Below are 57671 nucleotides of genomic sequence, written 5' to 3' on the forward strand. Positions count from 1 at the left end.
TCGGCGGCGGCGGTGGCCGTGGTGGTTACGGCGGTGGCGGCGGCTACGGCGGCGGCGGTGGCCGCTCCGGTGGCGGCGGCTACGGCGGTGGTGGTGGCGGCTACGGTGGTGGCGGCGGCGGTGGCTACGGCGGCGGTGGCCGTTCGGGCGGCGGCGGCTACGGTGGCGGCGGTGGCCGCTCCGGTGGTGGCGGCGGCTACGGCGGTGGCGGTGGTGGCTACGGCGGCGGTGGCCGTTCGGGCGGCTACTGATCCCACAGCCTCACGGCTCGCAAAAAAGCAAGGCGCCTTCGGGCGCCTTGTTCGTTTCCGGTCCGAGTTTCTGGCCCACGCCTGGCGGGCTGCTGGGAAGGCGCCCGGGAGCGCCTGCCTTGCCAGATCAGTAGCTGAGCGTCGCCTTGGCAAAGACTTCGCTGGCCCGCACCCGCCCGGGCTGGGCGTGGCTGCGGTTCAGCCCCAGGCTCAGCACGCGGGCGATGCCCACACGGTGCTGGAACATCAGCGACAACACGCGCCCGGTCTCGTCCTGCGCGGGCAGGCCGGTCGTGGCATCGGCCCGGCGTGTGAACCGCGTCTGCTGCCGGATCAGCCGCACGGAATCCCGCGCGCTCAGGTGCAGCACCACGAGGGTCTGCGCGCTGCGGTCGGTGAAGGCCCGCTGGCCGTCCGGGCCCTCCACCCAGCCCAGCCCGAACCGCTGGTCCAGCTCCAGCCACCCGCCGCCTGGCAGAGGCTGGCGCCATTGGGCCTGCAGCTGGCCCTGGGCGCCGAGACCGACCCGATCAGCGTCGACATCCAGGCGCCGACCCCATTCCACCTCGGCATTGATGAAGTTCAGCCACTCGCCCGGGTTGGACTCCACGCCCAGCAGCAGCGTGCGCGTCGCATGCAGCGTGCCGCTGCTGCGGGCGCGATGGCTGTCCAGGCCGACATGACCCCACACGCCGGTGTTGCGGGCGGTGGCGAACCAGAAGCCCGGCTGCACCAGGCGATCCACCACCTGGCCGGCGGCTACGCCGAGCGTTGGGTCGGCCAGGGTGCGGGTCTCCTGCAGCTTGAGCTGCACCTCGTGGTCGTGCAGATCCAGCCCGGCAAAGGCCCGCTCGCCCAGCCGCAGATAGCCGAAGGCCGAGGCGCGGCGCACGCCGCTCTGGCTGACGAAGCCGTTGTCGTTCGCGAAGCGTGGACTGATCTCCTCCACATTCACATGGGCCACCCAGTCCGCATCGCGGTGCCGCCAGCCCACCCAGGCGCGATGGCCCTGCTGTCGGCCGACCCGCTGGATCGCGCCGTCTTCGCCCAGCGCGAGCGTGGTGGACGACAGCAGCAGGTGGCCGCGCCATTGGTCGCTGTCGCCGGCCCGCCAGACGCCATCGCTGCCGACGACATGCGTGGACAGTCCATCCCCAAAATCTCGGGTTGACAGCAGGCCAGCTAGGCCCAGGCTGCCAAGCTGCACCCGGCCGCGCGCAAAGCTCGCGAGCGAGTCACGCGGCTGCAGGCCACTGCGCGTGGCGAAGGCGCCCGCCCGCAGCAAGGTGCCGCCGCCGGCATCGCGCAAATGCAGGGCCGTGGCCTCCGAGCCGGCGCCGCGCCAGGTGGCGCGCAGGCCCCAGTCGGGATCGGTGATGGCGCGGGTGTAGAAGGCCGCGAGGCTGCGGTTCTCGCCGGATTCGTCGGGCTGCGTCGGCCCCACCACATCGGCGCTCTCCAGGAAGAAGGGGCGTTTCTCCGGCACGCTCAGCGCGAAACGGGTGTTGCCGGCGAGTTGGGGCGCATCGAGTTCGACTTGCGAGAAGTCGGGGTTCAAGGTGGCGTCCAGCACCCAGTCGGCCCGCGGTCGCCACTTGATCTCGGCGCCGAGCGAGGTGCGGCGCTCGCGACGGTTGCCGTCGGCGTCGCTGCTTTCGCGGGTGCTGCGCAGCGTCAATTCCGGACGCAGGCTCAGGAAGCTGCGCTCGCGCACCTGCTCAACCAAATCGGCCAGGCCGTCCAGCGTCTGCATCTCGGCGATGAAGCTCAGCGCGTCCTTGGTCAACCGCGGCGCACCCACGTCCAGCGTGCGGTCTTCGCGCGGGATGTTGCGCGCAACCAGCACGCGCCAGGGCGCGCCGTCGCTGTGTGGAAAGCGCAGCGTGGCCAGCGGCCAGCGCAACTCGATGCTGTAGCCGTCGGGCAGGCGGGTGGCGGCGGCTTCCACGTCGAAGTCGGGCGCCGAGTCGTCGCTGTCTTCCTCGGCGCTGAACAGGCCGTCTTCGATGCTGCCGGCTGCGCTGACCCGCACGAACTGCGCGTTGCGGCGGTGACCGACGGGGTCGATGAAGACGGTGATGTAGTCCTGATCGGCCTTGACCTGGTCGCGCCGGGCCAGGGGTGCCCGGATGCGCTCGGGTGCCGGGTCCCAGGCGCGGATGCCGAAGACCAGGGCGTCGTCGGTGACGAGCACCTGCACCGTGGTGCGCCAGCGCGCCGCCTGCTTGTCGGCTGGCAGGAATTGCACGAAGCGGTCGTAGATGGGTGTGCGCTGCCAGACGGCATCGTCCAGGCGGCCATCGATGGCGGGCGAAGCGTCGCCACGGGTCAGGCGCAGCGCGGTGGGTGAGGCCAGGGGGGCTTCGGGCGAGGGGGTGGCCTGCGCGGGCAGGCTCAGGCACAGACCCAGCCATGCGGCGGGGACCAGGCCGTGGAGGCGGCTTGTCATGAAGTCGAGTGATGGCAACGGCGCCGCCGATGGCGGGGCCGCGGGGAGGTCAGCAGGGCTGGCGTTGCCGGGCAACGAGCAGCCGACGTGGAGCCCACAGAGGGCACTGACGGCAACGTCAGCGCAGGGGCGTTAGCAGGGGTGGAGCACCTTGACCATCGGAACCTCCTTCACCGCACTCGCGGGCGGGACTCGGCAGAAGGCGCGCAGTGTAAGCAGGCCCCGCGGTGCTTGCCAAGCCGTGACTTCCGGCTGGCCCGTGCGTCTACTCGGTCGCGCGCTTCTTGCGTGCGCGCTTGGACAGCAGGCGGTCATAGAGCGCGTTGGGCAGCAGCCGCAGCACCTTGGCGAGCACGCCCATCTGCCACGGAATGACGCGGTAGCTCACCTGCGCCTGGATGGCGCGCACGGCCTCGTCGGCAAAGCGCTCGACCGGCATCAGGAAGGGCATGCTGTAGCGGTTGCCGCGCGTCAGCGGCGTGTCGATGTAGCCCGGCAGCAGCGTGACCACGCGCACGCCGTGGGGCCGGCATTCGCCGCGCAGACTTTCGCAGTAGGCCACCACGGCCGACTTGCTCGCGCAGTAGGCGCCGTGCCCCGGCAGCCCGCGGATGGCGGCCACGCTGGCGATGCCCACGAGCGTGCCCGAGCGCCGCGCGTTCATCGCGGCCACGAAGGGATGGAAGGTGGCGGCCAGCCCGACGTTGTTGGTGGCGAAGGTGCGCTGCATCACCGCCAGGTCGCTGAACTCGGTCGTGTCCATGCCGATGCTGATGCCCGCGTTCGCGATGACGACGTCGGGCACGCCCTGGCGTTCGATGCAGTCGCGGCCGGTGCGGGCCATGGCGTCGAGGTCGGCCACGTCGGCCCCATAGACCGCGAAGCGAGCCGGGTCGAGCTGTTGCTCGGCGGCCCAGCGCTCGACCTCGGCCGTACGCCGCGCGACCAGGGCCAGTCGGGCACCCTCGCGGTAGTAGCGCAGCGCCAGCGCCTGGCCGATGCCGCTGGACGCACCGGTGATGAAGACCAGGCTTGTCATCGCGGTGCCTTGGTGATGATCTGCCCCTGCGCCTTGCCGGTGAAGCTGACCTGGCCCGTGAGGTGGCGGTACTCGAAGTTCTGCGCGTTCAGCGTGGAGCCACCCTGGCGGATGGTCACGGGCAGGTGGGAGCGCAGGATCTCGCTGTTGGACAAGGCTTGCAGGAACTCGCCACGCATCTCCATCTGCGGTGCCGCCCCCTCGCCGGAGCCGGGCGCCAGGCGGCGCAGGTGCACGTCACCGAGCAGTTGCATGTCGCTGCCGTCGCCATTGCTGATCGCGCGCTTGGCTTCGGCGATGGCCAGGCTGCCGTCGGGGGCGATCGCGCGTACGCGAACGGCATCGATTTCGATCGTGTCGGTGTCGGGGTAGTGGCGCAACTCGGCGCCAGCGATCTGCACGTTCAGCCGGCCATCGGCGCCGATGCGCTGCAGCTCGAAGTTGTTCATGCGGTAGTCGGGCACGTGCCGAGGGGGCGCGAGCTCGCCGGGGGCATCGAGCAGCGGCGTGTTCTTCACCAGCCACCACGTGCCGCTGGCCAGCAAGGCCATCAGCACCAGCGGCAGGTAGTTGGACAGCAAGCCCTGGGCCCGCCACAGCCAGGGGCGGGGCTTGGACCGGCGCGGCGGTGGCGCGGGCAGCGTGGCGCTCAAGGCCGCCCTCCGTCCAGCGTGGCGTGGTGGGCGTTCAACAGCCGCTCGTAGTGCCCGCTGGCCATCAGCAGCAGGTCGCAGCATTCACGCGCGGCGCCATGGCCGCCGGCGGCACGCGTCACGTGATGGGCCACGGCCAGCACCTCCGGGTGGGCGCCCGGTGGCGCACAGGCGAAGGCGGCGCGGGTCATCAGGGGCAGGTCGGGCCAGTCATCGCCCATGGCGGCGACCTCGCCCCAGCTCACTCCCAGCGCGCTGAGCAGCGGCTCGGCAGCGGCGAGCTTGTCTCGGGCGCCATAGACGGCATGGGCCAGCCCGAGGTCGGCCACGCGGCGGCGCACGGCCGGGCTGTCGCGGCCGGTGATGATGACTGGCGTGATGCCCACCTGCTGCAGGGACTTGAGCCCGTGGCCGTCCAGCGTGCTGAAGGCCTTGAAGTCTTCGCCGGTTTCGCTGATGTAGATGCGGCCGTCGGTCAGCACGCCGTCGACGTCGAAGATGGCCAGCTTGATGCCCAGGCCCGTGCCCTGGGCCTTGACGAGGAGGTCGGTCGGAAAGCTCAGCGCGGCCATCAGATCACCTTGGCCCGCATCAGGTCGTTGATGCTCACCGCGCCCAGCAGCCGCTGCTCGGCGTCGACCACCAGCACCACGGTGATGCGGGCGGCTTCCATCAGGTCGGCGGCGTCCACGGCGAGGGCGTCGGCCGTGACGGTGCGCGGCTTGGGGTGGGCGACCTCGGCCGCGGTGAGGGCACGCAGGTCGCGGCCCTGCTCGACGAGGCGGCGCAGGTCGCCGTCGGTGAAGATGCCCTGCACCCGGTCGTCGGCGTCGACCACCACGGCCATGCCCAGGGCCTTGGCGCTCATCTCGCGCATCAGCTCGGTGAACGGCGTGCCCGGTGCCACGCGGGGCAAGGCCTCGCCGTGGCGCATCAGGTCGCGCACATGGGTCAGCAGCTTGCGGCCCAGCGCGCCGCCGGGGTGAGAGCGGGCGAAGTCCTCGGCCTTGAAGCCGCGCGCGTCCAGCAGCGCCACCGCCAGCGCGTCGCCCAGGGCCATCTGCGCGGTCGTGCTGGCGGTCGGCGCCAGTTGCAGCGGGCAGGCTTCCTCGGCCACGGCGCTGTCCAGCACCACGTCGGCATGCGAGGCCAGGCTGGACTCGGCGCGGCCGGTCATCGCGAGGATGGGCACGCCCAGCCGCTTGAGCACCGGCAGGATGGCGTTGAGCTCGTCGCTCTCGCCGGAATTGGACAGGGCCAGCACGACGTCGCCAGCCGTCACCATGCCCAGGTCGCCGTGCGCGGCCTCGGCGGGATGCACGAACAAGGCGGGTGTGCCGGTCGAGGCCAGGGTGGCGGCGATCTTGCGGCCGACGTGGCCGCTCTTGCCCATGCCCATGACGGCCACGCGGCCGCTGCAGGCCAGCACGGCCTGCACCGCGCGTGCGAAGGCGTCGCCGAGGCGAGGGGCCAGGGCGGTCAAGGCGCGGGCCTCGACCTCCAGGGCCTGGCGGCCGATGCGCACGGCGCGTTCGGCGGCAAAGACGGGAGAACTCATGCGGCCAGTGTAGACAAGGCCCCGCGCCTGACCGGTGACGTGAACGATGCCGCATTGGGGTCAATCCTGAGGCCGGCGGCCAGCCGGGCGTCAGCCAAGCGGCCGGCGGCGTCTGACAATTCAACGCATGGACACCCCCCTCGACGCCACCGGCGGCCGCCCGGCCCGTTTCTCCGCCGCGGCTCGGTCGCTGCTGGCCGTGGCCGCCGGGTTGGTGGTGTTGCTGGCCTGGGATGCCAGCGGCCTGGACCTGCGGGTCATGCGCCTCGTGGGCGGGCCCGAGGGCTTCGCGCTGCGGGAACACTGGTTCACGACCCAGGTCATCCACCAGGGCGGGCGCGCGCTGTCGTGGGCGGTGGTGGGCTTCATCCTGCTGGCCAACCTCTGGCCGCGCGTGCTGCCGGCGCTGACCCGCCGTGAGCGCAGCGCCTGGCTGGGCATCACGCTGCTGTGCCTGGCGGTGGTGTCGGTGGTCAAGCGGGTCAGCCTGACGAGCTGCCCCTGGGACCTGAGCGAGTTCGGCGGCAGCGCGAGCTATGTGTCGCACTGGGCCTTCGGCCTGCAGGATGGTGGCGGCGGGCATTGCTTCCCGTCGGGCCATGCGAGCGCGGCCTTTGCCTTCCTGAGCGGCGGCTGGGTGCTGGCCCGGGCCTATCCGCGCCTGGCGCGCGTGTGGCTGTGCAGCGTCATCGGCCTGGGCGTGGTCTACGGCCTGGGGCAGATGCTGCGTGGGGCGCATTACCCCAGCCACACGATGTGGACGGCCTGGATCTGCTGGGCCGTGACGGTCGGCGCCGTCCTGCTGTTGAAGGTCTCGCAAGCCCCGGGGAAGTGAGAGGATGGCGGGCATGCAAAGCCCCCATCTCGCTCTTCTTGCCGCCGCCGTGTTGTTGACGGCCTGCGCCAGTTCCAACCAGGACAAGGTCGCGACCGCGGCCACCACCCCGCTGTCCGACTTGAACGTCGTGCGGGCCGACATCCCGGAGGTGCTGAGGAGCGCTGCTGCCGCGCCCTACGCCCTGCCGGCAGACGCCAGTTGCGCGGGGCTGGCCGCAGCCATCAAGTCGCTGGACGAGGTGCTCGGCCCCGACCTCGATGCGCCGGCCACCGCCGGCAATCCCGGTCTGCTGGACCGCGGTGAAGACGCCGCCACCGGCGCCTTGCAACGCACCGCCGAAGGGGTCATCCCGTTTCGGGGCTGGGTGCGCAAGCTCAGCGGCGCCGAGCGCTATGCGCGTCATGTGAGTGCCGCCATCACGGCCGGTGGCGTGCGCCGGGGCTTCCTGCGCGGCATGGCCAGCGCCAAGGCCTGCCCGGCGGCACCGGCAGCCGCCGCCTCGACCGCCAAGGCGGGCTGAAACCTACCGCGCGGCTGCTCAGGGCAGTGCTGGCCCCCAGCCGAAGGGCGCCGGCAATGCCGCGAGGATGCGCTGGCGCAGCGGCGCATAGGCCTCATCCACCGGCTGGCCCGGGCGCGGGGCGAGCGGGTCCTGGTGGCTGCCGAAGGCTTCGTCCAGGTCAGCCCAGTCCTCCAGGCTGAACAGGGCCACGGCGCGCGGCAGGATCTCGGTTTCCTCGCGCTTCATGTGGCGCAGGTAGCGGCCGGTGTAGACCTTGAGCTGCTGCTCGAACTTCTCGCGCCGCGTCTCGCCCATCTGCTCCCAGGCCAGCAGGCTGTGCTGCAGCTCGCGGATGGCGCGCTCGCCCTGGGCGTGGTCGGCGTCCAGGTCGTCCAGCACGCCGCGCAGTTCGGGTGCCAGCGCCCGCAGCCGCGGAAAGAGCAGCTGGCTTTCCTTGGTGTGGTGCAGCCGCTCGGGGAATTCGTCCACGTAGAACAGCATCGCCCGCAGCGCGCCGAAATCGATGGCCGTGCCGGCCTGCCGCTGCGCCTGCAGCAGCAGCGGCACGGTGCGCAGCATTGCGGCCAAGGCGTCGTGCTCGGCGCGGATCACGCGCACGGCCAGGGGCATGGTCAAGGAGGACATGGGCCAAGCGTCGCGCCGACGCCGCGCTGCCGTGTTGCGCTGGATCAAGCCTTGTCATGCCGCCCCCGTAAAATCCCGCGTTTTGCTCCACTGCCCCAAGGAAAGCCCTGGCCATGACTGCAACGACCGCCTCCCCAACCCTCATGGCCAACGCGATCCGCGCCCTCGCGATGGACGCGGTGCAGGCGGCCAACTCGGGCCACCCGGGCGCCCCCATGGGCATGGCCGACATCGGCGTGGCGCTGTGGGCGCGTCACCTCAAGCACAACCCGGCCAACCCGCACTGGGCTGACCGTGACCGCTTCGTGCTGAGCAATGGCCACGGCTCCATGCTCATCTATGCGCTGCTGCACCTCACGGGCTACGACCTGCCCATGAGCGAGCTGCGCAACTTCCGCCAGCTGCACAGCAAGACGCCGGGCCACCCCGAGGTGGGCATCACCGCGGGCGTCGAGACCACCACCGGCCCGCTGGGCCAGGGCATCACCAACGCCGTGGGCCTGGCCCTGGCCGAGAAGCTGCTGGCGCGCGACTTCAACCGCGACGGCCACGCCATCGTGGACCACCACACCTATGTCTTCCTGGGCGACGGCTGCCTGATGGAAGGCATCAGCCACGAGGCCGCCGCGCTGGCCGCTTCGTGGAAGCTGAACAAGCTGATCGCCATCTACGACGACAACGGCATCTCCATCGACGGCCAGGTCGGCCCCTGGTTCGGGGACGACACCGCCAAGCGCTTCCAGGCCTATGGCTGGAACGTCGTCGGCCCGGTGGACGGCCATGACGTCGACGCGGTCGACAAGGCCATCGCCCAGGCCCGCAAGAGCACCGACAAGCCCACCCTCGTCATCGCCAAGACCCATATCGGCCAGGGCTCGCCCAACCGCGCCAACACCAGCAAGGCCCACGGCGAGCCGCTGGGCGCCGAAGAGATCAAGCTGACCCGCGAAGCGCTCGGCTGGACGCACGAGCCCTTCGTCATCCCCGAGGAGGTCTACACCGCCTGGGACGCCAAGGCCGCCGGTGCCAAGGCCGAGAGCGACTGGGACGCCCGCTTCGACGCCTATGCCGAAGCCTTCCCCGAGCTGGCCGCCGAGTTCCAGCGCCGCATGGCCGGCGTGCTGCCCGCCGACTTCGCGCAGATCGCGGTCGACGCCGTCGTCAAGGCACACGCTGACGCACAGACCGTGGCCAGCCGCAAGGCCAGCCAGATCGCGCTGGAAGCCTTCACGGCCAAGCTGCCTGAGATGCTCGGCGGTAGCGCCGACCTGACCGGCTCCAACCTGACCAACACCAGCTCCACGCCCAACCTGCGCATCGAGGCCGATGGCAAGCCGAACAACGGCCGCCACATCAACTACGGCGTTCGCGAGTTCGGCATGGCGGCCGTCATGAACGGCATCGCGCTGCACGGTGGCTTCATTCCCTACGGCGGCACCTTCCTGACCTTCAGCGACTACAGCCGCAACGCCATTCGCATGGCCGCGCTGATGAAGACCCGCGTCATCCACGTGATGACGCACGACTCCATCGGCCTGGGTGAAGACGGCCCGACGCACCAGTCCATCGAGCATGTCGCCAGCCTGCGCCTGATCCCGGGCCTGGACGTCTGGCGTCCGGCCGACACGACCGAGACCGTGGTCGCCTGGACGATGGCCCTGGGCAATGCGCAGCGCCCGAGCCTGCTGGCGCTCTCCCGCCAGAACCTGGCCTACTCGCCCAAGACCAATGTGGACGAGATCGCCAAGGGCGCCTACGTGCTGGCCGAGCCTCCGAAGGGCAAGGCCAAGGCCGTCATCATCGCCACCGGCTCGGAAGTGCAACTGGCCATGGCCGCGCAGAAGCTGCTGGCTGACGAAGGCATCAAGGTGCGCGTCGTGTCCATGCCGTCGACCAACGTGTTCGACCGCCAGGACAAGGACTACAAGAAGAGCGTGCTGCCCAAGGGCCTGCCGCGCGTGGCCGTCGAGATGGGCGTGAGCGACTTCTGGTGGAAGTACGGCGTGGACGCCGTCGTCGGCATCGACACTTTCGGCGAATCCGCCCCGGCACCGGTGCTGTTCAAGCACTTCGGCTTCACGCCTGAGAACGTGGCGGCGACCGTGAAGGCCGTGCTCAAGAAGAAGTGATGCACCGGCGCATGCCGCGCCGCGCAGAACACGGGGGCCGCAATCGCGGCCCTTTGTTTTTTTGGGACGGGTCGTGCGCGACCGCACGGCGGGTTGATCCGCATGGGCTAACGCGACAGTTGCGCTACAAATCACGCCTCACCAGGGAATGGTCTCGGCATGAAGACGTGGCGTTGGATATGGGGGTGCGTGGGGCTCGCGATGGCGGCGGGCGCCACAGCGCAGACGGAGAAGGTGGTGCTCAGCAAGGCGCAGCGGCTGGAGTGCCTGTCTCGACCCGCGGCATCGCCGCGCTTTCCGCCGAGCGATGAGGCCGATGACCGGGGCGGGTCGATGCGCGTGTTGATGAAGTTCGACCGCCCCGACGCACCACCGCAGGTGCAGGTCCTCTTCAATGTGGCCAGCGAAGGCATGCAGGACAAGGTGCTCGACCATGTCGCCCGCTACCGCCTGCCTTGCCTGCAGGCAGACGACGGCACGGTGACCGCGGTGCAGGACTTCGTCTTCGACGGCTCCGACAAAGACCCCTTGGCCGTGCCTGACGCCGAGCGATCGGTCAGCACCCTGCGCTGCCTGGTGATGCCGAGGTACGACTTCCAGTATTCCGGCGACAGCGGCCGGTTTCGCTCGGAGAAGGTGCGTGCCGAGATGACGTTCTCCGGGGCGGGCGATCAGCCGCCGGAGGTGCAGCTGAGCTTCAGCCGGGCGTCCCGGCGCTTCGAGCAGGCGGTGAAGGATCGCGTGGCGGCGTATCGCATGCCCTGCCGCACCGCGCAGGACAAGCCAGTGACGATCCAGCAGCAGTTCGCCTTCTTCCCGGCCGGCAAGGAGTTCAAGCTGAGCCGCACGCGGTTCGGGCTGATGGAGTTTCTCGGTCAGACCGAGGAGCCGGGCAAGCTCACGGCGCGTTTCGACCTGCGCAGCATGGGTTGCCCTTTCAGCGTGCAGTATGTTTTTGGAGGCGGCGCCGTGCCAAATGAAGCCAGCGTGTTGCCGATCGGCGAGCGGTTGGACCCGAACAAGCTGGCCTTCCTGAAATGGCTGGAAGGCTTGAAGTTCAACTTTGGTTCCAGAGAGGTGGCCGATGACCTCTTCGGCAGCTCGCTGCAGATCGATGTGCCCTGCGGGCTGCTGCACCTCGGCGAGGCGCCCCCCGCGCCGCGCTGAAATCGCCCCGAAACCCACCCCCCGCCAGATCGCCGAGAATCCGCCTCCGACAAGATTCCTCATCCTCCTGGAGACTGTTCCATGACCATCAAGATCGGCATCAACGGCTTCGGCCGCATCGGGCGCATGGTGTTCCGCGCCGCCATTGCTAATTTCAAGGACATCGAGGTCGTCGCGATCAACGACCTGCTGGAGCCCGACTACCTGGCCTACATGCTCAAGTACGACAGCGTGCACGGCAAGTTCGAGGGTGACGTGGCGGTGGACGGCAACACCCTGGTGGTCAACGGCAAGAAGATCCGCCTGACCGCCGTCAAGGACCCGTCCGAGCTGAAGTGGGCCGAAGCCGGCGCCGACATCGTCATCGAGTCGACCGGCATCTTCCTGGACCAGGCCGGCGGTGAGAAGCACCTGGCCGCAGGCGCCAAGAAGGTCATCTTCTCGGCCCCGTCCAAGGACGAGACGCCGATGTTCGTCTACGGTGTGAACCACACCAAGTACGCCGGCGAGAAGATCATCTCCAACGCCTCCTGCACGACCAACTGCCTGGCCCCGCTGGCCAAGGTGCTGAACGACAAGTGGGGCATCAAGCGCGGCCTGATGACCACTGTGCACGCCGCCACCGCTACGCAAAAGACCGTGGACGGCCCGAGCAACAAGGATTGGCGCGGCGGCCGCGGCATCCTGGAGAACATCATCCCCAGCAGCACCGGCGCGGCCAAGGCCGTTGGCAAGGTCATTCCCGAGCTGAACAAGAAGCTCACCGGCATGAGCTTCCGCGTGCCGACCTCCGACGTGTCGGTCGTCGACCTGACCGTGGAACTGCTGAAGGACGCCACCTATGACGAGATCTGCGCCGAAATGAAGGCGCAGAGCGAAGGCGCGCTCAAGGGCGTGCTGGGCTACACCACCGAGAAGGTCGTGGCGACCGACTTCCGCGGCGACCCGCGCACCTCCATCTTCGACGCCGACGCCGGCATCGCGCTGGACGGCACCTTCGTGAAGCTGGTGTCCTGGTACGACAACGAGTGGGGCTACTCCAACAAGGTGCTGGAGATGGTGCGCGTCGTCGCCGCCTGACCGGAAACCTTCCGAAACGCAAAAGCCCCGCTCTGCGGGGCTTTTTTTCATGCTGGCCGTCGTTGTCGATGGGAACATCCGAACGTGGTGTCCCTTGACACGCCCGAAGCAGACCACTGACGTGACCGACATGAAGCTGATCCGCCCCTTCCTGCTGAGCGCCGCCCTGGTGTCGGCCATCCTCGCCCCGCTGGCCGCACCGGCCCAGACGACGGCCACTGGCGAGGCCCGCGTCATCGTGCGCTTCAAGCCCCAGGCCGACAGCGTGCGGGCCAAGGCGCTGAGCGCCCGGGCCACCCGGGGCGAAGCCCGCGAGGTGGCCCAGACCCGCGCCACCGCGCTGGGCCTGCGCACGGGCCGCGCGCTGGCGGCCGGCATCAGCCTGGACGAGCGCACCCACGTGGTCACGGCCAAGGGCGTGACGTCCGAGCAGCTGGTTCGCCAGCTCGCCGCCGACAGCGAGGTGGAACTGGCGGTGGTGGACGGTCGCCGCCGCCACACCAAGATTCCCAACGACCCGCTCTTCGGTGGCGCGGACATCAACCCCGAGTCGACCGTGGGCGGTGCCCAGGCCCGCACCATCGACCAGTGGTACCTCAAGAAGCCCAACAGCACGGTGGTCTCCAGCATCAACGCGCCGGCCGCCTGGGACATCTCCACCGGCACGGCCAGCACCATCGTGGCGGTGCTGGACACCGGCGTGCGGCTCGACCACCCGGACCTTGCGGGTCAATTCGTGAGCGGCTACGACATGATCGGCTACGGCAGCAGCTCCAGCGCCACGTCCGTCGCGATCGCCAACGACGGCAACGGCCCCGATGCCGACCCCTCCGACCCGGGCGACTGGGTCAGCCAGGCCGACATCAACGCCGGCACCATCAGCGGCTGCACCAGCAGCGACATCGGCAACAGCTCCTGGCACGGCACGCGCGTCTCGGGCCTGATCGCCGCGGCCAGCAACAACGGCACCTCGATGGCCGGCGTGGGCTGGGGCCTGAAGATCATGCCCATCCGCGTGCTGGGCAAGTGCGGTGGCTATGACAGCGACATCATCGCCGGCATGAAGTGGGCCGCCGGCATCTCGGTGCCCGGCCTGCCAACGAACGCCAACAAGGCCAAGGTGCTGAACCTCAGCCTGGGTGGCGACGGCAGCTGCGGCACCACCGGCACCGGGGCGCTCTACCGCGATGCGATCACCCAGGTGAACGCGGCGGGTTCGACCATCGTCGTCGCCGCCGGCAACTCCGAGGGCCTGGCCGTCGGGCTGCCGGGCAACTGCCCGGGCGTCGTGACCGTGGCTGCGCTGCGCCACGTGGGCACCAAGGTCGGCTTCTCCAGCCTCGGCCCGGAGGTGACCATCGCTGCGCCGGGCGGCAACTGCATCAACACCGGCAGCGGCCAGCCCTGCCTGTACCCGATGATCAGCACAACCAACGCCGGCACCACCACCCCGGTGGCCAACGACGGGTCCACCACCGGCAGCAATGCCTCGGTGGGCACGAGCTTCTCGGCACCCATCGTCAGCGGCATCGTTGGCCTGATGACGTCGGTGCGGCCCAGCCTCACGTCGACCGAGGTCATCCAGATCCTGAAGAGCACCGCGCGCGCCTTCCCGACCACCGGCGGCGGCAGCGCGGCCGATGGCAACCCGCCGCAATGCAAGGCACCCAGCTCGACCGTGCAGGACGAGTGCTACTGCACCACCAGCACCTGCGGCGCCGGCATGGTCGATGCGGCGGCGGCCGTCGCCGCCGCGGCGGCGCTGAATGGCGTCACGGTGTCCATCGCGCAAAGCCCGACCAGCGGCCTGACCGCGGGCCAGACGCTCACGCTCACCGCCTCGGCCACCGGCCTGCCCAGCGGACGCACGGTGGCCTCCACGGCCTGGGTGGTGGTGGACGGCGGCGGCATCGTCACCGGCTTCGCCTCGGGCGCCAGCACCGCGACGGCGACCGTCACGCCCTCGGGCGCCGGCACGTTCACGGTGCGGGCCGACGTGACCGACAGCGGCGGCGTGACCTACAGCCAGAACGTCACGGTGACGGTGGCGGCGGCCGCAAGCACGGGCGGCTCGTCGGGAAGTTCGTCCAGCGGTGGCGGCGGTGGCGGCTCGGTGAGCGCCATGTGGCTGGCCGGCCTGCTGCTGGCTGCCTTGGCGCTGCGGCGCTCAGCGGCTCGCGGCTGACGCGGGGGCTGCGCCGCCGGCCGGGCAGGCGTGGAAGCCGCCGGCCAGGGCGGCATCCTTGCTGGCCTTGAGCTTGCCGGCCGTCAGGCCGTCGACCTGCGGCAGCACCAGGGTGTGGCGACGCTGGGCAGACTGCAGCGCCAGCACGCGCAGGCCCTTGAGCCCGCGCTTGTCGAACGCCGCCAGCTGCGCGTCGGCCTCGGCCTGGCTGGCATGCCGGCCCAGCACGAAGGCCGGCTGCTCGGCGGGCAGGCCTTCCAGCGGTTCGAAGTTCAGCCGCAGCTGCTTGTAGGTGGCCTCCTTGCGGGCGCGGAACTCCGGGTCGGCCAGCTTGATGGTGGCCACGACCCAGACGCCAGCCTGTTCGGTACTGCGCACCTGCGCCTCGGCGCCCAGGCTGCGCAGGGCGGTCTGGGCGGCGGCCAGCGCGGCGTCTCCCTCCAGCGGCCCCAGTTCCAGGCACACGCGCTGGGCCAGGGCAGCGGCGGCGCTGGCGGCCAGGGGCTGGATGCGCTCCGGGTGCTGTTGGGCCGCCACACGCTGCGGTTCGCGGCCGCCATCGGCGGGCAGGCCGGTCACGGCATCCAGCCAGCCGCGCGACCAGATGAAGAAGACGGCGTTGGCCACCAGCAGCACGACGACGAGGATGCGCATCACGGCGAGGACTCCAGTCTGAGGCTCAGTTCGCCCCCATGGCAGGCCTGCAGGCCGGCGGGGGTTTCAAGCAGCAATTCACCACGGGCCGACACACCGCGGGCCACGCCGGCTTGTTCCCCCACCCGCACCCGCTGGCCGGCCGTCAGGTCGCGCCGGGCAAAGGCGGCTTGCCAGGCGGCAAAGCCCAGGCTCTGGAAGTCGGCCAGCATGGCACGCAGTGCGGGGGCGAGGCGGTCGAGTGTGGTGGCGGCCGTGGCCGCGGGGTCGAGCGTCTGCAGGGCGGCATGGCCGCTGCGGTAGCCGCTGCGGTCGGCACCGGCCGGCAGCGGCTGCAGGTTCAGCCCGATGCCGATCACCACGCCGCGCTCGCCGCTGGGCAAAGCCGCGGTTTCGATGAGGATGCCGCCGAGCTTGGCGCCATCCAGGAAGAGATCGTTGGGCCACTTCAGCCGGATACGCGTACCCGCCGGGTCGAGCGCATCGGCCACCGCGCAGCCCACGGCCAGCGACAGGCCGGCCAGGTCCAGCTCGGCGGGCAGCGGCAGGGCGACCGAGAAGGTCAGCGCCGCGTCATCGCTCTGCCAGACCCGGCCCAGACGCCCGCGGCCCGCCGTCTGCCGGGCGGCCGACAGCAGCAGCGGCCCGCCGCCCTCGCGCAGATGGGCCAGGGCCTCGGTGTTGGTGGAGCCGCATTCGGCGAGGTGGCGTCGTTCCATGGCTCAGGAGAGGCTCTGTGCCTCTGTGGCTGTGTTCATGGGCCAGGGCAACGGTGCGGCGGCCGACATCACCGCCGCCCTCACCGCCGCTTGGGCGCCAGCATGGTGCCGCGGCAGGTGGCCGCGCCGCACCAGCAGGCGAACTGCTTCTTGAGCTTGGGGGTGTGGCGCTCGTCCAGCACCAGGCCGTAGTCGTAGAAAAGTTCCTCGCCCGGCTCGATGTCGCGCAGGGCCTGGATGAAGACCCGGCCGTCCACCTCGTCGGCTTCGCAGTTGGGCTCGCAGGCGTGGTTGATCCAGCGGGCGTCGTTGCCACCGTACAGTGCGTCGATCACCTGGCCGCCTTCGATGTGGAAATAGAAGGTGTGGTTGGGCTGGGCCGGGTCGTGCGGGTGGCGCCGCACGGCCTCCTCCCAGTCGATGCGCTCGCCGGTGTACTCGATGATGCGGCTGCCCGCTTCGATGGGCGCCGTGGCATAGACCCCGCGGCCATGCACGCCGGATTCACGGACTTGGATCTTGCGGCGTGGGGTTTTTTGCGTCATCGGCCCTGTGGTACGGTGATTTCATGGGTGCGCGCGTGCGTAGGCGTGCGCGCGAGGCCCGGATTGTAGGCAAGGGACCGTCGAGTCACCTTGCCAGGGAAGACCGAAAGAAACGACCCGATGAGCAAGACACTGATCATTGCCGAGAAGCCCTCCGTCGCGCAGGACATCGTCCGCGCGCTGACCCCCGTGGCCGGCAAGTTCGACAAGCACGACGACTACTTCGAGAACGACACCTACGTCGTCAGCTCCGCCGTGGGCCACCTGGTGGAGATCGCCGCGCCTGAGGAATACGACGTCAAGCGGGGCAAGTGGAGCTTTGCCAACCTGCCGGTCATTCCGCCGCATTTCGACCTCAACCCCATCGACAAGAACAAGGGCCGGCTCAACGCGCTGTCCAAGCTCATCCGCCGCAAGGACGTGACCGCCCTGATCAACGCCTGTGACGCGGGGCGCGAGGGCGAGCTGATCTTCCGCCTGATCGAGCAGTACGCGCGGCCGGCCAAGGGGCCGTGGAACAAGCCGGTGAAGCGGCTGTGGCTGCAGTCCATGACGCCGGCTGCCATCCGCGAGGGCTTCGAGAAGCTGCGCACCGACGAGCAGATGATGCCGCTGGCCGAGGCCGCACGCTGCCGCTCCGAGGCGGACTGGCTGGTGGGCATCAACGGCACGCGCGCCATGACCGCCTTCAACTCGCGCGACGGTGGCTTCTTCCTGACCACCGTCGGCCGTGTGCAGACGCCCACGCTGTCCATCGTCGTGGAGCGTGAGGAGAAGATCCGCAAGCACGTCGCCCGCGACTACTGGGAGCTGCGCGCCAACTTCGATGCCCAGGCCGGCCAGTACGAAGGCAAGTGGTTCGACCCCGCCTGGAAGAAAAACGACGACGCCGAGCGCCGTGCCGACCGCCTGTGGAACGCGGCCGACGCCGAGGCCATTGCCAAGGCCGTGCTCGGCCAGCCGGCCAGCGTTACCGAAGAGAGCAAGCCCAGCACCACCAGCTGCGGCGCGCTCTACGACCTGACCACGCTGCAGCGCGAGGCCAACTCGCGCTTCGGCTTCTCGGCCAAGACGACGCTGTCCATCGCCCAGGCGCTGTATGAAAAGCACAAGGTGCTGACCTACCCCCGGACGGATTCGCGCTTCCTGCCCGAGGACTACCTGGCCGTGGCCAAGCAGACCGCCGAGATGATTGCCGGCGAGGACCTGCCCGGCCCGCTGCAGGCGCTGGCCGCACACGCCCGCGTGGCGCTGAACAACGGCTACATCAAGCCCACCAAGAAGGTGTTCGACAACAGCAAGGTGTCGGACCACTTCGCCATCATCCCGACGCTGCAGGCGCCCAAGAGCCTGACCGAGGTCGAGGCCAAGCTCTACGACCTGGTCGTCAAGCGCTTCCTGGCGGTGTTCTTCCCGCCGGCCGAGTTCCTGGTCACCACCCGCATCAGCAAGATCGAGGCGGCAGGCAAGACCCATCACTTCCAGACCAATGGCAAGGTGCTGGTCAAGCCGGGCTGGCTGGCCGTGTACGGCAAGGACGTGGACGACGAGGATGCCAACCTCGTGCCGGTGCAGCCGGGCGAGGTGGTGTGCACCGAGAGCGTGGACGTGAAGGCGCTGCAGACCAAGCCGCCCGCGCGCTACACCGAAGCGACGCTGCTGTCCGCCATGGAAGGCGCGGGCAAGCTCATCGATGACGACGAACTGCGCGAGGCCATGGCCGAGAAGGGCCTGGGCACGCCGGCCACGCGGGCGGCCACCATCGAAGGCCTGATCAGCGAAAAGTACATGCTGCGTGAGGGCCGCGAGCTCATCCCCACGGCCAAGGCCTTCCAGCTGATGACGCTGCTGCGCGGGCTGGATGTGGAGGACCTCACCAAGCCCGAACTCACCGGCGACTGGGAGCACAAGCTCGCCGAGATGGAGAAGGGGCGCCTCAAGCGTGAGCAGTTCATGGCCGAGATCGCGGCCATGACCGAGAAGATGGTCGCCAAGGCCAAGGGCTACGACCGCGACACCATCCCGGGCGACTACGCCACGTTGAAGACGCCGTGCCCCAAGTGCGGCGGCATCGTGAAGGAGAACTACCGCCGCTTCACCTGCACCGGCAAGGCCGGTGATGGCGTGGATGCCTGCGGCTTCTCCATCGGCAAGATCCCGGGCGGCCGCAGCTTCGAGTTGCACGAGGTCGAGCAGTTCCTGCGCGACAAGAAGATCGGCCCGCTGGAGGGCTTCCGCTCCAAGGCCGGCTGGCCGTTCACCGCCGAACTCGCGCTGGTCTACGACGACGAGATCGCCAACTGGAAGCTGGAGTTCGACTTCGGCGAAGACGCCAAGAAGGCCGAGAACGACGGCGAGCCGGTGGACTTCTCCGGCCAGGCGAGCCTGGGCGCCTGCCCCAAGTGCCAGGGCCATGTGTACGAGCACGGTGCCAACTACGTCTGCGAGCACAGCGTGGGCGCGCACGTGACCTGCGACTTCAAGACCGGCAAGGTCATCCTGACCCAGCCGATCGAGCCGGCGCAGGTGACCAAGCTGCTGGCCGACGGCAAGACCGACCTGCTGGAGAACTTCGTCTCCAACAAGACCCGCCGCAAGTTCAAGGCCTTCCTGGCCTATGACAAGAAGGAAGGCAAGGTCATCTTCGAGTTCGAGCCGCGCGCGGGCAAGGCGCCGCCGGCCAAGAAGGCGGCTGCCAAGAAGACCGCCAAGGCTTGATGCCGCAGGCTGCGCGTGAGTCCGGCCGCTGGACTTTCGCGCGGCGCCGCGTTCTGATGCGGGCCAAGACAAGGGAGTTCAAGGGATGGCCCTGAGACCGTTCAGCCTGGGCATCCAGGCACGCCTGACGGCGGGCATCGCGCTGGTCGCGAGCCTGCTGGTGCTGGCCGTCGGCTGGTACTGGACGGCACACGAGGAAGAGGAGCTGCTGCACGACATGCGGCAGCGCGAGGCGCGCATGGCCCGTCTCATCGAGCGGGGCTTTGCCGGGCCGATCTGGAACCTCGACCATGTCGCCATCGACAACCTGCTCGATGCCGTCATGGCCGATCCCGAGGTGCATGCCATCGAGCTGACGGGCCTGGGCCTGCGTGGCGGCCAGGCCCGACGCAGCCGCGACACCCCGGCCAACGGGCCGCTGCGCCGCGAGTTCGCCATCACCTACCAGCCTGCCGCCGAGGCACCGGGCACCCAGGTCGGCATGGCCGCGCTGGTCTTCACGCGGGACCTGGTGGATGAGCAGATCCGCCGCACCCGGCTCTTCGTCGTGCAGCTGCTCGGCGTGGTGGTGGCGGGCATCGTCATCGCCCAGTCGCTGTTGGTGCATTTCCTGGTGCGCCGGCCGGTGGCCCGGCTGGGCGCGCTGGCCCAGCGCGTGGCCAAGGGCGACCTTGGCGCGCAGGAGACGGTGGAGCGCAGCGACGAGATCGGCGAGCTGACCATGCGCTTCAATGCGATGAGCCTGAAGCTGCGCAGTGCGGCTGACCAGGTGCAGCTGAGCTCCGAGGGCCTGCGCGCCAGCGAGGCCCGCTACCGCAGCCTGTTCGAGAACGCCACCGAAGGCATCTTCCAGGCCGACGCCGACGGCCGGGTGCTGAGCATGAACCGCGCCTTCACGCAGATGCTGGGCCTGGGCTCGCAAAGCCCGGTGGGGCGCCGCCTTCGCGAGGTCACGGGCATCGACCGTGAGGAATTCCAGCGCATCTCCGCCGTCATGAGCGAGCAGGGCCGCATCCAGCAGGCGCAGTTGCAACTGCTGGGCGCGAATGGCCGGCCGCTGTGGGTGGAGCTCAATGCCCATTGGGTGGAGGGTGAGGGCGGCCAGCGCCGTATCGAAGGCATGGTCAGCGACATCTCGCTGCGCCGCCAGGCCGAGGCGGAGCTGACCCGCCACCGTGAGCACCTCGAAGACCTGGTGGCCGAGCGCACCGCCGAGCTGAGCGAGGCCAAGCTGCGCGCCGAAGCCGCCAACCAGGCCAAGGGCCGTTTCCTGGCCACGATGAGCCATGAGTTCCGCACGCCGCTGAACGCCATCCTCGGCTTCACGCAGTTGATGCAGATGGACGCGGCCATGCCGGCCACCACCCAGACCCGGCTGCAGCTGATGCGCGACTCGGGCCAGCATCTGTTGGAGCTGATCAACGACGTGCTCGACATGGCCAGCATCGAAGCTGGCAAGGTCAGCCTCAAGCCCAGCGCCGTGGACCTGCGCGCGCTGCTCGACATGGCGGGTGACAGCGTGCGGCTGCGCGCCGAGCAGAAGAACCTGGCCTTCAGCCTGGAGGTCGACGCGGCCCTGCCGGCGCAGGTGCTGGTGGACGGCCAGCGGCTGCGCCAGGTGCTGCTGAACCTGCTGTCCAACGCGGTGAAGTTCACCGATCAGGGGCAGGTGCGGCTGAGTGCCGCCGTCCTCTCAAGGGAGGCGGGCCAGGTGCGCCTGCAGCTGGCTGTGGCCGACACGGGCATCGGCATGACCGCGGCCCAGCAGGCCCGCCTCTTCCAGGCCTTCGAGCAGGTGTCGGAAGCCTCCCGCTCGCTCGGCGGCACGGGCCTGGGCCTGTCCATCAGCCAGCAGCTGGTGCGCCTGATGGGCAGCCAGATCGAGGTGCAGAGCGAAGCGGGGCAGGGCACCCGGTTCGCGTTTGAGCTGCATGTGCCGCTGGCGTGAGTTGGGCGTGTTGCGGTCGAGACTGAACACAGCCACAGAGGCACAGAGGCACAGAGCGTGCGCGCTGAAGGCCGCCGTGGATGGGCAGCCCGCGCGCTCTGTGCCTCTGTGTCTCTGTGGCCTTGTCTTCGTGCGATGCCACGCGACTGAGCGAGGGGCCCCATGACTTGGGAAATCGCAGCCAAGCTGCTGGCGATTCTCGTGGCCGTGTCGATCGGCTGGGCCGTCGGCCGCATGCGCTGGCTGGGCGGCGGGCCGGCGGGCAGTGACACTGACCCGGCCCGGGTGTTGGCCAATGCCGCCTTCTACATCTTCGTGCCGGCGCTGCTGTTCCGCACCACCGCGCGGCTGGACACCGCCACGCTGCCCTGGGCCTTCCTGCTCGCCTTCTTCGTGCCGGCCCTGCTGCTGATTGCCGTCCTGTACGTCGTCTACCGCTGGCGTGCCAAGCCAGGCGAGCCGGTGGTGGCGCCCAGCGTGCGGGCCATCACCGCGGGCTTTGGCAACACCTTGCAGGTGGGTCTGCCGGTGGCGGCGGGCGTGTTCGGCGAAAAGGGCCTGGCGATTCATATCGCGGTGGTCAGCCTGCATGCGCTGTCCATCCTGACGATGCTCACCGCCATCGTCGAGCTGGACCTGGCCCGCGAGCGCCGCAGCGGCCATCTGGGGGCCATGCTGCTGCAGACCGTGCGCAACACCGTCATCCACCCGGTCGTGCTGCCCGTGCTCGCGGGCCTGGCCTGGAACGCCACCGGTCTGCCGATTCCCGCGGTGGCCGATGAAGCCCTGCAGAGCCTGGGCACGGCCGTCGTGCCGCTGTGCCTCACGTTGATCGGCATGAGCCTGGCCTATTACGGCTGGCCGCGCACCTGGCACGGCCTGGCGGGGCTGGTGGTCGCGAAGCTGCTGCTGATGCCCGCGATCGTGTTCGCCGTGGGCTACGGGCTGCTCGGACTGAAGGGCATGCCGCTGGCGGTCATCGTCATGATCGCCGCCCTGCCCACAGGCTCCAACGCGTTGATCTTTGCGCAGCGCTACCGTGCGCTGGAGGCCGAGGTGACGGCCGCCACCGTCTTCTCCACCGTGCTGTACGTGGGCACGGCCCCGCTGTGGCTGGCCCTGCTGGCCTGGCTGTCGCCCTGGTGAGGCAGTGATGACGCATGGCACTGTGCATGATGTCCAGCCCGCGGCCCAATCCAGGGCCTGAACCTGACTTGATCCCGAGGACGCTCCCGTGATGCATGCTCCCGCCCCCCGCCGCCTGGTCGCGCTGCTGTCGCTGGCCGGCGCCCTGCTGGCCACCGCTCCCGCCATGGCAGCGCCCGAAGCCGCCGGTGCGCCTGGCGCCGTCAGCGCCGAGGCGGGCCAGGTCGCGGTGCGCCACGAGAAGTTCACGCTGGACAACGGCTTCGAGGTCATCCTGGTGGAAGACCACCGCCTGCCGCTGGTGGCCTTCAACCTGTGGGTGCACGCCGGGCCGCGCAACGAGGCCGCGGGGCAGACGGGCTTTGCCCACCTCTTCGAGCACCTGATGTTCGCCGGCAGCCGCCATGTGCCGCGGGGCCAGTTCGACAAGTTCATCGATGCCGCTGGCGGCACGGACAGCAACGGCTCCACCAACTTCGACCGCACCAACTACTTCTTCACGCTGCCGTCCAACCAGCTGGCGCTGGGCCTGTGGCTCAAGTCCGACATGCTGGGCTGGATGATCGACGAGGTCGACTCGGTCGCCCTGGCCAACCAGCAGGACGTGGTGCGCAACGAGCGCCGCCAGAGCTTCGAGAACCGGCCCTACGGCATGGCCGACGAAGCCATGTACCAGGCGCTCTACCCCGAGGGCCACCCCTACCGAGCCGCTGTCATCGGCTCGCACGCCGACATTCAGCGCATCCGGCTGGCCGACGTGAAGGCTTTTGCCCGCACCTACTACCGGCCCAACAACGCCACCATGGTGCTGGCCGGGGACTTCGATCCCGCCGAGGCCCGCGCCCTGGTGCAGAAGTACTTCGGCACGCTCAAGGCCGGCCCCAAGCCGCCCGACGTGCATGTGGCCATGCCGGAGATCACCCAGGAGCGCCGCCTCGTGGTGCCTGACCGCGTCGAGCTCAGCCGCTTGACGCTGGCCTGGCATACGCCGCCGATGTTTGCCGCTGGCGATGCGGAGCTCGACGTCGCGGCCCACGTGCTCGGCGGCGGCCGCGCCAGCCGCCTGTACGGCCTGCTGGTGCGCGACCGGCAGCTCGCCCAGAGCGTGGACGTGTCGCAGGGCTCGCAGTCGCTGAGCTCGGTGTTCAACATCGAGATCGTGGCCCGCCCCGGCGCGTCGCTGGAGGCCATCGAGCAGCTCGTCGACGCCGAGGTGGCCCGCCTGGCCGCCACGCCGCCCAGCGAGGCCGAGCTGGCCCAGGCGCGCGCCAGCATCCAGACGCAGTTGCTGCAGCGGATGGAGAAGGTCACGACCCTGGCCGACCTCGTCAACCACTACAACCAGATGGCGGGCGACCCCGGCTTCGTCGGCCGCGACCTGGCCCGGTATGCCGCGACCACGCCGGCCGCCGTGAGTGCCACGGTGGCGCGCTGGCTGGCCAAGGACCGGCGCGTCGTCGTGCAGGCGGTGCCCGGCGAGCCGGTGCTGCCGCCCGAGGTGCCCACGCCGCCCATGCCCACCAAGGCCGCCAAGGGCGAGCGCGAGTCCATCAACGTGGCACAGGCCTGGCGCAACAAGCCGCCCGCGGCCGGCCCCGCCAAGCCGCTGACGCTGCCAGCCGCGCGCAGCTTCACGCTGCCCAACGGCCTGACCGTCATCCACTCGCCCAAGCCGGGCCTGCCGCTGGTCAGCGCCAGCCTCGTGCTGCGCGCCGGCCAGGCGGTCAATCCGGCGGATCGCCCGGGCCTGGCCACCTTCGTGGCGGCCATGCTGCCCGAAGGCACCGCCACGCGCAGCGCGCAGCAGCTGGCCGAGAGCCTGGCGGCGCTGGGCGCCAGCCTGCATGCCAACGCCGGCGCCGAGACCGCGCAGGTCGACTTCTCCGGCCTCAAGGCCACGGCCCGTGAGGGCTTTGCACTGATGGCCGACGTGGTGCAGAACCCTGCGTTTGCCGATGCCGAGGTCGAGCGCAAGCGCGCCCAGCTGCTGGCCGCCCTGGCCCAGACCCGCGAGCAGCCCGACCAGCTCGCCAGCGTGGTGGCGGACCGCGTCTACTTTGGCGAGGGCCATCCGCTGGCGCCGTCGTCGCTGGGCGACGAGGCCAGCCTGAAGGCCATCGACAGCGCCGCGCTGCGCCAGTTCTGGCAGGGCCGCTACCGGCCGGAGCGCGCCGCCCTGGTCGTGGCGGGCGACCTCACCGAGGCCGAGCTGCGCGCGCTGGTGGAGCCGCTGTTCGGCCCCTGGCGCGCACCCGGCGAGGCCGCCGCGGAGCGGCCCCTGCCGCCGGCCCGCCCGGCGGCCACCCGCACCGTGCTGGTCGACAAGCCCGGCGCACCCCAGACGGCGCTGGCCATCGTGGGCCCCGGCCCTGCGGCCGGCGTGCCGCAGGCAGCATCGATCAAGGTCATGAACGCCGGCTTCGGCGGCCTGTTCACCTCGCGGCTGAACACCCAGCTGCGCGAGGTCAAGGGCTACACCTACGGCGTGTTCTCGGGCTACGGCATGGGGCGTGAACGCGGCCAGTTCAGCATCCGCGGCAGCGTGCGCACCGACGTGACCGGCGCCGCGCTCGTGGATCTTGGCAAGGAGATCCAGGGCATGCGCGCCAAGCCCATGGGCGCGGCCGAACTGCAGCGGGTGCGCAATGCGCAGCTGCTGTCGCTGCCGGGCCTGTTCGACACCAATGCCGCCGTCGTGGCGGGCTATGCCGGCAACTGGTCGGCCGGCCAGCCGCTGAATGCCATCACCGAGCTGCCGGCCCGCTACGCCGCCGTCACCTCGGCCTCGGCCCTGCAGGCGGCGCGCGACTTCCTCGACCCCGCGCGGCTCATCGTCGTGGCGGTGGGCGACAAGGCCAAGGTGCTGCCGCAGCTCAAGGCCATCGGCCGCCCCGTCGAACTGCGGGACGCCGAAGGGGCCCTCGTCGGCAAGTGAACCCCGGCGCCGCGCCGCGCGGGGACAATCGCGGCATGAGTGCTGACCTCGCCGCCTACATGGACGACCTCGGCCGCGCCGCCCGCGCGGCCGCCACGCAGATGGCCGCCGCCTCGACGGCCGCCAAGAATGCCGCGCTGCTGGCCCTGGCCCGGCGCCTGCGCGAGGCCGGCCCGGCCCTGGCCGAGGCCAATGCCCGCGACCTGAGCCGCGCGGCCGAGCTCAGCGGCCCGCTGCGCGATCGGCTCAAGCTCGATGCCAAGACCCTGGCCACCGTGGCCGAAGGCTGCGAGCAGATCGCCGCCATGCCCGACCCCATCGGCGAGATCACGGGCGTGAAGCGCCGCCCCACCGGCATCAGCGTGGGGCAGATGCGGGTGCCGCTGGGGGTGTTCGGCATGATCTACGAGAGCCGGCCCAACGTGACCATCGAGGCCGCGTCGCTGGCCATCAAGAGCGGCAACGCCTGCATCCTGCGTGGTGGCTCCGAGGCCCTGCATTCCAACCTCGCGCTGGCCGAACTGGTCGCGGCCTCGCTGGCCGAGGCCGGCCTGCCGCCCGCGGCCGTGCAACTGGTCAACACCACCGACCGTGCCGCCGTGGGCCTGCTCATCAGCCGCCCGCAGTGGGTAGACGTGATCATCCCGCGTGGCGGCAAGGGCCTGATCGAGCGCATCGCCAGCGAAGCCCGCGTGCCCGTCATCAAGCACCTGGACGGCAACTGCCACAGCTATGTGGACGAGGCGGTCGACCTGGACCTGGCCGTGAAGGTGGTCGACAACGCCAAGACCCAGAAGTACAGCCCCTGCAACGCCACCGAGTCGCTGCTGGTGCATGCAGCCCAGGCGCGTGCCTTCCTGCCGCGCATCGCCGAGGTCTTCCGCGCCAAGGGCGTGGAGATGCGCGGCTGCCCGCGCACCCTGGCCCTGGTGCCGGGCGCCGTGGCCGCAACCGAAGAGGACTGGTCGACCGAATACCTCGCGCCCATCATCAGCATCAAGGTGGTCGACAGCCTCGACGAAGCCATCGCCCACATCAACCGCTATGGCTCCCACCACACCGATGCCATCCTCACGACGAACCACCCGAACGCGATGCGCTTCTTGCGCGAGGTGGATTCGGCCAGCGTGATGGTCAATGCCAGCACGCGCTTTGCCGATGGCTTCGAGTACGGGCTGGGTGCCGAGATCGGCATCTCCACCGACAAGTTCCACGCCCGCGGCCCGGTGGGCCTGGAGGGGCTGACGTCGATGAAGTGGGTGGTGCTGGGCCAGGGCGAAGTGCGCACCTGACCGGGCCGGTCAGCCGAACACCGCCTGCCAGAGCGACCTGACGGCTGCGCGGTGCGCCGCCAGCGGCGCCGCCGCTTCGGCATCCAGCGCGGTGGACTGCTCGTCCAGCCGGGCCTTGTGCTGCACCCGGCGTAGCTCGCGGTAGGCGTTTGCGGCGCTCACGCCCACGCCCACGGGCAGCAGGCCGACGGCTTCGCAGCGCTGCAGCAGCGCGATGTTGCCCAGGTTGTCCAGCAGCTCCGGGTGAGCGGCTGCGTGGGCGAGCACCAGGGTCTGAAGCGCGAACTCGGCGTCCATCATGCCGCCCTCGCTGTGCTTCACGTCGAACAGCTCCGGCCGCACCGGCCGGGCCGCACGCACCTTCTCGCGCATGGCCTGCACTTCCTGGCGCAGCGCGGCGGCATCGCGCGGGGCGGTCAGCACCTGGCGGCGCACGCTCTCGCAACGTGCGGCCATGGAGGTCTCGCCGGCGCAGAAGCGCGCCCGCGTGATGGCCTGGTGTTCCCAGGTCCAGGCGGTGTTGCTGCCGCGGCCGGTCTGGTAAGCCTCGAAATGGGCCAGCGACGTGACCAGCAGCCCCGAGTTGCCGTTGGGGCGCAGCGCGGTGTCGATGTCGAACAGCTCGCCCGCCGCGGTGCGCAGCGTCAGCCAGGTGATGAGGCGGCGCACGAAGGCGCCGTAGATTTCGGCGGCGTTCTCGTCGTCGTCATCGAACACGAACACCACGTCCAGGTCGCCGCCGTAGCCCAGCTCCTTGCCGCCGAGCTTGCCGTAGGCGATGACGGCCAGGCGCGGGTCGGGGCGGTGGGCCTTGCTGAAACGGCTCCACGCCCACTGGATGGCGATCTGCAGCACGGCGTCGGCCAGCAGGCTGAGGTCGTCGGCCACCTGCTCGACCGTGATGCTGCCTTCCACGTCGCGCACCAGCGTGCGGAAGACCTCGGCATGGTGGGCGCGGCGCAGGGTGTCGAGCAGGGCCTCCTCGTCGGCCTCGCCACTGCGGGCCCAGCCCTGCTCGCGGTCGAGCAGGTCAGCGATGAAGGCCTCGCGGTCGAAGCGGGCGGTCAGCAGCAGCGGGTCGGCGAGCTCGTCGATGACGCCCGGATGCTGCATCAGGTAGCGCATGGGCCAGCGCGCCAGGCCCAGCAGGCGCAGTAGGCGCTGCTGCACGGCCGGGCGCTCCACCAGCAGGGCCAGGTAGCTTTCACGGCGCAGCAGCGGGCCGACCCAGTCGACGAAACGCAGGGCAGCGTCCAGCGAGCATTCCTCGGCCTCCACGGCCTGGGCGGCGCGGTGGAAGAGCTTGGCCAGGCGCTGGCGCGATTCCTCGCGCAGGCCCTGCACGCGCGGGGTCTCGGCGAGTGCCCGCACCGCGCTGGCCAAAGCGGGCGGCAGGCCGTTCAGGAAGTCCTCGCCATCCACCGCCGGCTTCGGGCCGCCGCACTGGCCGCCCTTGCAGCTGCCTTGGGGCTTGCCGCCTTCGTGTAGCAGCGCGTCGAACTCGTTGGCCACCAGCTCGCGCACCTCGCCGAGCTGCTCGAAGAGCTCACAGGTCTCGCGGCTGCAGGCCAGGCCCATGGAGGCGGCGATCCAGGCCAGGTCGGCGTCGCCCTGGGGCAGGCAGTGGGTCTGTTGGTCGTCCAGGAACTGGATGCGGTGCTCCACCCGGCGCAGGAAGATGTAAGCGTCGGTGAGCCGCTGCGCGGTCTCGGGCTTCATCAGCCCACCGGCAGCGAGCTGGGCCAGGGCCTTGACCGTCGAGCGGGTGCGGATCTCCGGGAACTGCCCGCCTCGCACCACCTGCAGCAGCTGCACGATGAACTCGATCTCGCGGATGCCGCCACGCGACAGCTTCACATCGTTCGCCCGCTCGGGCCGGCCGGCGGCCCGGGCCTTGGCCTCGCTGCGGATCTTGGCGTGCAGCTGGCGCAGGCCTTCGAACACACCGTAGTCGAGATAACGGCGGTAGACGAAGGGCGTGACCAGGTGGCGCAGCGCCTGGGTGCGGGGGTCGCCGGGCGCGCCCAGGCCCGCCAGCGGCGCCACCACGCGGCTCTTCAGCCAGGCAAAGCGCTCCCACTCCCGGCCCTGCACCAGGAAGTACTCCTCCAGCATCGGCAGGCTGACCACCGGCGGGCCGCTCTTGCCGTTGGGCCGCAGCGCCAGATCCACGCGGAAGACCTGGCCGTCGTCGGTCACGTCGCCAATCAGCGCGTACAGCCGCTTGGCCACGTGGGTGAAGTACTCATGCGCCGTCACCGGCCGGGGGCCGTGGGTGGCGCCGTCGTCTTCGTAGACGTAGATGAGGTCGATGTCGGAGGACACGTTCAGCTCGCGCGCCCCGAGCTTGCCCATGCCCAGCACCCAGAAGGCGATGTCGGTGCCGTCGGGCGTCTGCGGGGCGCCGTGGATCTCGTCGAGCTCCAGGCGCGCGGCGGTCAAGGCGCGGTCCAGCGTCACCTCGGCCAGGTGGGTCATGGCCAGCGTGATGTGCTCCACCGGCGCGGCCTGCTCCACGTCCAGCACGGCCAGGCGCTCCAGCACCAGGTGGCGGGCCACGCGCAGGCTGCTGGCCAGGGGGCGGGTTGCGAGCAAGGTGTCGATCAGCGCGCCGATGACCGCCCGGTCGGGCAGGCCGGGCGGCAGCAGGGCCAATTCGGCCGCATAGCGGCGGCGCACCCGCTGTACGTAACGGCTGTGATCGGCTGAAACGGTCAATCGCATTCCTGGTATTTCCAAGCAGCTGCCGTGGCACCGGCTTTGCCGGGCCACAGGCGGCGCCCCTTGAGGGGCCGGCGAAGCCGGTAGGGGTGATCTTTCATGCCTGTGCTAGATTGCCTGCCGGCCGGTTCTCCACGTGCCTCAAGACACCGTGTCTGATTTCTTCTCGGCCGCCCTCCACCATTGCAACCGCGTCTCACGCTGGCCCCTGCGCCTGTGCTGGCAGGCGCTGCGCTGGGCGCTGCTGCTGCTGGCATTGGTCTGGGCCCTCGGGGTCGTGGCGTGGTCCGTATTGCACTGGGTGATTCTCCCGCACGCCAACGACTGGCGGCCCTGGCTGGAAAAGGAAGCCTCAAAGACTCTGGGGCTGCAGTTGCGCATCGGCCGCATCACGGTCGAATCCGGGGGCTGGATGCCGCGCATGGAGCTTGGCGACGTGCAGGTGCTCGACCCTGCCGGCCGGCCAGCCCTGCGCCTGCCGCGGGTGGCGGCGGTGCTGTCCGCCCAGTCGCTGCTGGTGTTGGAGCCACGGTTCGCCCAGCTGCGCATCGACGCGCCCGAGCTCATCATCCGGCGTGACGCCCAGGGGCGCATCTTCTTCGCCGGTCTGGATCTGAACGACGCCGGCAAGGCCGACACCGGTACTACCGAGGCCGGCATGGACTGGCTGTTCAGCCAGCCTGAGCTGGCCATCATCAACGGCCGGGTGCGCTGGGTCGACGAGCGGCGCGCCGATGCCCGGCCGCTGGAACTCTCCGGCCTGAACTTCCTGATGCGCAACGGCCTGCGCCGGCATGCGCTGCGGCTGGACGCCACGCCGCCGGCCGACTGGGGGCAGCGCTTCTCGGTGCGCGGCAAATTCACGCAGAGCCTGCTCAAGCGCCCCGGCGAGTTCCAGCACTGGAGCGGCGAGGTCTATGCCGAGCTGCCCCGCGCCGACCTGAGCCAGCTGCGCCGGCATGTCGACCTGCCTTTCCAGCTCAGCGAGGGCGACGGCGCGGTGCGGGCCTGGGGTCAGATCAAGGACGGCCAGCCGGTCGGCGCCACGCTGGATCTGGCCCTGCGCGCGGTGCGCCTGAAGCTGCTGGCCTCCGGCCCCGAGCTCGACCTGGACCACATCGAAGGCCGCCTGGACCTGGCCCGGGCCAAGGACCGGCTGAGCCTGCGCGCCTACCAGCTCGGCTTCGTCAGCGGCGACGGCGTGACCTGGCCGCGCTCGGACTGGGGCGTCTCCCTGCAGCTCGGCCCGGATGACACAGTGCTGGGGGGCGACGTCAATGCCCAGCGCCTGGACTTCGCCTTGATGGCCCAGATCGCCCGACGCCTGCCGCTGGGCGAGCGGGCCCATCAGCTGTTGGCCGAACTGGAACCCCAGGGCGTGCTGACGGCCCTCAGCGGCCAGTGGCAGGGCGCGCTGGACGCGCCTCGTAGTTACCGGGTCAAGGCCCAGCTTGACGGGCTGGCGCTGGCCGCCAAGGCCAGTGAGCAGGCCGACCAGCTCGGCCGCCCCGGCCTGCGGGGCGCCAGCCTTGAGCTGGACGCCAGCGAGCGCGGCGGCTCGGCCCGCCTGGCGGTACACGACGGCGAGGTCGAGCTGCCCGGGCTGTTTGAAGACCCACGCCTGCCCATCACCCGGCTCTCGACCCAGATGCTGTGGCAGTTTCCGCAGGCCACGGCCAAGTCGCCGGGCGAGGTGGAGCTCAAGCTGCGCGACCTGCAGCTGCAGACCCCCGACCTGAGCGGCGAGTTCGACCTCACGTGGCGGCGCGCCGCTGGCGCGACCACGCCTGGCTACCTCGACCTGAGCGGCCGGGCGGCGCGTGTCGACGCGACCCGGGTTGCGCGCTACATCCCGGTCTGGTTGCCGGCCACACGCAGCTATCTGTCGCGTGCGCTGTTGGGTGGCGAGGCGCGCAGCACCACGGTGCGCATCAAGGGCGAGCTGGCCGACTTCCCCTTCGATGCGCCACACGCCACGGGCGTCTTCCGCGTGGCCACCCAGGCCCGGGGTGTGACCCTGGCCTACGTGCCGCCCAGCGACGTGGGCACGAACTGGCCGGCCATGGAGGCCGTGGACGCCGAGCTGGTGTTCGAGCGCGGCGGCATGGCCATCAAGGACGGCCGGGCCAAGGTGCTGGGCTACGAGCTCAGCGGCGTCAACGGTGGCATCCAGGACCTGCACCGGGCGCGCGTGCTGCAGCTGGACGGCAATGGCCGCGGGGCGGGCGGCGACCTGCTGCGCTTCGTGCGCGGCTCACCGCTGGACGAATGGCTCGGCCATGCGCTGAGCACCAGCACCGCTCAGGGGCCCGTGGCGCTGAAGCTGGGCCTGGCCATTCCGCTGGACGACACCAACCAGACCACGCTCAAGGGCCAGCTGCAGTTCGGCGGCGTGGACGTGAAGCTGCGGCCTGAGCTGCCGCCGCTGGCCGGCCTGCGCGGCCGCATCGAGTTCGACCGGCGCGGCCTGCAGCTCAGTGGCGTGACGGCCCGGCTGCTGGGCGGTGACGCCGGCATCGAGGGCGGCACGCAGCGCGACGGCTCACTTCGCTTTGCCGTGCAGGGCCAGGCCACGGCCGAGGGTCTGCGGCGCGCCACCGAACTCGGCGCCGTGACCCGGCTCGCCCAGGCGGCCAGCGGGCAGGCGGCCTACCGCTTCCAGCTCGCCATTCCCGCCAACGGGCAGAGCGAATTGAGCGTCACCAGCAACTTGCAGGGCCTGGCGCTGGACCTGCCCGCACCCGGGCGCAAGGAGGCCGAGGCGGTGCTGCCGCTGAGGCTGCTGATGACGCCCACCGGCGCCGGCCGGGACGAGCTGCGCCTGGAGGTGGGCAGCGGGCCGGCGCCGCTGCTGCAGGCCCAGTTGCAGCGCGACATCTCGGGCGCCAGCTCGCAGGTGCTGCGCGGCGCGCTGGCGGTGCAGGACAAGCTGCCCGCGTTGCCCGCCAGCGGCGTGCTGTTGCAGGTGAACGTGGCATCGCTCGACCTGGACGCCTGGCAGCAGCGCCTGGGGGGCTTGGCCGCGAGCAGCGCGGGCGGCAATGGCACGGCCGAGGCCGACGACGCCGGCCTCATGCCCAGCCAGATCGCGCTGCGCAGCCAGAGCCTGAAGGTGGGCGGCCGCCAGCTCGGCCGCGCCTCGGCCATGATTGCGCGCGACGGCCCGCACTGGCGCATCAATGTCGATGCCGAGCAGATTGCCGGCCGCATCGAGCTGCGCGGCGTGCGCGGCAGCCAGATCGAGGCGGTGCAGGCGCGGCTGGCGCGGCTGTCGCTGCCCCGGCAGGAGGTTGACTCGGTCACGGAGCTGATCGACCCGGGCAAGGCCGATGCCGGCAGCGGCCCGCTGCCTTCGCTGGACATCGAGGTCGACGACTTCGAGTTGCGCGGCAAGCGCCTTGGGCGGCTGCAGGTGCTGGCCCAGGCGCCGGCGGCCGCGCGCGACTGGAAGCTGCAGAAGCTCGAACTCCAGGCCCCCGAGGCCACGCTGCAGGCCAGCGGCCGCTGGGGGAGCGAGGCCGGCCCGGCGCGCCGCACCCAGCTCGACTGGAAGCTCGACATCGCCGATGCCGGCAAGCTGCTGGAGCGCCTCGGCCAGGGCCAGGTGTTGCGCGGTGGCAAGGGCACGCTGGCGGGCCAGGTCGGCTGGAACGGCTCGCCGCTGGCGCCTCACTACCCGAGCATGTCCGGCCAGCTCAATGTGCAGCTGGACACCGGCACGTTCCTCAAGGCCGAGCCCGGCGTCGGCCGGCTGCTGGGCGTGCTGAGCCTGCAGTCCCTGCCGCGCCGGCTGCTGCTGGACTTCCGTGATGTGTTCGCCGAAGGCTTCACTTTCGACGGTGTGACCGGTGACGTGAAGATCGCCGCGGGCGTGGCCCGCAGCGACAACATCCGCATCCGTGGCCTGCAGGCGGCGGTGCTGGTGGAAGGCAGTACCGACCTGGCCGCCGAGACGCAGACCCTGCGCGTGGTCGTGGTGCCCGAAGTCTCGGCGGGCGGCGCCTCGCTCGCGTATGCGGCCATCAACCCCGCCGTGGCGCTGGGCGCCTTCCTGGCCCAGCTCATCCTGAGCCGCCCGGTGGCGGCGGCCAGCACCCGCGAGTTCCACATCACCGGCACCTGGGACGACCCCAAGGTGGAGAAGGTCGACAAGGTCGAGCCGGCGGCGCCGGCCGCGGCAGCCAAGGCCGGCAGCGCGGGCGCGAGCGCGCCCTGATGCACGGGCGGCAGCCTCGTTAGCATGCGGGGCATGAAAGTCGCTGCCCTCCAGATGGTCTCCGGCCCCGACGTGGCCGCCAATCTCGCCACCGCCCGCCGCCTGCTCGAAGACGCTGCCGCCCAGGGCGCGCGGCTCGCCGCGCTGCCGGAGTACTTCTGCCTGATGGGCCAGCACGACCGCGACAAGCTCGCGGTGGCCGAGACCGATGGCGACGGACCGATGCAGGCCATGCTGGCCACGGCGGCGCGCGAGCTGGGGTTGTGGATCATTGGCGGCACGCTGCCGCTGCGCGCGGCGGTGGCAGACCGGGTGCGCAACTCGACGCTGGTCTACGCGCCCGGCGGCGAGCGCGTGGCCCGCTACGACAAGATCCATCTGTTCGCCTTCGACAACGGCCGTGAGAGCTATGACGAGGGCCGCGTGCTGGAAGCCGGCAGCGAGCCGACGCAGTTCGAGGCCGAGGGGGTGCGGGTCGGGTTGTCGGTCTGCTACGACCTGCGCTTCCCCGAGCTGTTCCGGGCCTATGCCGGGGCCGACCTGCTCGCGGTGCCGGCGGCCTTCACTTACACGACGGGCGAGAAGCACTGGTCGCTGCTGCTGCGCGCCCGCGCGGTGGAGAACCAGTGCTACGTGATCGCACCGGCCCAGGGTGGGCGGCACCCGAACGGCCGCCGTACCTGGGGGCACAGCATGGTCGTCGATCCCTGGGGCGAGGTGCTGGCGGAGCTGCCCGAGGGGGAAGGCGTCGTCGTCGCCGAGATCGATGCCGCCCGCATCGCCCAGGTGCGCGAGCAATTGCCGGCGCTGGGGCACCGCCGGCTGTGAGCTGCGCAGGCTGCCGAAGCTGACGGCAAGCTGTGGTGACTTTCCGCCCGGGTCCGGGTCGCTCCTAGACTGGGGTGCATCTGAGACTACGGACCCTCGACATGCGTTTCAAGCTTGCAGGCGCGGCACTCGCGCTGGCCCTGGCCCTGCCTTCCTTCGCGGCTGAGGTGCCGCTCGGGCCGCTGACCCAGCCGCTGTGGCTGCGCCAGTCGAGCATTTCGCCGGACGGCTCGCGTCTGGCCTTCACCTTCCAGGGCAACCTCTACCTCGTGCCCACCGCGGGCGGCCCGGCGCGGCTGCTGGTGGCCAACGGCCATCACACCAGCGCACCGGTGTGGTCGCCCGATGGCCGGCTGCTGGCCTATGCGGCCGACACCTATGGCAACAAGGACGTCTTCCTGGTGTCGGCCGAGGGTGGCCCGTCACGCCGGCTTACCCGGCATTCCGCGTCCGAGACGCCCATCGCCTTCGCGCCGGACGGCCGCTCGGTGCTGTTCTCGGCCCAGCGCCAGGACGCCCCCACCAGCATGGCCTTCCCGTCGCCCGCGCTCAGCGAGCTCTACCGCGTCAGCATCGAAGAGGGCCGCCGGCCGCAGCGGGTGTTCAGTGCCCCGGCGCTGGCGGGTCAGTTCAACAAGGCCGGCACGCAGTTCGTCTACGAAGACTGGAAGGGCTACGAGAGCGAGCAGCGCAAGCACCACATCTCGCCCGTGGCGCACGACCTGTGGCTGTGGGACGCCCAGACCGGGCAGCACCGCAAGCTCACCAACTCGGGCGGTGAGAACCGCAACCCGGTGTGGTCGCCCGACGAGCAGGCCATCTACTACCTCAGCGAGAAGAGCGGCTCCTTCAACGTCTGGAAGATGCCGGTGGGCCAGCCCGAGGCGGCGCGCCAGATCACCCACTTCACGAAGAACCCGGTGCGCTTCCTGTCGGTGGCGGCCAACGGCACGCTGAGCTTCGGCTTCGACGGCGAGCTCTACACCATGGCCGGTGACAACGCCGAGCCGCGCAAGCTGGCCTTGAGCATCGGCGCCGATGCGCTGGCGCCGCGCGTGCAGCAGCTCAAGCTGACCGACGGCGCCACCGACATGGCCGTGAGCCCTGACGGCAGCGAGGTGGCCGTGGTGGTGCGTGGCCAGGTGTTCGTGACCTCGGCCGAGTTCGGCAACACCCGCCGCATCACCGAGGGCCCGGGCCAGAAGCGCTCGGTGAGCTTCAGCGCCGACGGCCGCAAGCTGCTCTACGCCTGCGAGGACGGTGGCCAGTGGAGCCTGTGCGAGGCGACGCTGGAAGGTGACAAGAAGCAGGTGCCCAGCTTCTTCAATGCGCCGCGGGTCAGCACCCGGGTGCTGCTGAAGAACACGCACCAGAACTTCCAGCCGCGCTACTCGCCCGACGGCAAGCAGGTGGCCTACCTGCAGGACCGCGCGGCCCTGCACGTGCTGGACGTGGCTTCGGGCAAGACCCGCGAGGTGCTGTCGGCCGACTGGAACTACTCCTACGAGGACGGCGACCAGTGGTTCGAGTGGGCGCCGGACGGCAAGAGCCTGCTGGTGCAGTTCGTCGACCGCAACCGCTGGAGCCAGGAGGTCGGCCTCGTGCCGGCCGACGGCAGCGGCAAGCTGCGCAACCTCACGCACAGCGGCTACGAAGACTTCCACCCGGTGTTCGCCCGCCAGGGCCAGATGGTCATCTGGGCCAGCGACCGCCAGGGCCTGCATGGCAATGGCGGCGGCGCGCGCAGCGACGTGGACGTGTTCGGCATGTTCCTGACCCGCGCGGCCTTCGACCGCTACCAGCTCGACAAGGCGGAGTTCGCGCAGCTCAAGGCGCGCGAGGAAGAAGACAAGAAAGACGAAGGCAAGAAGGACGACGACAAGAAGGACGCCAAGCCCGCCGACAAGAAGGCAGAGAAGAAAGCCGATGCCAAGGCCGATGGGAAGGCGGACAAGAAGGACGAACCCGCACCCAAGCCGGTCGTGGTCGAGGAAGAGGGCCTGGATGACCGTATCGCTCGCCTGAGCACCGCCTCGGGTGACATCCGCGACTACGTGCTCACGCCGGACGGCGAGCAGCTCTTCTACGTCACCAAGGCCGACGACGGTTTCGAGCTCTGGCAGGTGCGCCTGCGCGAGAAGGACGGCCACCGCGTGGCGGCGCTGCCCGGCGGGCGTCAGGAGAGCGTGAGCCTGGTGCTCGATGCCAAGGGCGCCAACGGCTTCGTGCTGGCCGGCGGCCACGTGCACAAGTTCAAGGTGCCGGGTGACGACGGCAAGGGCGAGGTCAAGACCGAGGGCGTGAAGTTCACGGCGGAGCTGACCGTCGACCGCCCGGCCGAATGGGCGCAGATGTTCGAGCACGCCTGGCGCCAGACGCGTGAGAAGCTCTACGTGGCCGACATGGGCGGCGTGGACTGGGCCGGCTACCGCGCCGTCTACCAGCGCCAGCTGCCTTTCGTGGCCGATGGCCAGGACTTCGCCGAGCTGCTCAGCGAGATGCTGGGCGAGCTGAACGTGTCGCACACCGGCTCGGGCTACCGGCCGCAGCCGCGCGGCGATGCGACCGCGTCGCTCGGCGTGTTCTATGACGACGCCTACACGGGTGCAGGCGCCAAGGTGGCCGAGGTCATCGGCGGCGGGCCGCTGGACACGGCCAGCAGCCAGGTCAAGGCCGGCATGATCATCGAGTCCATCGACGGCGCCACTATTGCCGCCGGGGCGGAGTTCGATTCGCTGTTGAACCAGAAGGCCGGCAAGCAGGTGGTGCTCGGTGTGCGCGACCCGGCCACCGGCAAGCGCTTTGAGCAGACGCTCAAGGCCATCACGCGCCAGGCCGAGAACGAGCTGCTCTACAAGCGCTGGGTGCGCCAGGAGCGGGCGCTGGTGGACAAGCTCTCCGGCGGCCGGCTGGGCTATGTGCATGTGCGCGGCATGGACGACGGCAGCTACCGTCAGACCTTCTCCGATGCCTTGGGCCGAGCCAGCGGCAAGGAGGCGCTGATCGTCGACACCCGCTTCAACGGGGGCGGCAACCTCCACGACGAGCTGGCCACGCTGCTGTCGGGCAAGCAGTACCTGGAGTTCGTGCCGCGCGGCCAGAACCTGGGCTGGGAGCCGGTGGGCAAGTGGACCAAGCCCTCGGCCGTGCTGATCAGCGAGAGCAACTACTCCGACGCCCACCTCTTCCCGTGGACCTACAAGCATCTGGGGCTTGGCAAGCTCATCGGCATGCCGGTGGCCGGCACGGGTACGGCGGTCTGGTGGGAGACGATGCAGGATGGTGCCACCTACTTCGGCATTCCGCAGGTGGGCTTCCGGGCCAAGAACGGCGAGTACATGGAGCGGGCGCTGATCACGCCAGACGTGGTCGTGCCGCAGGACAAGGCGCGGCTGGACGCGGGGCAGGACCAGCAACTGGAGGCGGCGGTCAAGTCGCTGCTGGGCCAGTAAGCTCGGCGCGTTTCGCTTTCGTCCCTTCGCCCTCGGGCCAGGGGTGGCGCGGCTGCGCCGCCCCTCACCAGGATCGTCATGACCGCTCCCGCATCGCGTCTCGCCGGTGGCTCTGCCATCGCCTGGCTGGTTTGCGCCCTGATCGCGCTGGCCCAGTACGGCAACTTCTACGTCTACGACTCCATCGGCCCCGTGGCCGACCTGCTGCAGCAGCAGCGTGGCTTCAGCGACAGCCAGGTCGGGCTGCTGAACGCGATCTACAGCCTGCCCAACGTCGTGCTCATCCTGCTGGGCGGCGTGCTCGTGGACCGGCTGGGCGCGGCCCGCACCACGCTGCTGACGGCGGGCATCTGCCTGGTGGGTGCGCTGTTGACGGCCTTCAGCCCCAACTTCACCGGCATGGCCGCGGGTCGGCTGCTGTACGGCATTGGCGCCGAGACCTTCAGCATCGCCACGCTCGCCGGGGTGGCGCAGTACTTCGCCGGCGGCACCGTGGCCCTGGCCATGGGCCTGACGCTGGCCATCGGGCGGCTGGGGTCGTACAGCGCCGACATGTCGCCGACCTGGTTCACCACCGCCTATGCCAGCGGCTGGCAGCCGCCGCTGGTGATCGCGACCGTGATCGCGGCCACCTCCTTCGCGGCCTCGGCGCTGTACTGGTGGACCGACCGGCGCCAGCGGGGCTTGCTCAATATCGCGCCGGTGGCCGAGCGCTTCGTCTGGCGTGACCTGCTGCATTTCGGCCGCGCGTACTGGTATCTGCTGGGGCTGTGCGTGCTGTGGTATTCGGTCATCCTCGCGTTCCGCAGCACCTTCTCGATCAAGTACTTCCAGCACACCCATGGGCTGGACCTGGCGGCAGCCGGGGAGATGAACAGCTATGTCTTCCTCGCCGCGGTGTTCGCCACGCCCGCCTTCGGCTGGCTCTGCGACCGGCTGCAGCGCTACGCGCCCTTCCTGGCGCTGGGGTCGCTGCTGCTGCCCATCGCGCTGGGGCTGCTGGCGCTGACGCACACCGGCCTCATCCTGCCCACCGTGCTGATCGGCATCAGCTACTCACTGGTGCCGGCTGTCATGTGGCCGCTGGCCAGCCGCCTGGTGCCGCCCGCGCGATTCGGCACGGCCATCGGCCTGATGTGGGTGGCGCAGAACGCCGGCATCAGCGGGGCCAACCTGGTGGCCGGCTGGTTGAACGACCGTGCCGGCGCGAGTGCCGCCAACCCGGCGGGTTACGACGGCATGATGCTGTTCTTCGGCATGGCCAGCGTGGCGGGCTTCGTGTGCGGACTGCTGCTGTGGCTGACGGCCGGGCGCCGCCGGCATGAGGTGGTGCAGGCGACGCCGGCCTGAACCCCGAGGCTCAGGGCCGCAGCGTGACGAGGTCGCGCAGCAGCAGGTCGATGTTGGCGCGCAGCGCGCGCTCGTTGGCGATGCGCAGCCGCTCGCTGGGCGACAGCACGGCCTCGCCCAGGCGAGCTTCCTCGCTGTTGGCGATGCGCCGCTGGTAGATCACGCGGTTGTCCGCAGCCTTGTCCACCAGCGTGTAGCGCACCGCCACGTCCACCGTCACGGCCAGGGCCGGCACCAGCGGCTGGTCCAGTTGCACCAGCTCGGCCTGCAGCTCGAAGCGGGACGGCGGCTGGGGCGACAGCGCCTTCATGCCCACGGCGTAGAACGATTCGTCCAGCGCCTGCTGCAGCGCCACCGCGCTGACCTTGGAGCCCCACCAGCGGTTGGTGGCCAGGCCGCCCTTGACCGGCGTGATCGCCACCTGGGCCTTCAGTGCATCCGGCACCCAGCCGCGGATCTGCAGCGCGTCCGCGGCCGTGATGGCCATGGGCAGCGGCTGCGAAGGCGCACCGCAACCGGCCAGCAAGGCGGTCAGCAGCGCAAAGCAGAGGAGGGCGGGGCGTGACATGGGTGGCCCATGCTAGGCCGCACGGCGCGGGGCGTGGCGCGGAAAAGCGCGGTGCCGGCGGGGCTTTTCCTGGCTGCCGAGCGGGCGCCCGGCGGCGGTCACTTGACGTCGAGCGTGTAGGTCACGGCCTGGCTCAGGCCCGGCAGGATGCCGCCGAAGTTCAGCGTGTAGCGCCCGGCCTTGAGCGGGCCGACGGCCACGTAATAGCCATTGCCGGCTGCGGGCGCGTCATCGTCAGGCGCGACGAGAAAGCAGCCGCGCGTGGCCTGGCGATGCGCGTCCAGCCCCTCGTAGCGCCGGCCGTTGACCTCCAGCACCAGCGCGGCGGGCGCGTCAGTCTGGTCTTCGGCGCGGAGCATCAGCGAGCCGCAGGCTTCGCGCTCATCGTCGGGCGGGAAGGCGATCACGTTGACCAGCGGGAAGAACAGCGTCTTGCCCGCCGGCAGGCTGCAGCGGCGCACCGTGCGCTGGCTGCCGTAGCTGCCGGCCAGGAACCACACCGGCCCCGACTGGCCGCGCGCGCACAGCCGTCCGTCGCTGTCGTTGATCGGGCTGTCGTCTTCCTCGAACGACAGCGCCCAGTGCCACCAGCGCTTGGACCATTCCTCCTGGGACTGGCCGGCGACGCGCTGGCCCGGCGGGATGAGCTGGGCCTGGGCCGCACCCGCGAGGGCCAGCAACAGGGTGAGGGCGCACAGGCGCTTGGGAGACTTGGACATGGAGGGTGGGGGCATTCAGGTGCTGAACATCAGCCGAACATCATGCGCTGGGCCAGGGCGCGCTTGAGCGGTGTCGCCACCTCCAGCCCGGCCAGCGCGAGGCCGCGCAGCGCCGGCAGCCCGGGCAGGCGCCAGGCGAAGCTGCGGGCGAGGAAGTCGGTGGCGGCAATCATCGGCCAGCGGTCCGGCGCGCGCGCCCATTCGATGCGGGCCAGCGTGGCGTCCAGCGCCTGGCCGGCCTCGGCGCCGTGGCGCAGCGCGTCGACGAGCGCCTGGGCATCACGCAGGCCCAGGTTCAGGCCTTGGCCGGCCACGGGGTGCAGGGTCTGGGCTGCATTGCCGATGCGCAGCGTGCGCCCCTGCAGCAGCCGGGTCTCGGCATTGAGACCCAGCGGGAAGCACTTCAGTGGCGACAGGCCCGTCAGCCGGCCGGCCACGGCGGGCAGCTGCTGCTGGATGACGGTCAGGCGCTGGGCGTCGGTCAGGGTGGCGATGTCGTCTTCGGCTTGCGGCAGGCACCACACCAGGGCCGCGCGCGGCCCTTGCGCATCGTCAGGCAGAGGCAGCAGGGCCAGCGGCCCGTTGCGGGTGAAGCGTTCGATCGCCAGGCCCTGCAGGCCGGGCGCGGCCAGGCGCACCGTGCCCACCCAGGCGTTCTGGCGATAGTCGCTGTGGATGCGCTTGCGATCCTGCTCGGCGAACACGCCACCTTCGGCCACCACGGCCAGGTCGAAGTGCTCCACCACCGGGCCCTCGCCGCAGTCCAGCTCCACGCCGCCCGCAACCGGGCGGATGGCGTGCACGGCGGTGCCGAAACGGGTGAAGCGAGCGGTGGGGTCTGACGCGGCCACGGCCAGCCAGCGCTGCTGCAGAGGTGCCACCAGCGCGCCATAGGGCAGCACGGCGCCCAGCTGCGGCAGCCCCTGCTCGGCCGCGCTGATGCGCACCTCGCCGGCCACCGGTGCCGGGGGCGCCTGGCTGACATGCACGGTCTGGATGGCCTGGGCACTGGCCGGCTGCCAGGCCGACAGCCGCTCCAGCAGCCGGATGCTGCCCAGGTTCAGCGCGAGCGTGCGCGCATCGGTGCTGACATCGCGGTCCAGCGGCCGGCTGTCGAAGAGATGGATCTCCATGCCGCGCAGCCGCTCGGCGGCAAGCAGGGCGAGGGCCAGGCCGGCCGGGCCGGCGCCAATCACGGCGAGCTTCATGGAAGGAGGTGGCGAGGCGACATCAGGCCTCAACGATAGTTCATCGGTAGCGGTCAACGAGGCGTGCGAGGCTGCCGTCCGCCTGCATCGCGGCCAGCGCGGCATCGAGCTGGGCCAGCTTGACGCTACTGTGCGGGGACAGCGCACAGGCCGTCTTGACGCGCGAGATCACCAGCGGCGGATGCAGCGAGAGGGCGACTTCGCCCCGGCGCATCAGGTAGTCGAAGACGACGCGCCCCACGATGGCGTGGTCGACCCGGCCGAGGGCGAGCTTGCGCAGCGTGGCCAGGGCGTTGGGCGCGTCGTCGCGAACGAACCGGGCACCGAGGGCCGCGTCCATCTCGGGATAGACAAAACCCGACACCGTGCCGATGGGTTGGCCGGCGGCCTCCTGCAGCCGGGCGAGCGGAGGCCGCCGGGTGGCGGTCAGCAGCAGGTCGGCGTCATCGAAGTACGGCCGGCTCCATTGCAGCGGCCCCGGCAGCCAGCTGGGCAGGTAGTTGCAGATCATGTCGGCCTCGTTGCCGTCGGCCAGCATCTGCGGCACGCGGCGGCGGGGCACGAGGCGAAAGCGCACGCGTCGGCCAAGCCGCCGGCCGATCTCCTGCGCCAGCCGCACCTGGAAGCCATCCACGGCCTCGCCGTTCTTGAACTGCGCCTGGGGCATCTCGATGCTCCCGTCGATGAGCACCTGCAGTGGCTGCTCCTGAGCCTGTGCCGCTGCGCCCGCCGGCCATGCGGCCAGCAGCAGTTGTCGGCGATTCAGGTGGCGCGCGTGCGTCATGCGGTGGGCGGTGCGGCGAAGATCCCTGCGGGCATTTTGGCGATGTCATGGCAGGCCTGCCGAGCCCCGCGTAAGCTGTGGTTTTTCTGTCTTTCGCTCCAGGACTCGCTCATGCAATACCGCCGTCTCGGCCGTGCCGGCCTCCAGGTGTCCGAACTCTCCCTCGGCTCCTGGGTCACGTATCACAACCAGGTCGACACCAAGGCCGCCACCGAGATGCTGGCCGCGGCCTTTGATGCCGGCGTGAACTTCTTCGACAACGCCGAGGTGTACGCCCAGGGCGAGAGTGAAGTGGTCATGGGCAAGGCCTTCAAGGCCCTGGGCTGGAACCGGCTCGACTACATCGTCTCCAGCAAGTTCTTCTGGGGCCTGCAGCGGGACGGCGTGACCGTCAACCGCAAGGACACGCTGAACCGCAAGTACCTCATGCAGGCCGTGGACGGGTCGCTGAAGCGCCTGCAGCTGGAGCACCTGGACCTCATCTACTGCCATCGGCCCGACCCCAACACGCCCATTGAGGAGACCGTCTGGGCGATGAGCGACATCATTCGCCAAGGCAAGGCGCTGTACTGGGGCACCAGCGAATGGAGCGCGGCCGACATCCGCGCTGCCTGGGACATCGCCGAGCGCCATCACCTGCACAAGCCGGTGATGGAGCAGCCGCAGTACCACCTCTTCCACCGCAAGCGCGTGGAGCAGGAGTACGCGCGCCTGTACGAAGACATCGGCCTGGGCCTCACCACCTGGAGCCCGCTGGCCTCAGGCCTGCTCACCGGCAAGTACCGCAACGGCATCCCGGACGGCAGCCGCGGCGCGCTCGAGAACATGGCCTGGATGCGCGAGCAACTGCAGGACAAGGCCCGCAACGACGCGGTCGGCCAGCTCATCGACATCGCCCGCGAGCTGGGCTGCTCGATGGCGCAACTCGCCATCGCCTGGATCAACCGCAATCCGCGCGTGTCGACCGTCATCCTCGGGGCGAGCCGCATCGAGCAGCTGCACGACAACCTCGGCGCGCTGGCGGTCACGCCGAAGCTGACGCCCGAGGTGGTGACCCGCATCGAGGCGATCACGGCGCCGTTGGCGCGCTGATTTCAGCCGCGGCTTGGCGCCGACCCGGCGCCTTCAGCCTGAACTGGCCGGCCCGGCCACCGGCACCCACACGCGAAAGCGGGTGCCCTCGCCGGGCGCAGACTGCACCTCGATGCGCCCGCCGTGTTTTTGCACGATGGAGAACGACATCGACAGCCCCAGGCCCGTGCCCTGGCCGACCGGCTTGGTGGTGTAGAAGGGTTCGAAGATGCGGCGCTGCACCTCGGGGGTCATGCCGCAGCCGTCGTCGCCCACCTCGACCCAGGCCCAGTCGCGGCCGTCCTGGGTTTCCACGCCGGTGGACAGCGCGATGGTGCCGCGCCGCTCAGCCGGCATCGCGTGCGCCGCATTGACGATGAGGTTCATGAACACCTGGTTGAGCTGACCGGCCAGGCAACGCACCGGCGGCAGCGTGCCGTACGCGCGCTTCACGTCGGCGCGGTACTTCACCTCGTTCATGACGACGTTGAGCGTCGACTCCAGCCCCTGGTTGAGGTCGGCGTCCTGCCAGTCGGCATGGTCCACGCGCGAGAAGTCCTTCAGGTCCTGCACGATCTTGCGCACGCGTGACAAGCCGTCTTCGCTGTCCGCCAGCAGCACGGGCAGGTCTTCGGCGACGAACTCCAGGTCGGCCGCCTGCTTCAGCGCGGCGAGCTCGGCATCGGCCGGTTCGCGTTCGCGGCGTGCGTAGGCCAGGGTCAGCGCCAGCAGCTGCTCCACATAGCGGCGCAGCGTGCCGAGGTTGGAATTGACGAAGCCGATCGGGTTGTTGATCTCATGGGCCACACCGGCCGCCAGCTGGCCGATGGAGGCCATCTTCTCGGACTGCAGCAGCTGGTTCTGCGCTTCCTCCAGGCGCGCATTCGTCTCCTGGATGTTGCGGTAGTTGTTGACCAGCTCCTCCTGCGCGCGCATGACGTCGCTGCGGTCCTGCAGCAGCCACCACATGCCGGGTGTCCCGTCCGCGGGCGTCGAGGCATAGGCAATCATCTGCACCCAGATGCGCCGCCCCGTCCAGGTCTGGAGCCACATCTCGTGCACGAGGGAGGTGTCCGCACGCAGCGCTTGCGTGGCCAGGCGGCCGAGTTCGCGGAAGTCGCCGTCGTCGATGAAAAAGCGCCGCAGCGGCATCTCGGTCACCGGCAGATCAGCGGGCAGCTCCAGGATCTCGGCGAACTTCTTGTTGCTGCGCGAGATCTGCAGTTCGCGCGTGGCGATGATGCCGACCGAGGCGTTTTCGAGAAAGGCTTCCAGCTCCTGGTGCGTCAGCCGCAGCTCGGCCGTGCGCTGGGCGACCATCGATTCCAGCTCGGCCTGGTGACGCCGCAGCTGTTCCTCGGCCTGGTGGCGGGTGGTCACGTCCTGCAGGGTCTCGATGGCACCCATGACCTGGCCATCGATGCCTCGCAGCGGGGCGGCCGTCACCTGCAGCCAGCGGCCCTCGGGGCCGAGCTGAGGGAAGTAGCCTTCGTAGGCGTAGCTGTCCTCCAGCAGCGGGGAGCGGTGCAGGGCGAGGCCGTAGTGCATGCGGCCTTCCGCCTCGACCTTGCCGTCCACGATGAGCTCGGCGAGCGTCGGCTGCGCCGCGAGGTAGAACGCCCGCCAGGCCTCATCGCTGCCGAGCATCTGGCTGGCCGAGCGGCCGGTGAGCTGGGCGCACGCGGCATTCCAGTGGGTGATGCGGTGCTGGCTGTCGATCACGTAGCTGGCCACCGGCCCGTTCTCGACAATCTGGTACATCACCCGCCCGACCTCGAGCAGGCTGTTCTGCACGTGCCGCATGTCGCTCAGGTCCTGGCAGGTCAGCAGCACCAGCGGGGCGCCGCCGGGTTCGCCGGCCGGTTCACGGGTCAAGCGGCGCGCAGTGATCTCCAGGTGACGGCTGGTGCCGCTGATGCTGATGGCCTCGATCTCGATGGCCGGCAGCGCGCCCTCGCTGTCCAGGCAGCGCCGGCCGTACTCGCGCAACTGATCCTGCTGGGCCGGCGCGGCCCAGGCATCGGGCGCGAGCTCGGGCAGGTCGGCGGCCGTGCAGCCGAGCAGGCGCAGCATGGCGTCGTTGGCGAAGACGAGGTGCTCGCCGTCATGCACCAGCACGGCGGCGCTCACGGCCTCCAGGCCGGCGCGCAGGCCGTCGTGCAGCTGCGGGATGACCTGGGGCCGGGCGTTCATGATCAGACGGCCGCAGCCCCGACGGGGTCCAGCACGTACGCGCCGTCATCGCTCCACTCGACGCGCGTGATGCCGGGTTCCATGCGCTCCAGCCGGCGGCGCTCGATTTCCTGCGGGCTGAGCTCACCGCGCGCCAGGCGCTGCTGCTCGGCCAGCAGTTCGGTCTCGACCTGGCGGCGATGCTCGGCCAGCTGCTCGTGCACCACGGCCAGCAGCTCCGGCTCGTTCCAGGGCTTGGACATGAACTGCGAAATGCGCGCCGCGTTGACCGCATGCGTCAGGCCCTCGAAGTCGGCATGGGCCGACAGGATGACCCGCCCGCAATCGGGCTGGCATTCACGGATGGCTGTCAACAACTGCGCGCCGTTCATGCCCGGCATGCGGAAGTCGCTGATCACCAGCGCGAAGTGCTGTTCCCGGGCGCGGGCGAGTGCGGCGGCGGGCTCGGTGAAGGTCTCGATGCGCAAGGGCTGCCAGAGCCCGTCGGCGGCACCGCGTCGCAGGGTGCGCACGAGGGCGTGCAGGATGGCCGGCTCATCGTCGACGAGCATCACGTGCACGGGAGCGGCGGTGTTCAAGAGCGTGGACATGGTGGCGTGGCGGCGTGGAGGAATCAGGCAAGCGCGGGCGCGGCTTGGGCGCGCGGGTCGCGGATGCGGAACACGATGCCCAGGCCCTCGCGGGCCACGAGCTCACGGATGGTGCGGATGACCCCGGCATCGAAGGTGAAGCCCGCGGCCAGCAGCAGGGTGCCTTGCGGGCTGAGCAGGTCCTGGGCCATCACCATGCCGGGCTTGAGGTCAGCGGCGGCCAGCTGCAGCTCGTCGGCGCAGGGTGGGGGCGCGGCGTCCAGGAGCTTCTCGAACGCGGCAACCAGGGCCGGCGCGTAGTGGATGCCGGCGGCGCCGCGGATGACGGCCCGTGCGCGCGCCGCGTCATGCGGGCGCTCCGACAGGCGCCCGGACTGCAGCCCTTCGTAGGCCGCGGCCAGCCCCACGACCTGGGCGGCCAACGGCACGTCGTCGCCCGCGAGGCCATCCGGAAAGCCCAGGCCATCCAGGCGCTCCTGGTGAGCCCGCACGAGGCGGGCCGCGCCGCGCAGGCCGCTGAGCGGCATCAGGGCGGCCTCGCCCAGCAGCGGGTAGCGGCGGTAGAGCACCAGGTCTTCGCCGCGCATCATCGAGACCGGCTTGCGCAGCAGGGCATCGGGCAGGCCGATCTTGCCCACCTCGTGCAGCAGACCGGCGGCGTAGCAATCCTCCTGCTCGGTGCTGGGCAGGCCGACGGCAGCTGCAAGGCGGCGTGCCAACTGGCCGACGCGCTCCGAGTAGCCCGCCTGGCCGGCCTCACGCAGCTCCATCAGGCCGGCGAACACCTTCAGAGACAGCACGAAGTTCTGGCGCAGGTCGGCAAAGGCCTGCTCCAGCATGCCGTTGACCTGGGACAGCTCGGCCGTGCGCGCGGCCACGCGGCGCTCGAGCTGTTCGTTGTGGGCCTGCGTGAGCGCCAGCAGGCGGCGGTTCTCCTGGCGCAGGCGGGCGCGCTCCAGGCCCTCGCGCACGGCCAGCAGCAGCTCCTGGTCATCCCAGGGCTTGGCGATGTAGCGCTGGATCTCGCCTTGGTTGATCGCGGCGATGGTGGAGCCGATGTCCGCGTAGCCGGTCAGGAGCAGCCGGGCGATGTCGGGCCAACGCTGGCAGATGGTCTGCTGCAGTTGGGCGCCATTCATGCCAGGCATGCGCATGTCCGACAGCACGAGGTCGACGGTCTCCTTCTCCAGCAGTTCCAGCGCTGCCGCGCCACTTTCGGCCAGCAGGATGCGGTAGCCCAGCGGCCGGAACAGCCGGCGCAGCGCGCTCAGGATGGCGGGCTCGTCATCCACGAACAGCAGGGTCGCCGCCACGGGCGCCGATTCAGGCGCGACAGGCGGCGGATGGACGGCGGACGGGGCGGGTGGCGCGAGAGGCGTATCCATGGGGAACTCCGGCGGTCTTCCGGACACACAAGGACAAAGGAAGACCGTGGCGCTAGTTTCTGCTTAAGTGATAGAAGCGTGTTGGTTTGAATTGATAGAAACACACTCAAGCGATGACTAGTTCACGCCAATGCGGGGGCGCGAACCCGTGGCGCACCCCGGGCGTGAGTTTTCCCGTGAGGGCTTGTGCCGGCTCTTCTGCGGCGCCCCCTCGCAGAGAATCGCGGCCCATGTGGGTGTCCATAACAAGAGGGCTGGCAGCCCTGCTCATGTTGTTGGGGGCGGCGGCGCAGGCTGTCGTGCCGCGCTTTGAGCCGATCGGCGAGCCGGGCGCGGTGCGTGACAACGTCGTCTCGGCCCTGGCCCTGGACGCCCGCGGCCTGATCTGGGCCGGCTCACCGGAGGGCCTGCTGCGCTTTGATGGCTATGCCTTCCGCCGCTATCCCCTGAGCGGCCCCGACGGTCAACTGCTGCCCGAGCAGTTCGTGCGCGCGCTGCTGCCCGACCCGCGCGGCTGGATCTGGGTGGCGGCCGGCAACAGTGGCTTGGTGCGCATGGATGTCGCCTCCGGCCGCTGGGACCGCTGGGCGCGTGATGGCAAGTCAGCCGACGACGCCGCGCCGGCCGCCAACACGGTGCGCACGCTCGCGCTGGAGAAGGACGGCACCTTGTGGATCGGCGGCAGCGGCGGCCTGGACCGCTTCGACGTCAAGACCCAGCGCTTCACCCACCACCGCGGCAAGGAGGACGGCCTGCCCGATACCCGCGTGCAGACCCTGCTGGTTGACCGCCAGGGCACGCTCTGGATCGGCACCTGGCGGGGCCTCGCCCGCAAGCCCGTCGACGGCCCGATCGAGGCGCTCGATGTCGGCCTGTCGGATCAGCTCATCACCCTGCTGTCCGAAGCGCTGGACGGCCGCATCATCGTCGGCACCGCCCAGGGTCGGCTGCGCGCGCTCTCGGCCCAGGGGCAGCCCCTGCCGTTCTCGCCCGGCGCCCAGACCGGTGCCAGCTCGAGCGTCTGGCCGGTCATGGCCATGGCCCAGCCCGACGCTGACGAAATCTGGTTCGGTGATGCCTCCGGCCTGTCGCGCCGCCGCGCTGCGGACGGCGTGCTGATCGAACGCCTGCCCGCGACGGGCGCCGGCGCAGGCACCGCCCCGCGCAGCGACGTGCGCGCGCTCATGCGCGACCCCTCCGGCACCGTCTGGGCCGGCAGTTATGGCGGCGGCCTGATGCGCCATGTGCCGCCGCTGCCGGGCCTGTCGATGGTGCGCGAAGCCATCGGTGCCGTCTCTGGCGGGCTGGACGTGCGCAGCATGCTGCAGCTGGACAACGGCGAGATCTGGCTGGGCACGCTGGCCGGCGGCATCGAACGCCGCGACCGCCAGCTGCAGCCGCTGGGCCTGATCGCACCAGGCACCGGCGGCCTGCCGCCCGGTCGCGTCAATGCACTGGGGCAGACCAAGGACGGCTCGGTCTGGGTCTCCATCGACACGCAGCTGCTGCGCTTTGACAGCCAGGGCCGTTGGAAGGAAACCCTGCGCAGCGGCAACGCGGTGCCGCGGCGCTTCCAGGCCACCGACGACGGCGCGCTGTGGATCGCCACGCTGGACGGCGTGATGCGCTGGACGCCGGCCAAGCCGGTGATGCGCCCCATCCCGACCGCGGGCCTGGTCGGCGGCACGGGCGAGGTGAATGCCTTTGCCGTCATGCCCGATGGCAGCCTGTGGGCGGGCGGTGCGGCCGGCCTGCTGCGCATCGCCAAGCCCGACGCCGACGACGCGGTGGCCGAATGGGTCGAGGCCAAGGGCCTGACCGGCCAGACGGTGCTCGGCATGGCGGTGGACCTGGCCGGCCGGCTCTGGGTGGACACCGGCACCGGCCTGCACCGGCTGCTGGACAGCGACGGCCGGCGCGCCCGTTTCGAGTTCGTGCGGGCCTCCGACGTGGGCGGGGCCTTCGGCGCCAACCTGATGTTCGACAAGCAGGGGCGCATCTGGTCGCAGCGCAACGTCTACGACCCGCGCAGCGGCGAGCGCCGCGAGCTGGGCGCGGCCGATGGCGCTGACCTCGGCACCGGCTGGTTCCGCAGCTACGCCAAGCTGGACGACGGCCGCATGCTCTTCGGCGGCGCGCGCGGCCTGCTGGTCATCGACCCCGACCGCTTCGCGCCCTGGACCTACAAGCCGCCGCTGGTGGTGTCGGAGCTGCGGGTGGATGGCCAGGAGCGCGCGCTGCCCGACGGTGCGCCCATCGTGTTGGCCCCAGGCGAGCGCGGCATGAGCCTGGCCTTCGCCTCCCTCGACTACAGCCAGCCTGGCCGCAACCGCTACCGTTACCGGCTCGAGGGGTTGGACGCCGGGTGGATCGACGCCGGTGCTTTGGGGCGCTCGGCGGCCTACACCAACCTCTCGCCGGGCCACTATGTGCTGCATGTGCAGGGCAGCAACCGCGACGGCGCCTGGAGCCCGCAGGAATTGAAGATCCCCGTCGAGGTGCAGGCCGCGTGGTGGCAGACCCGCTGGGCGCTGGCCCTGGCGCTGCTGGCCCTGGTGCTGCTGGTGGTGGTCATTGTCAACGGGCGCACGCGGTTGCTGCTGCGCCACCGCCGCGTGCTGGAGGCGCGCGTGCAGGAGCGCACCGAGGCGCTGGAGGCCGCCACGGCGGCCCTGACGGCCAAGTCGCTGGAGCTGGAGGAAGCCAGCCTCACCGACCCGCTCACGGGCCTGCGCAACCGCCGTTTCCTGGACCGGCAGATGCCGGCCGACGTGGCGCTCAGCGTGCGCCACTACGAAGCCAGCCCGGCCGACACCGAGAGCGAGCAGGACCTGCTGTTCTTCCTGATCGACATCGACCACTTCAAGCGCATCAACGACGCCCACGGCCACATGGCCGGCGATGCGGTGCTCAAGCAGATGCGCGGGCGGCTGGAGCAGGTCTTCCGAGCGACCGACTACCTGGTGCGCTGGGGCGGGGAGGAGTTCCTCATCGTCGCGCGGGGCACGCCCCGCTCGCGGGCGGCCGAGCTCGCCGAGCGGGCGCGCCTGGCCGTGGCGGCCATGCCCTTCGACCTCGGCGCCGGCCTGCGCGTGGCCCAGACCTGCTCGGTGGGCTTCTCGGCCTTCCCGCTGTGCACCCGGCTGCCGCGGGCGATGGACTGGCATGCCGCCATCGACATGGCCGACGCGGCGCTCTACGACGCCAAGGAAAGCGGCCGCAACGCCTGGGTGGGCCTGCTCGAAGCCCAGGCCGACAGCGAGAACCAGCTGAGGCAGGACATCCGCAAGCCGCTGGACCTGTGGGCGGCGGGCGGGCGCCTCACGCTGCAGCGGTCCTGACGCCGCAGTTGCGTGTACACAGGTTTGCCGTAGCTCAACACTCAGCAACCTGTTGACTGCGGGGCGGCAATGCGGCGTGAGCAGACTCGCGCGCCATGTCTGCCGACCGCCTGTTCCGCTCCCTCCCGCCCGCGCGTGCTGCCCTGCTGGCGGTGCTGGTCTTGCTGCTGTGGTCGGTGGTGGGCACCAGCTGGTTTCTGCGCACCTACCTGGGGCCGGTGACGCCTGATCAGGTGCTCTTTCACCTGCAGAACGGCGGCCTGGACTATGCCGACCCCCGCATGCTGTGGCGGGCCTGCCGCTGCCTGATGGCGGTGCTGGCGCTGACCGGCGCGAGCCTGTGGCTGCTGCGCCGCATGCGCCGCTGGCATGGTCGGGCGCTGCTCGCGGTGCTGGGCATGGGGGCGGTGGTGTCGGTGCAGGCCACCGTTTCCGACCCCTGCGAGCCCGAGCCGGATGGCGGCGACTACCTGGCGCGCCATTACGTGGACCCGCGCGACGTCGGTGCACAACCGCCCGCGGCGAAGCCCGATGTGCTGGTGGTGTTCGTCGAGTCGCTGGACGAGGCCTACACCCGGCCCCGGGCGCCCGGGGCCGCCCTGCTGCCGCAGCTGACAAGGCTGCAGGACGAGTTCCAGACCCTGGGCGAGCTGCACAACCTCAGCGGTGCGAGCTGGACGGTGGGCGGCATGTTCAGCGCGCTGTGCGGCGTGCCCCTGCAGCCGGTGGGCCTGATGAGCCACAACTCGCTGGAATACAGCCGGCGCTTCTTCCAGGGCGGGCAATGCCTGACCGACCTGATGGCTTCGGCCGGCTGGGACATCAGCTTCTACGGCGGCGCCTCGCTCAAGTTCGCGGGCAAGGGTCGCTTTCTGCAAGACCATCAGGTCGCGCGCCGCTTTGGCGCCGAGGAATGGCGCCGCCGCGGCGTGGCGGTGCCGTCCGAGGGCTGGGGCCTGCTCGACAGCGAGCTGCTGGCGCAGGCCTGGGCCGACATGCAGCGCCCGCGCCAGGGTGATGCGCCCCGCATGAGCCTGCTGCTGACGGTCGACACCCACGGCCCCAACGGCGCTCACGACGTGAGCTGCCTGCCCGGCGACGATGTGGACGAAGACGACGAGCCGGCCGACATCATGCGCGAGGCTTTGCGCTGCACCGACCATGTCGTGGCGCAGCTGGTGCAGCGCTTCCTGGCTCAGCGCGACGGCCGGCCCAAGGTCGTGTGGGTGCAGGGCGACCACCTCAACCCAGAACCCCTGCTCGACGCCGAGCTGCAGCCCCAGCCGCGTGGCCGCACGGTCTTCCATGCGCTGGTGCGTGTCGATGCCAAGGGCCACCCGCTGCCGGTGGATGACCAGCAGCGCAACTTCACCCATGTCGACATCCTGCCCACGCTGGCCGAGGCCATCGGCTGGCGCTGGCAGCGCGAGCCGCACCGGCTGGGGCTCGGCGTGTCGCTGCTGGCCCAGCCGGCCTCGGCGACCCTCGCCGAGCAGGACGGCATGGCCACGCTGAACGCGCGGCTGTCCTGCCGGTCGCCGCTGTTCCAGCGGCTGTGGATGGGCGTGAGCTGACCGGCAGCCCCTCCAAATGCGGGGGGCGAGTGCTGTCGCAACCGGCAGCCGGATGGCGTCTGCGGAAGAGGACCTGACCCCTTCCGGAGACCCTCATGAGCCGCAACCTGACTTCCCTGCTTCCCGCGCTCGCGTTGTTCGGTGCGGCGGCCGGCGTGCATGCCGCGCCGCTGCAGATCACCAACGACGGCAGCTATTACCAGTCCTACGGCCCCGTCCTGAGTGCCGACGGCAACCGGCTGGCCTACTACTCCGCCACCAACCCGACCGGTGGCAACTCGGACCGAAACATGGAGGTGTTCGTCTACGACCGCCCGTCGGCTCAGCTGCGCCAGATCACCGACATGCCCGGCGGCTCGCTGGCCGGCGGCAACCAGACGCCCAGCCTCAGCGGGGATGGCAGCCGCGTGGCGTTCCAGCGCTACGTCATCAGCGGCAACTACGCCTACTTCCAGACGCAGACCTACGACCTCAACACCAACACCCTCGCCACGCTGACACCGCTGGGCTACTCGGAGTCGTCGGCCATCAGCCGTGACGGCAAGACGATCGCAGTGTCGATCGGCAACGTCGGGCTCAAGCTGTACGACACCACCACCCAGACCTTCTCCGGCGTGGTGATGCCGGCACCGCTGAGCTTTCGCATGAGCGGTGACGGCAAGCGCATCGTCTACGAGGCCTTTGCCCAGGGCGTCGTGCTGTACGACCTCGCGACCGGCACCAGCAAGACCATCTCCCCGCCCGGCAGCGGCTACAACCAGTACCCCGAGATCAGCGCCGACGGCAACAGCATCGTCTTCAACGCCAGGTACAACCCGCTGGGCCAGAACGCCGACGGCAGCTCCGAGGTGTTCCGCTACGACATCGCCAGCGGCCAGCTGCTGCAGATCACCCACGGCAATGGGCGGGACTCGATGGACGCCAGCCTGAGCCGCGACGGCACCCGCATCGTGTTCAGCAGCGCGGACGACCTGACCGGCCACAACGCCGACGGCAACTACGAGCTCTTCGTCTACGACCTGATCGCCGGCAGCTTCCAGCAGATGACCGATACGCTGGGCCTCACGTACAGCGCTGCCGGCACCATCAGCGACGACGGCAACACCATCGCCTACATGTCCACCATGAACCTGGACGGCCGCAACCCCTATGGCAACTACCAGATCTTCATGGACACACTGGCCCCGCGCGTGACCACCACCGACCTGCCCGAGCCCGGCACGCTGGCGCTGACTGTGCTGGCGTTGCCCTTGCTCGGTGCGGTGCGGCGTCGGGGCCGCTGAGGTGCCGCGCCGCCAAGTCCGTCACGCCGGGATGCCCTTGCAGGCAAATTGCCTACACGCATTTGCGGTGATGCCGCTGAAGTCCTAACGCATTCAACTGATGACGTGACACCCGTCCCTGGCAGACGATAGCGTCCATGGTCAGGCGGGTTGCCCGGCCACTGTCGTGGATCGCAAGGGATGGATGTCATGAAGAAACTGCTGCCGCTGCTGCTGACCGCCTTGAGCTGCCCCCTGTCGGGCTGGGCCGGTACCGCGAGCAACAGCTTCCAGGTCACGGCGACCGTGACCAGCTCCTGCACGGTGTCGGGCACGACGCTCAATTTCGGCGCCAGCATCGACCCGCTGGCGGCCTCGGTGCCGCTGGACGCCACGTCCACGCTGTCGGTGGTGTGCACCAACACCACGCCTTACACGGTGGCGCTGAATGCGGGGGCGAATGCTGGCGGGCCAGCCAATTTCTCGGCGCGCGCCATGAAGAGTGGCGTGCATTCGCTGGGTTATCAGCTCTACCTGGACGCGGGTCGCGCCACCGTCTGGGGGGATGGCACGGCCAGCAGCAGCACCTCCGCAGGCACCGGCACCGGCAGCACCCAGACGTTGACGATCTACGGTCGCCTGCCCTCGCTGGCGAATGTCGTGCCGGGAAGCTACACCGACACCGTGACCGTCACGGTCAGCTACTGAGGGAGGGGCGGCCATGCGGCGCTTCTTTCGTCTCCTGGGCTTGTTCCTGCTGGTGTTCGTATGGTCATGCGCCGTGCGCGCCGCCGACGTCACGTTGACCCCGGTCACCGTCAAGCTGGACCGTGCCAATGACCGCGCCACGGTGCAGGTCTTCAACAACGGCCAGGAGCCGGTGCTGATGCAGGCCGAGGCGATCGTCTGGCAGCGCGTCCAGGGCCTGGACATCGACGGGCCGACGACTGACCTGATCGTCAACCCGCCGGTGTTCACCGTGCAGCCAGGTCAGACACAGGTGTTGCGCCTGGGCCTGCGGCGCAGCCCCGAGCTGAGTCAGGAGGCGACCTACCGCATCGTGCTGCGCGAGGTGCCGATGCCACGCCCTTCGGACGCGCTCAATGTGGCGGGTAGCGTGCGTGTGCTGGTGGCCCTGCGCGTGCCGGTCTACGTGCAGCCGGCCCAGGTGCGCCGCAGCGAACAATGGAAGCTCAGCCGCGCCGCCAATGGCGACTTGCTGGCCGAAGTGGCCAACACGGGCAACGTGCATCTGAAGGTGGGCGAGCTGCGCCTGCAGGGGCAGGGAGGCGAGCCGCTGGCCATCGTGGCGCAGCGCGGCAGTGCTGCGGTCATCTTCCCTGGCGAGCAGCGAATGTTCCGGGTGGCTGGCGCCTCGCCGACGGCCGTGGCGGTGCAGATCCAGACCGACCAGGGCCTGCAGACGGTGGCCTTGAATGAGCCGGCCGAGCCGGGCCGCCGCTGAGGCCTTGAGGGCCTGTCTGTCGTGCGCCGGCCTGCTTGTTGCCGGCAGCCTGGCACAGGCACAGGTGGCTCCTTCGATCCCTCAGGCCGCCTGGGGTGAGACCCTGCTGCTGGCCGTGCGGCTCAATGGTGTGCCGCAGGACGGCATGTGGCGTGCGGTGCGGCTGCCCGAGGGGTTGGCCATCCCGCGCCAGCATTGGGACGACATGCATCTGCGACTCCCCGCGGGTGGTGTGCGCCGGCTGGAAGGCGAGCCGCATGTGCTGTTGTCGCGCGAAGGCGACTGGCGCTGGCGCATCGACGAGGCGACGCAGACCCTGGTGCTGGATGCCCCGGCTGCGGCCTTCCTTGGCCAGCGGCTGGAACTCGCGGCCGAGGCGCCGCGCGTGACCGAGCCGGCCCTGTGGGCCCCCTTCCTCAATTACGACGCGCAAGTGCAAGCGCGCCAAGGCGGCCCAACCGCGGCGGATGCCCTCTGGGAGCTTGGCCTGCTGGGCCCTCGTGGCGACCTGAGCAGCACGCAGCTTTCACGTCGCGGCGGCATGACCCGGCTGGACACTCGCTGGCAGCGCGACGACCCGCAGCGGCTGACCCGATGGCGCCTGGGCGACAGCATCAGCCACGCCGGCAGCTGGGGGCGGGCGTTGCGTTACGGCGGCGTGCAGTGGGGGACCGATTTCTCGCTGCAGCCGGGCTTCCTGAGTTTCCCCCTGCCCACGCTGAAAGGCGAAGCGGCGCTGCCCTCCACACTGGATGTCTATGTGAACAACAGCCAGCGCCTGCAAAGCCGCGTACCGGCCGGGCCCTTCGATCTCAATGAGTTGCCCGTGGTCACGGGTCAGGGCGAGATCCGCACGGTGGTGAAGGATCTGCTCGGGCGGGAACAGGTGGTCAGGACGCCCTACTACGTGAGCCCGGCGTTGCTGAAGCCGGGGCTGCGCGCGTTGAGCGTGGACGTCGGCTTCGAGCGCGAGGACTATGGTCTTCGCAGCAATCGTTACGGCCGACTGCTGGCCAGCGTCACCGAGCGACGCGGCCTCACCGAGCGACTCACGGCGGAGTGGCGTGCCGAGGCCAGCGGGCGCCAGCTGGCCCTCGGTGCCGGGGGCTGGTGGCTGTGGCCGGCGCTCGGAACGCTGAGTGCCGCCACCGCCGTCAGCCAGGCGCGGCAAGCGGGGCGGGGCTGGATGCTGCAGTCCGGCCTGGACCGCCAGGCGCAGGACTGGAGCTGCAGCCTGCAGTGGCGGCATGCCAGCCGCGGCTTCAGCCAGGCTGGCCAGTCGTCGGCAACGGCCGCGCGTGAGGTGCTGGCGGTGGCGGTGGGGCGCTCCTGGGCGGGGCAGGGCGTGGGGGTCAGCTTCACGCGGCAGCGCGGCGGCAGCGTGGAGGCCCGTCTGGCCCAGGTCAACTATGGGCGAGAAATCGGGCGCTGGGGCTATGTGGGCGCCATCCTGCTGCGCGACTTGGGCCGGGGCGGCTCGGGCACCACGGTGGCCTTCAGTTGGACCCTGGCGCTGGACAGCCAGCACAGTGCCGGCGTCAACGTGCAACGGCAGCCCGACTTGCAAGGGCGCCAGACCACCCTCGTGCAGGCCCAGGTACAGCGCAACCCGGCCTTGGGTATGGGGCTGGGCTATCAGGTGCTGGCTGGCAGTGACGGGCATCAGCTGGCCCAGGCCACCTGGCAGGGCGAGCAGTCGGTGCTCAGCGGCGCGGTGGGCCGTCGTGGTGGCTTGACGGAGGTGCGCGCCGGCGCTGCAGGTGGCCTGGCCTGGGTCGACGGCAGTGCGTTTGCAGGCCGGCGCATCGAGGGGGGCCTGGCGGTGGTGGATGTTGGCGGCCATGAAGGGGTGCGGGTCACGCAGGACAACCAGATCGTGGCCCGTACCGATGCGCAGGGCCGGGCCTTTCTCACCAGCCTGCGCGGCTACCAGACCAATCGCGTCGGTATCCAGGCGGGCGACCTGCCGATGGACGCCGAAGTGCAGGCGGTGGAGGTGCAGATCACACCGGCCGCCCGCAGCGCGGCACGCATCGCATTTCCGGTGCAGCACGGGCGCAGCGCCAGCCTGCAGGTGTTTGAGCTCAACGGCGAAGCCCTGCCGCCGGGCGCCGAGTTGCGCCCGCTGGGCAGCTCACGCAGCTTCCCGGTGGGCTTGGGTGGGCGGGCCTATCTCGGCGCGCTGGCGCAGGGGCGCAACGAGGTGGCTGCCGCATGGCTGGACGCCCGCGGCGCGCAGCGCCAATGCCGCTTCGACTTCACACTGCCCCCGCCGCGGGGGGATGATCTGCCGGAACTCGGTGCCCTCATCTGCCATTGATGCCATGCCTTGCTTGAGCCTTGCCCCACGCCTCGCCTTGGCCGCGCTGTCGTTCAGTGCCGGCGCTGCACAGGCCTTGTGCCTGCCGGCGGCCTGCAACTGCACCGTGGCCACCACGTCGGTCGCCTTTGGGTCCTACAACCCGTTGGCCTTCGGCAATACCGATTCCAC

41 protein-coding genes (2 of these 41 cut by a window edge) are annotated in these 57671 nt (G+C 70.4%); 24 read left to right on the forward strand and 17 right to left on the reverse strand.

What is annotated here, in order from left to right:
• On the forward strand, positions 1-251 hold the 3' portion of the coding sequence (locus CDO81_RS09385) for an RNA recognition motif domain-containing protein (protein WP_088482911.1). 265 nt of this gene lie to the left of the window's left edge; 251 of the gene's 516 nt are visible here — the last part of the coding sequence; its start codon lies off the left edge, out of view; the stop codon is at positions 249-251.
• Between the two features lie 127 nt (positions 252-378).
• Here CDO81_RS09385 and CDO81_RS09390 read toward each other — a convergent pair whose 3' ends face one another.
• The 5 genes from CDO81_RS09390 to CDO81_RS09410 all read right to left on the reverse strand — a co-directional run bounded on the left by CDO81_RS09390 (position 379) and on the right by CDO81_RS09410 (position 5950).
• Complete coding sequence (locus tag CDO81_RS09390) at positions 379-2700, reverse strand: carbohydrate binding family 9 domain-containing protein (RefSeq protein WP_088482912.1); 2322 nt, start codon at positions 2698-2700, stop codon at positions 379-381.
• A gap of 265 nt (positions 2701-2965) precedes the next feature.
• Positions 2966-3739, reverse strand: a complete 774-nt coding sequence (locus CDO81_RS09395; protein ID WP_088482913.1) for an SDR family oxidoreductase — start codon at positions 3737-3739, stop codon at positions 2966-2968.
• Entirely contained in the window at positions 3736-4392 is a 657-nt protein-coding gene (gene lptC / locus CDO81_RS09400) for an LPS export ABC transporter periplasmic protein LptC (protein WP_158218216.1), read from the reverse strand. Before lptC ends, CDO81_RS09395 begins: the two co-directional genes overlap by 4 nt.
• Positions 4389-4964 carry a KdsC family phosphatase gene (locus CDO81_RS09405; RefSeq protein ID WP_088482915.1) on the reverse strand — a complete coding sequence of 192 codons (576 nt, stop codon included), beginning with the start codon at positions 4962-4964 and terminating at the stop codon, positions 4389-4391. Before CDO81_RS09405 ends, lptC begins: the two co-directional genes overlap by 4 nt.
• Complete coding sequence (locus tag CDO81_RS09410; protein ID WP_088482916.1) at positions 4964-5950, reverse strand: KpsF/GutQ family sugar-phosphate isomerase; 987 nt, start codon at positions 5948-5950, stop codon at positions 4964-4966. Before CDO81_RS09410 ends, CDO81_RS09405 begins: the two co-directional genes overlap by 1 nt.
• Before the next feature lie 127 nt (positions 5951-6077).
• On the opposite strand from CDO81_RS09410, the gene CDO81_RS09415 reads away from it, so the two are divergent.
• Together CDO81_RS09415 and CDO81_RS09420 are read left to right on the forward strand one after the other, a co-directional pair.
• Complete coding sequence (locus tag CDO81_RS09415; RefSeq protein ID WP_088482917.1) at positions 6078-6785, forward strand: phosphatase PAP2 family protein; 708 nt, start codon at positions 6078-6080, stop codon at positions 6783-6785.
• A gap of 13 nt (positions 6786-6798) precedes the next feature.
• Positions 6799-7308, forward strand: coding sequence for a hypothetical protein (locus tag CDO81_RS09420; RefSeq protein WP_168928261.1), 510 nt, complete (start codon positions 6799-6801; stop codon positions 7306-7308).
• A gap of 18 nt (positions 7309-7326) precedes the next feature.
• Here CDO81_RS09420 and CDO81_RS09425 read toward each other — a convergent pair whose 3' ends face one another.
• On the reverse strand, positions 7327-7935 hold the full coding sequence (locus CDO81_RS09425; protein ID WP_241516931.1) for a hemerythrin domain-containing protein: 609 nt from the start codon (positions 7933-7935) through the stop codon (positions 7327-7329).
• A 113-nt stretch (positions 7936-8048) separates the two neighbouring features.
• Here CDO81_RS09425 and tkt point away from each other — a divergent pair, with 113 nt between their 5' ends.
• From tkt to CDO81_RS09445, 4 genes are all read left to right on the forward strand, one after another.
• Complete coding sequence (gene tkt, locus CDO81_RS09430) at positions 8049-10064, forward strand: transketolase (protein WP_193466492.1); 2016 nt, start codon at positions 8049-8051, stop codon at positions 10062-10064.
• A gap of 159 nt (positions 10065-10223) precedes the next feature.
• Positions 10224-11231, forward strand: a complete 1008-nt coding sequence (locus CDO81_RS09435; protein WP_144397180.1) for a hypothetical protein — start codon at positions 10224-10226, stop codon at positions 11229-11231.
• A gap of 81 nt (positions 11232-11312) precedes the next feature.
• The gene (gene gap / locus CDO81_RS09440; protein WP_088482920.1) at positions 11313-12311 is read left to right on the forward strand and encodes a type I glyceraldehyde-3-phosphate dehydrogenase; all 999 of its coding nucleotides are present in this window, start codon (positions 11313-11315) and stop codon (positions 12309-12311) included.
• A 130-nt stretch (positions 12312-12441) separates the two neighbouring features.
• A complete protein-coding gene (locus CDO81_RS09445) occupies positions 12442-14496 on the forward strand; it encodes a S8 family serine peptidase (RefSeq protein WP_088483050.1) in 2055 nt (684 codons plus the stop codon).
• On the opposite strand, the gene CDO81_RS09450 is transcribed toward CDO81_RS09445, so the two are convergent.
• The 3 genes from CDO81_RS09450 to CDO81_RS09460 form a co-directional block, all read right to left on the reverse strand.
• Complete coding sequence (locus tag CDO81_RS09450) at positions 14479-15153, reverse strand: hypothetical protein (protein WP_144397181.1); 675 nt, start codon at positions 15151-15153, stop codon at positions 14479-14481. The two genes, CDO81_RS09445 and CDO81_RS09450, sit on opposite strands and share 18 nt — an antisense overlap.
• Entirely contained in the window at positions 15150-15869 is a 720-nt protein-coding gene (locus CDO81_RS09455) for a biotin--[acetyl-CoA-carboxylase] ligase (RefSeq protein ID WP_088482922.1), read from the reverse strand. The genes CDO81_RS09450 and CDO81_RS09455 overlap by 4 nt, the downstream gene beginning before the upstream one ends.
• Before the next feature lie 80 nt (positions 15870-15949).
• Positions 15950-16414, reverse strand: coding sequence for an SET domain-containing protein (locus tag CDO81_RS09460; protein ID WP_088482923.1), 465 nt, complete (start codon positions 16412-16414; stop codon positions 15950-15952).
• 120 nt (positions 16415-16534) lie between these two features.
• On the opposite strand from CDO81_RS09460, the gene CDO81_RS09465 reads away from it, so the two are divergent.
• From CDO81_RS09465 to CDO81_RS09485, 5 genes are all read left to right on the forward strand, one after another.
• Complete coding sequence (locus CDO81_RS09465; protein WP_088482924.1) at positions 16535-19132, forward strand: DNA topoisomerase III; 2598 nt, start codon at positions 16535-16537, stop codon at positions 19130-19132.
• Positions 19133-19217: 85 nt separating this feature from the next.
• A complete protein-coding gene (locus tag CDO81_RS09470) occupies positions 19218-21080 on the forward strand; it encodes an ATP-binding protein (RefSeq protein ID WP_088482925.1) in 1863 nt (620 codons plus the stop codon).
• 162 nt (positions 21081-21242) lie between these two features.
• Complete coding sequence (locus CDO81_RS09475) at positions 21243-22226, forward strand: AEC family transporter (protein ID WP_088482926.1); 984 nt, start codon at positions 21243-21245, stop codon at positions 22224-22226.
• 91 nt (positions 22227-22317) lie between these two features.
• Positions 22318-25161, forward strand: coding sequence for a M16 family metallopeptidase (locus CDO81_RS09480; protein WP_088482927.1), 2844 nt, complete (start codon positions 22318-22320; stop codon positions 25159-25161).
• Between the two features lie 35 nt (positions 25162-25196).
• Positions 25197-26453, forward strand: a complete 1257-nt coding sequence (locus CDO81_RS09485; protein WP_088482928.1) for a glutamate-5-semialdehyde dehydrogenase — start codon at positions 25197-25199, stop codon at positions 26451-26453.
• 9 nt (positions 26454-26462) lie between these two features.
• Here the strand turns inward: CDO81_RS09485 and glnE are convergent, their stop codons facing one another.
• Entirely contained in the window at positions 26463-29177 is a 2715-nt protein-coding gene (glnE, locus tag CDO81_RS09490; RefSeq protein ID WP_088482929.1) for a bifunctional [glutamate--ammonia ligase]-adenylyl-L-tyrosine phosphorylase/[glutamate--ammonia-ligase] adenylyltransferase, read from the reverse strand.
• Positions 29178-29325: 148 nt separating this feature from the next.
• Here glnE and CDO81_RS09495 point away from each other — a divergent pair, with 148 nt between their 5' ends.
• The 4 genes from CDO81_RS09495 to CDO81_RS09510 all read left to right on the forward strand — a co-directional run bounded on the left by CDO81_RS09495 (position 29326) and on the right by CDO81_RS09510 (position 39020).
• Entirely contained in the window at positions 29326-33390 is a 4065-nt protein-coding gene (locus CDO81_RS09495) for a YhdP family protein (protein WP_158218217.1), read from the forward strand.
• A 33-nt stretch (positions 33391-33423) separates the two neighbouring features.
• On the forward strand, positions 33424-34218 hold the full coding sequence (locus CDO81_RS09500) for a carbon-nitrogen hydrolase family protein (RefSeq protein ID WP_088482931.1): 795 nt from the start codon (positions 33424-33426) through the stop codon (positions 34216-34218).
• A 101-nt stretch (positions 34219-34319) separates the two neighbouring features.
• A complete protein-coding gene (locus CDO81_RS09505) occupies positions 34320-37670 on the forward strand; it encodes a S41 family peptidase (RefSeq protein ID WP_088482932.1) in 3351 nt (1116 codons plus the stop codon).
• Between the two features lie 78 nt (positions 37671-37748).
• Positions 37749-39020 carry an MFS transporter gene (locus CDO81_RS09510; protein WP_088482933.1) on the forward strand — a complete coding sequence of 424 codons (1272 nt, stop codon included), beginning with the start codon at positions 37749-37751 and terminating at the stop codon, positions 39018-39020.
• 10 nt (positions 39021-39030) lie between these two features.
• Here CDO81_RS09510 and CDO81_RS09515 read toward each other — a convergent pair whose 3' ends face one another.
• The 4 genes from CDO81_RS09515 to CDO81_RS09530 form a co-directional block, all read right to left on the reverse strand.
• The gene (locus tag CDO81_RS09515; RefSeq protein WP_088482934.1) at positions 39031-39588 is read right to left on the reverse strand and encodes a hypothetical protein; all 558 of its coding nucleotides are present in this window, start codon (positions 39586-39588) and stop codon (positions 39031-39033) included.
• 98 nt (positions 39589-39686) lie between these two features.
• Entirely contained in the window at positions 39687-40307 is a 621-nt protein-coding gene (locus tag CDO81_RS09520) for a hypothetical protein (protein ID WP_088482935.1), read from the reverse strand.
• A gap of 29 nt (positions 40308-40336) precedes the next feature.
• Entirely contained in the window at positions 40337-41515 is a 1179-nt protein-coding gene (locus CDO81_RS09525; RefSeq protein ID WP_088482936.1) for an FAD-dependent monooxygenase, read from the reverse strand.
• Between the two features lie 40 nt (positions 41516-41555).
• Complete coding sequence (locus tag CDO81_RS09530) at positions 41556-42299, reverse strand: substrate-binding periplasmic protein (protein WP_088482937.1); 744 nt, start codon at positions 42297-42299, stop codon at positions 41556-41558.
• A 111-nt stretch (positions 42300-42410) separates the two neighbouring features.
• On the opposite strand from CDO81_RS09530, the gene CDO81_RS09535 reads away from it, so the two are divergent.
• Positions 42411-43391, forward strand: coding sequence for a potassium channel beta subunit family protein (locus tag CDO81_RS09535; RefSeq protein ID WP_088482938.1), 981 nt, complete (start codon positions 42411-42413; stop codon positions 43389-43391).
• Positions 43392-43424: 33 nt separating this feature from the next.
• Here the strand turns inward: CDO81_RS09535 and CDO81_RS09540 are convergent, their stop codons facing one another.
• From CDO81_RS09540 to nosR, 3 genes are read right to left on the reverse strand one after another with little or no spacing between them, the layout of a single operon-like run.
• On the reverse strand, positions 43425-45563 hold the full coding sequence (locus tag CDO81_RS09540) for an ATP-binding protein (RefSeq protein WP_088482939.1): 2139 nt from the start codon (positions 45561-45563) through the stop codon (positions 43425-43427).
• A 2-nt stretch (positions 45564-45565) separates the two neighbouring features.
• Positions 45566-46153 carry a response regulator gene (locus CDO81_RS09545; protein WP_088482940.1) on the reverse strand — a complete coding sequence of 196 codons (588 nt, stop codon included), beginning with the start codon at positions 46151-46153 and terminating at the stop codon, positions 45566-45568.
• A gap of 23 nt (positions 46154-46176) precedes the next feature.
• Positions 46177-47538 carry a response regulator c-di-GMP phosphodiesterase, NosR family gene (gene nosR / locus CDO81_RS09550; protein ID WP_088482941.1) on the reverse strand — a complete coding sequence of 454 codons (1362 nt, stop codon included), beginning with the start codon at positions 47536-47538 and terminating at the stop codon, positions 46177-46179.
• Between the two features lie 230 nt (positions 47539-47768).
• Here nosR and CDO81_RS09555 point away from each other — a divergent pair, with 230 nt between their 5' ends.
• From CDO81_RS09555 to CDO81_RS09585, 7 genes are all read left to right on the forward strand, one after another.
• Positions 47769-50879 carry a ligand-binding sensor domain-containing diguanylate cyclase gene (locus CDO81_RS09555; protein WP_158218218.1) on the forward strand — a complete coding sequence of 1037 codons (3111 nt, stop codon included), beginning with the start codon at positions 47769-47771 and terminating at the stop codon, positions 50877-50879.
• Positions 50880-50974: 95 nt separating this feature from the next.
• The gene (locus tag CDO81_RS09560) at positions 50975-52453 is read left to right on the forward strand and encodes a sulfatase-like hydrolase/transferase (protein WP_088482943.1); all 1479 of its coding nucleotides are present in this window, start codon (positions 50975-50977) and stop codon (positions 52451-52453) included.
• A gap of 95 nt (positions 52454-52548) precedes the next feature.
• Positions 52549-53736, forward strand: coding sequence for a TolB-like translocation protein (locus CDO81_RS09565; RefSeq protein ID WP_088482944.1), 1188 nt, complete (start codon positions 52549-52551; stop codon positions 53734-53736).
• A gap of 189 nt (positions 53737-53925) precedes the next feature.
• A complete protein-coding gene (locus CDO81_RS09570; protein ID WP_088483051.1) occupies positions 53926-54423 on the forward strand; it encodes a Csu type fimbrial protein in 498 nt (165 codons plus the stop codon).
• A 13-nt stretch (positions 54424-54436) separates the two neighbouring features.
• Positions 54437-55180 carry a fimbrial biogenesis chaperone gene (locus tag CDO81_RS09575; RefSeq protein WP_088482945.1) on the forward strand — a complete coding sequence of 248 codons (744 nt, stop codon included), beginning with the start codon at positions 54437-54439 and terminating at the stop codon, positions 55178-55180.
• 64 nt (positions 55181-55244) lie between these two features.
• Positions 55245-57500, forward strand: a complete 2256-nt coding sequence (locus tag CDO81_RS09580; protein WP_158218219.1) for a fimbria/pilus outer membrane usher protein — start codon at positions 55245-55247, stop codon at positions 57498-57500.
• A 13-nt stretch (positions 57501-57513) separates the two neighbouring features.
• Positions 57514-57671, forward strand: the start of a protein-coding gene (locus tag CDO81_RS09585; RefSeq protein ID WP_241516932.1) for a Csu type fimbrial protein. The gene runs 337 nt beyond the window's last position; the window shows 158 of its 495 coding nt (coding positions 1-158); its start codon is at positions 57514-57516; its stop codon lies beyond the right edge, outside the window.

It is taken from the genome of Roseateles puraquae (genome assembly GCF_002205845.1).
Taxonomy (GTDB): domain Bacteria; phylum Pseudomonadota; class Gammaproteobacteria; order Burkholderiales; family Burkholderiaceae_C; genus Pelomonas; species Pelomonas puraquae.

Excerpts from the sequence above, each read along its gene's own strand:
- CDO81_RS09475 (WP_088482926.1), top strand. The coding sequence starts at position 21,243 with ATGACTTGGGAAATCGCAGCCAAGCTGCTGGCGATTCTCGTGGCCGTG.
- CDO81_RS09505 (WP_088482932.1), top strand. The coding sequence starts at position 34,320 with ATGCGTTTCAAGCTTGCAGGCGCGGCACTCGCGCTGGCCCTGGCCCTG.
- CDO81_RS09390 (WP_088482912.1), bottom strand. The coding sequence starts at position 2,700 with ATGACAAGCCGCCTCCACGGCCTGGTCCCCGCCGCATGGCTGGGTCTG.
- CDO81_RS09520 (WP_088482935.1), bottom strand. The coding sequence starts at position 40,307 with ATGTCCAAGTCTCCCAAGCGCCTGTGCGCCCTCACCCTGTTGCTGGCC.
- glnE (WP_088482929.1), bottom strand. The coding sequence starts at position 29,177 with ATGCGATTGACCGTTTCAGCCGATCACAGCCGTTACGTACAGCGGGTG.
- CDO81_RS09435 (WP_144397180.1), top strand. The coding sequence starts at position 10,224 with ATGAAGACGTGGCGTTGGATATGGGGGTGCGTGGGGCTCGCGATGGCG.
- CDO81_RS09480 (WP_088482927.1), top strand. The coding sequence starts at position 22,318 with ATGCATGCTCCCGCCCCCCGCCGCCTGGTCGCGCTGCTGTCGCTGGCC.
- CDO81_RS09555 (WP_158218218.1), top strand. The coding sequence starts at position 47,769 with ATGTGGGTGTCCATAACAAGAGGGCTGGCAGCCCTGCTCATGTTGTTG.
- CDO81_RS09415 (WP_088482917.1), top strand. The coding sequence starts at position 6,078 with ATGGACACCCCCCTCGACGCCACCGGCGGCCGCCCGGCCCGTTTCTCC.
- nosR (WP_088482941.1), bottom strand. The coding sequence starts at position 47,538 with ATGGATACGCCTCTCGCGCCACCCGCCCCGTCCGCCGTCCATCCGCCG.
- tkt (WP_193466492.1), top strand. The coding sequence starts at position 8,049 with ATGACTGCAACGACCGCCTCCCCAACCCTCATGGCCAACGCGATCCGC.
- CDO81_RS09405 (WP_088482915.1), bottom strand. The coding sequence starts at position 4,964 with ATGGCCGCGCTGAGCTTTCCGACCGACCTCCTCGTCAAGGCCCAGGGC.
- CDO81_RS09465 (WP_088482924.1), top strand. The coding sequence starts at position 16,535 with ATGAGCAAGACACTGATCATTGCCGAGAAGCCCTCCGTCGCGCAGGAC.
- CDO81_RS09500 (WP_088482931.1), top strand. The coding sequence starts at position 33,424 with ATGAAAGTCGCTGCCCTCCAGATGGTCTCCGGCCCCGACGTGGCCGCC.
- CDO81_RS09395 (WP_088482913.1), bottom strand. The coding sequence starts at position 3,739 with ATGACAAGCCTGGTCTTCATCACCGGTGCGTCCAGCGGCATCGGCCAG.
- CDO81_RS09420 (WP_168928261.1), top strand. The coding sequence starts at position 6,799 with ATGCAAAGCCCCCATCTCGCTCTTCTTGCCGCCGCCGTGTTGTTGACG.
- CDO81_RS09525 (WP_088482936.1), bottom strand. The coding sequence starts at position 41,515 with ATGAAGCTCGCCGTGATTGGCGCCGGCCCGGCCGGCCTGGCCCTCGCC.
- CDO81_RS09530 (WP_088482937.1), bottom strand. The coding sequence starts at position 42,299 with ATGACGCACGCGCGCCACCTGAATCGCCGACAACTGCTGCTGGCCGCA.
- CDO81_RS09410 (WP_088482916.1), bottom strand. The coding sequence starts at position 5,950 with ATGAGTTCTCCCGTCTTTGCCGCCGAACGCGCCGTGCGCATCGGCCGC.
- CDO81_RS09575 (WP_088482945.1), top strand. The coding sequence starts at position 54,437 with ATGCGGCGCTTCTTTCGTCTCCTGGGCTTGTTCCTGCTGGTGTTCGTA.
- CDO81_RS09560 (WP_088482943.1), top strand. The coding sequence starts at position 50,975 with ATGTCTGCCGACCGCCTGTTCCGCTCCCTCCCGCCCGCGCGTGCTGCC.
- CDO81_RS09570 (WP_088483051.1), top strand. The coding sequence starts at position 53,926 with ATGAAGAAACTGCTGCCGCTGCTGCTGACCGCCTTGAGCTGCCCCCTG.
- CDO81_RS09455 (WP_088482922.1), bottom strand. The coding sequence starts at position 15,869 with ATGGAACGACGCCACCTCGCCGAATGCGGCTCCACCAACACCGAGGCC.
- gap (WP_088482920.1), top strand. The coding sequence starts at position 11,313 with ATGACCATCAAGATCGGCATCAACGGCTTCGGCCGCATCGGGCGCATG.
- CDO81_RS09425 (WP_241516931.1), bottom strand. The coding sequence starts at position 7,935 with ATGTCCTCCTTGACCATGCCCCTGGCCGTGCGCGTGATCCGCGCCGAG.
- CDO81_RS09540 (WP_088482939.1), bottom strand. The coding sequence starts at position 45,563 with ATGAACGCCCGGCCCCAGGTCATCCCGCAGCTGCACGACGGCCTGCGC.
- CDO81_RS09510 (WP_088482933.1), top strand. The coding sequence starts at position 37,749 with ATGACCGCTCCCGCATCGCGTCTCGCCGGTGGCTCTGCCATCGCCTGG.
- CDO81_RS09445 (WP_088483050.1), top strand. The coding sequence starts at position 12,442 with ATGAAGCTGATCCGCCCCTTCCTGCTGAGCGCCGCCCTGGTGTCGGCC.
- CDO81_RS09460 (WP_088482923.1), bottom strand. The coding sequence starts at position 16,414 with ATGACGCAAAAAACCCCACGCCGCAAGATCCAAGTCCGTGAATCCGGC.
- CDO81_RS09485 (WP_088482928.1), top strand. The coding sequence starts at position 25,197 with ATGAGTGCTGACCTCGCCGCCTACATGGACGACCTCGGCCGCGCCGCC.
- CDO81_RS09515 (WP_088482934.1), bottom strand. The coding sequence starts at position 39,588 with ATGTCACGCCCCGCCCTCCTCTGCTTTGCGCTGCTGACCGCCTTGCTG.
- CDO81_RS09545 (WP_088482940.1), bottom strand. The coding sequence starts at position 46,153 with ATGTCCACGCTCTTGAACACCGCCGCTCCCGTGCACGTGATGCTCGTC.
- CDO81_RS09535 (WP_088482938.1), top strand. The coding sequence starts at position 42,411 with ATGCAATACCGCCGTCTCGGCCGTGCCGGCCTCCAGGTGTCCGAACTC.
- CDO81_RS09565 (WP_088482944.1), top strand. The coding sequence starts at position 52,549 with ATGAGCCGCAACCTGACTTCCCTGCTTCCCGCGCTCGCGTTGTTCGGT.
- CDO81_RS09470 (WP_088482925.1), top strand. The coding sequence starts at position 19,218 with ATGGCCCTGAGACCGTTCAGCCTGGGCATCCAGGCACGCCTGACGGCG.